At 69.1% G+C, this 56,567-nt stretch carries 52 protein-coding genes, 1 tRNA gene and 1 pseudogene (2 of these 54 cut by a window edge); 29 read left to right on the top strand and 25 right to left on the bottom strand.

Going from position 1 to position 56,567, the window contains the following annotated elements; translation table 11 throughout:
• Positions 1 to 518: the 5' portion of a S9 family peptidase gene (locus GIY23_RS01090; RefSeq protein WP_154074950.1), read on the bottom strand. Its footprint begins 1,297 nt before the window's first position; only the first 518 of its 1,815 coding nucleotides appear in the window; its start codon is at positions 516 to 518; its stop codon lies beyond the left edge, outside the window.
• 189 nt (positions 519 to 707) lie between these two features.
• Here GIY23_RS01090 and GIY23_RS01095 point away from each other — a divergent pair, with 189 nt between their 5' ends.
• From GIY23_RS01095 to GIY23_RS01130, 8 genes are all read left to right on the top strand, one after another.
• Positions 708 to 1,067 carry a YbaB/EbfC family nucleoid-associated protein gene (locus GIY23_RS01095; RefSeq protein ID WP_154074951.1) on the top strand — a complete coding sequence of 120 codons (360 nt, stop codon included), beginning with the start codon at positions 708 to 710 and terminating at the stop codon, positions 1,065 to 1,067.
• 177 nt (positions 1,068 to 1,244) lie between these two features.
• Positions 1,245 to 1,841, top strand: a complete 597-nt coding sequence (gene recR / locus GIY23_RS01100) for a recombination mediator RecR (RefSeq protein ID WP_154074952.1) — start codon at positions 1,245 to 1,247, stop codon at positions 1,839 to 1,841.
• Positions 1,838 to 2,512, top strand: coding sequence for a uridine kinase family protein (locus GIY23_RS01105; protein ID WP_323847468.1), 675 nt, complete (start codon positions 1,838 to 1,840; stop codon positions 2,510 to 2,512). The genes recR and GIY23_RS01105 overlap by 4 nt, the downstream gene beginning before the upstream one ends.
• 127 nt (positions 2,513 to 2,639) lie before the next feature.
• Positions 2,640 to 4,292, top strand: a complete 1,653-nt coding sequence (locus GIY23_RS01110; RefSeq protein ID WP_407646858.1) for an ABC transporter substrate-binding protein — start codon at positions 2,640 to 2,642, stop codon at positions 4,290 to 4,292.
• 85 nt (positions 4,293 to 4,377) lie between these two features.
• Positions 4,378 to 5,388 carry an ABC transporter permease gene (locus GIY23_RS01115; protein WP_154074954.1) on the top strand — a complete coding sequence of 337 codons (1,011 nt, stop codon included), beginning with the start codon at positions 4,378 to 4,380 and terminating at the stop codon, positions 5,386 to 5,388.
• A 10-nt stretch (positions 5,389 to 5,398) separates the two neighbouring features.
• Positions 5,399 to 6,334, top strand: a complete 936-nt coding sequence (locus GIY23_RS01120) for an ABC transporter permease (protein ID WP_154074955.1) — start codon at positions 5,399 to 5,401, stop codon at positions 6,332 to 6,334.
• Between the two features lie 22 nt (positions 6,335 to 6,356).
• Positions 6,357 to 7,361, top strand: coding sequence for an ABC transporter ATP-binding protein (locus tag GIY23_RS01125; RefSeq protein WP_154074956.1), 1,005 nt, complete (start codon positions 6,357 to 6,359; stop codon positions 7,359 to 7,361).
• A complete protein-coding gene (locus tag GIY23_RS01130; RefSeq protein WP_154074957.1) occupies positions 7,354 to 8,520 on the top strand; it encodes an ABC transporter ATP-binding protein in 1,167 nt (388 codons plus the stop codon). The genes GIY23_RS01125 and GIY23_RS01130 overlap by 8 nt, the downstream gene beginning before the upstream one ends.
• 63 nt (positions 8,521 to 8,583) lie before the next feature.
• Here the strand turns inward: GIY23_RS01130 and GIY23_RS01135 are convergent, their stop codons facing one another.
• Positions 8,584 to 9,519, bottom strand: coding sequence for an EamA family transporter (locus GIY23_RS01135; protein WP_154074958.1), 936 nt, complete (start codon positions 9,517 to 9,519; stop codon positions 8,584 to 8,586).
• 71 nt (positions 9,520 to 9,590) lie between these two features.
• Between GIY23_RS01135 and GIY23_RS01140 the strand changes: the two genes are divergently transcribed.
• Positions 9,591 to 10,490 (top strand): LysR family transcriptional regulator, encoded by a 900-nt coding sequence (locus GIY23_RS01140; protein ID WP_154074959.1) that lies wholly within the window; start codon positions 9,591 to 9,593, stop codon positions 10,488 to 10,490.
• Between the two features lie 20 nt (positions 10,491 to 10,510).
• Here GIY23_RS01140 and GIY23_RS01145 read toward each other — a convergent pair whose 3' ends face one another.
• Positions 10,511 to 10,741, bottom strand: a complete 231-nt coding sequence (locus tag GIY23_RS01145) for a hypothetical protein (RefSeq protein ID WP_154074960.1) — start codon at positions 10,739 to 10,741, stop codon at positions 10,511 to 10,513.
• 241 nt (positions 10,742 to 10,982) lie between these two features.
• Between GIY23_RS01145 and GIY23_RS01150 the strand changes: the two genes are divergently transcribed.
• Positions 10,983 to 11,612, top strand: coding sequence for a DedA family protein (locus tag GIY23_RS01150; protein ID WP_154074961.1), 630 nt, complete (start codon positions 10,983 to 10,985; stop codon positions 11,610 to 11,612).
• 155 nt (positions 11,613 to 11,767) lie between these two features.
• Here the strand turns inward: GIY23_RS01150 and leuA are convergent, their stop codons facing one another.
• Positions 11,768 to 13,582, bottom strand: coding sequence for a 2-isopropylmalate synthase (leuA, locus tag GIY23_RS01155; protein WP_154074962.1), 1,815 nt, complete (start codon positions 13,580 to 13,582; stop codon positions 11,768 to 11,770).
• A gap of 253 nt (positions 13,583 to 13,835) precedes the next feature.
• On the opposite strand from leuA, the gene GIY23_RS01160 reads away from it, so the two are divergent.
• Positions 13,836 to 14,114: a hypothetical protein gene (locus tag GIY23_RS01160; RefSeq protein WP_154074963.1), complete on the top strand. Its 279-nt coding sequence runs from the start codon at positions 13,836 to 13,838 to the stop codon at positions 14,112 to 14,114.
• A gap of 310 nt (positions 14,115 to 14,424) precedes the next feature.
• A complete protein-coding gene (locus tag GIY23_RS01165; protein WP_154074964.1) occupies positions 14,425 to 14,820 on the top strand; it encodes a hypothetical protein in 396 nt (131 codons plus the stop codon).
• Here GIY23_RS01165 and GIY23_RS01170 read toward each other — a convergent pair.
• The 3 genes from GIY23_RS01170 to GIY23_RS01180 all read right to left on the bottom strand — a co-directional run bounded on the left by GIY23_RS01170 (position 14,748) and on the right by GIY23_RS01180 (position 18,062).
• Positions 14,748 to 15,905, bottom strand: a complete 1,158-nt coding sequence (locus GIY23_RS01170; RefSeq protein ID WP_154074965.1) for an aminotransferase class V-fold PLP-dependent enzyme — start codon at positions 15,903 to 15,905, stop codon at positions 14,748 to 14,750. The genes GIY23_RS01165 and GIY23_RS01170 overlap by 73 nt on opposite strands.
• A gap of 213 nt (positions 15,906 to 16,118) precedes the next feature.
• On the bottom strand, positions 16,119 to 16,742 hold the full coding sequence (locus GIY23_RS01175) for a nitroreductase family protein (protein WP_154074966.1): 624 nt from the start codon (positions 16,740 to 16,742) through the stop codon (positions 16,119 to 16,121).
• 78 nt (positions 16,743 to 16,820) lie between these two features.
• Positions 16,821 to 18,062, bottom strand: a complete 1,242-nt coding sequence (locus GIY23_RS01180; protein WP_228717479.1) for a glycosyltransferase family protein — start codon at positions 18,060 to 18,062, stop codon at positions 16,821 to 16,823.
• Between the two features lie 274 nt (positions 18,063 to 18,336).
• Between GIY23_RS01180 and GIY23_RS01185 the strand changes: the two genes are divergently transcribed.
• From GIY23_RS01185 to GIY23_RS01195, 3 genes are all read left to right on the top strand, one after another.
• Positions 18,337 to 19,602, top strand: coding sequence for an aspartate kinase (locus GIY23_RS01185; protein ID WP_154074967.1), 1,266 nt, complete (start codon positions 18,337 to 18,339; stop codon positions 19,600 to 19,602).
• A complete protein-coding gene (locus GIY23_RS01190; protein WP_154074968.1) occupies positions 19,602 to 20,660 on the top strand; it encodes an aspartate-semialdehyde dehydrogenase in 1,059 nt (352 codons plus the stop codon). Before GIY23_RS01185 ends, GIY23_RS01190 begins: the two co-directional genes overlap by 1 nt.
• Positions 20,661 to 21,069: 409 nt before the next feature.
• The gene (locus GIY23_RS01195) at positions 21,070 to 21,873 is read left to right on the top strand and encodes an FkbM family methyltransferase (RefSeq protein ID WP_222850210.1); all 804 of its coding nucleotides are present in this window, start codon (positions 21,070 to 21,072) and stop codon (positions 21,871 to 21,873) included.
• A 213-nt stretch (positions 21,874 to 22,086) separates the two neighbouring features.
• Here the strand turns inward: GIY23_RS01195 and GIY23_RS22865 are convergent, their stop codons facing one another.
• From GIY23_RS22865 to GIY23_RS01210, 3 genes are read right to left on the bottom strand one after another with little or no spacing between them, the layout of a single operon-like run.
• Complete coding sequence (locus tag GIY23_RS22865; RefSeq protein WP_228717480.1) at positions 22,087 to 22,293, bottom strand: hypothetical protein; 207 nt, start codon at positions 22,291 to 22,293, stop codon at positions 22,087 to 22,089.
• A 24-nt stretch (positions 22,294 to 22,317) separates the two neighbouring features.
• Positions 22,318 to 22,824 carry an SRPBCC family protein gene (locus GIY23_RS01205; protein ID WP_154074969.1) on the bottom strand — a complete coding sequence of 169 codons (507 nt, stop codon included), beginning with the start codon at positions 22,822 to 22,824 and terminating at the stop codon, positions 22,318 to 22,320.
• 3 nt (positions 22,825 to 22,827) lie between these two features.
• Complete coding sequence (locus GIY23_RS01210) at positions 22,828 to 23,169, bottom strand: ArsR/SmtB family transcription factor (protein WP_154074970.1); 342 nt, start codon at positions 23,167 to 23,169, stop codon at positions 22,828 to 22,830.
• A gap of 183 nt (positions 23,170 to 23,352) precedes the next feature.
• On the opposite strand from GIY23_RS01210, the gene GIY23_RS01215 reads away from it, so the two are divergent.
• The 4 genes from GIY23_RS01215 (at position 23,353) to GIY23_RS01230 (ending at position 27,620) form a co-directional block, all read left to right on the top strand.
• On the top strand, positions 23,353 to 23,916 hold the full coding sequence (locus GIY23_RS01215) for a Uma2 family endonuclease (RefSeq protein WP_222850211.1): 564 nt from the start codon (positions 23,353 to 23,355) through the stop codon (positions 23,914 to 23,916).
• 44 nt (positions 23,917 to 23,960) lie between these two features.
• Positions 23,961 to 25,460: a gluconokinase gene (locus GIY23_RS01220; protein ID WP_154074972.1), complete on the top strand. Its 1,500-nt coding sequence runs from the start codon at positions 23,961 to 23,963 to the stop codon at positions 25,458 to 25,460.
• Between the two features lie 172 nt (positions 25,461 to 25,632).
• Positions 25,633 to 26,175, top strand: coding sequence for a Fur family transcriptional regulator (locus GIY23_RS01225; RefSeq protein WP_154074973.1), 543 nt, complete (start codon positions 25,633 to 25,635; stop codon positions 26,173 to 26,175).
• On the top strand, positions 26,172 to 27,620 hold the full coding sequence (locus tag GIY23_RS01230; RefSeq protein ID WP_154074974.1) for a catalase: 1,449 nt from the start codon (positions 26,172 to 26,174) through the stop codon (positions 27,618 to 27,620). The genes GIY23_RS01225 and GIY23_RS01230 overlap by 4 nt, the downstream gene beginning before the upstream one ends.
• Before the next feature lie 343 nt (positions 27,621 to 27,963).
• Here the strand turns inward: GIY23_RS01230 and GIY23_RS01235 are convergent, their stop codons facing one another.
• From GIY23_RS01235 to GIY23_RS01245, 3 genes are all read right to left on the bottom strand, one after another.
• Positions 27,964 to 29,454: a dynamin family protein gene (locus GIY23_RS01235; RefSeq protein WP_154074975.1), complete on the bottom strand. Its 1,491-nt coding sequence runs from the start codon at positions 29,452 to 29,454 to the stop codon at positions 27,964 to 27,966.
• Positions 29,451 to 31,259 (bottom strand): dynamin family protein, encoded by a 1,809-nt coding sequence (locus GIY23_RS01240; protein WP_154074976.1) that lies wholly within the window; start codon positions 31,257 to 31,259, stop codon positions 29,451 to 29,453. The genes GIY23_RS01235 and GIY23_RS01240 overlap by 4 nt, the downstream gene beginning before the upstream one ends.
• A gap of 317 nt (positions 31,260 to 31,576) precedes the next feature.
• Positions 31,577 to 32,935 carry an IniB N-terminal domain-containing protein gene (locus GIY23_RS01245; RefSeq protein WP_154074977.1) on the bottom strand — a complete coding sequence of 453 codons (1,359 nt, stop codon included), beginning with the start codon at positions 32,933 to 32,935 and terminating at the stop codon, positions 31,577 to 31,579.
• A 338-nt stretch (positions 32,936 to 33,273) separates the two neighbouring features.
• On the opposite strand from GIY23_RS01245, the gene GIY23_RS01250 reads away from it, so the two are divergent.
• A complete protein-coding gene (locus GIY23_RS01250) occupies positions 33,274 to 34,662 on the top strand; it encodes an Hsp70 family protein (protein ID WP_154074978.1) in 1,389 nt (462 codons plus the stop codon).
• Between the two features lie 57 nt (positions 34,663 to 34,719).
• A complete protein-coding gene (locus GIY23_RS01255) occupies positions 34,720 to 37,215 on the top strand; it encodes a helix-turn-helix domain-containing protein (RefSeq protein WP_154074979.1) in 2,496 nt (831 codons plus the stop codon).
• 83 nt (positions 37,216 to 37,298) lie between these two features.
• Here the strand turns inward: GIY23_RS01255 and GIY23_RS01260 are convergent, their stop codons facing one another.
• The gene (locus GIY23_RS01260) at positions 37,299 to 38,366 is read right to left on the bottom strand and encodes an alpha/beta hydrolase (protein WP_154074980.1); all 1,068 of its coding nucleotides are present in this window, start codon (positions 38,364 to 38,366) and stop codon (positions 37,299 to 37,301) included.
• 188 nt (positions 38,367 to 38,554) lie between these two features.
• Between GIY23_RS01260 and GIY23_RS01265 the strand changes: the two genes are divergently transcribed.
• Both GIY23_RS01265 and GIY23_RS01270 read left to right on the top strand, forming a co-directional pair.
• Positions 38,555 to 39,112, top strand: coding sequence for an NADPH-dependent FMN reductase (locus GIY23_RS01265; protein WP_154074981.1), 558 nt, complete (start codon positions 38,555 to 38,557; stop codon positions 39,110 to 39,112).
• 106 nt (positions 39,113 to 39,218) lie between these two features.
• Complete coding sequence (locus GIY23_RS01270; RefSeq protein WP_154074982.1) at positions 39,219 to 39,719, top strand: Dps family protein; 501 nt, start codon at positions 39,219 to 39,221, stop codon at positions 39,717 to 39,719.
• A 211-nt stretch (positions 39,720 to 39,930) separates the two neighbouring features.
• Here the strand turns inward: GIY23_RS01270 and GIY23_RS01275 are convergent, their stop codons facing one another.
• Entirely contained in the window at positions 39,931 to 40,995 is a 1,065-nt protein-coding gene (locus tag GIY23_RS01275; RefSeq protein ID WP_154074983.1) for an NADH:flavin oxidoreductase/NADH oxidase, read from the bottom strand.
• Between the two features lie 152 nt (positions 40,996 to 41,147).
• Here GIY23_RS01275 and GIY23_RS01280 point away from each other — a divergent pair, with 152 nt between their 5' ends.
• Positions 41,148 to 41,894, top strand: coding sequence for a Crp/Fnr family transcriptional regulator (locus tag GIY23_RS01280; RefSeq protein WP_187351981.1), 747 nt, complete (start codon positions 41,148 to 41,150; stop codon positions 41,892 to 41,894).
• On the opposite strand, the gene GIY23_RS01285 is transcribed toward GIY23_RS01280, so the two are convergent.
• Positions 41,839 to 43,680, bottom strand: coding sequence for a S9 family peptidase (locus tag GIY23_RS01285; protein ID WP_154074985.1), 1,842 nt, complete (start codon positions 43,678 to 43,680; stop codon positions 41,839 to 41,841). The two genes, GIY23_RS01280 and GIY23_RS01285, sit on opposite strands and share 56 nt — an antisense overlap.
• Positions 43,681 to 43,811: 131 nt before the next feature.
• The gene (locus GIY23_RS01290; RefSeq protein ID WP_154074986.1) at positions 43,812 to 45,161 is read right to left on the bottom strand and encodes a DUF2252 domain-containing protein; all 1,350 of its coding nucleotides are present in this window, start codon (positions 45,159 to 45,161) and stop codon (positions 43,812 to 43,814) included.
• A gap of 287 nt (positions 45,162 to 45,448) precedes the next feature.
• On the opposite strand from GIY23_RS01290, the gene GIY23_RS01295 reads away from it, so the two are divergent.
• Positions 45,449 to 46,666: a TerC family protein gene (locus GIY23_RS01295; protein ID WP_154074987.1), complete on the top strand. Its 1,218-nt coding sequence runs from the start codon at positions 45,449 to 45,451 to the stop codon at positions 46,664 to 46,666.
• 99 nt (positions 46,667 to 46,765) lie between these two features.
• Here the strand turns inward: GIY23_RS01295 and GIY23_RS22870 are convergent, their stop codons facing one another.
• The 4 genes and pseudogenes from GIY23_RS22870 to GIY23_RS01310 form a co-directional block, all read right to left on the bottom strand.
• On the bottom strand, positions 46,766 to 46,915 hold the full coding sequence (locus tag GIY23_RS22870; protein WP_228717481.1) for an ANTAR domain-containing protein: 150 nt from the start codon (positions 46,913 to 46,915) through the stop codon (positions 46,766 to 46,768).
• Between the two features lie 139 nt (positions 46,916 to 47,054).
• Positions 47,055 to 47,645, bottom strand: a pseudogene (locus GIY23_RS01300) (GAF domain-containing protein); the annotation flags it as partial.
• 107 nt (positions 47,646 to 47,752) lie between these two features.
• Positions 47,753 to 47,826, bottom strand: a tRNA-Pro gene (locus GIY23_RS01305).
• A 48-nt stretch (positions 47,827 to 47,874) separates the two neighbouring features.
• On the bottom strand, positions 47,875 to 48,846 hold the full coding sequence (locus GIY23_RS01310; protein ID WP_187351982.1) for a metallophosphoesterase: 972 nt from the start codon (positions 48,844 to 48,846) through the stop codon (positions 47,875 to 47,877).
• 93 nt (positions 48,847 to 48,939) lie between these two features.
• On the opposite strand from GIY23_RS01310, the gene GIY23_RS01315 reads away from it, so the two are divergent.
• On the top strand, positions 48,940 to 49,410 hold the full coding sequence (locus GIY23_RS01315) for a GatB/YqeY domain-containing protein (RefSeq protein WP_154074988.1): 471 nt from the start codon (positions 48,940 to 48,942) through the stop codon (positions 49,408 to 49,410).
• A gap of 52 nt (positions 49,411 to 49,462) precedes the next feature.
• On the opposite strand, the gene GIY23_RS01320 is transcribed toward GIY23_RS01315, so the two are convergent.
• Positions 49,463 to 50,224: a siderophore-interacting protein gene (locus GIY23_RS01320; protein WP_228717482.1), complete on the bottom strand. Its 762-nt coding sequence runs from the start codon at positions 50,222 to 50,224 to the stop codon at positions 49,463 to 49,465.
• Positions 50,225 to 50,411: 187 nt separating this feature from the next.
• Positions 50,412 to 52,898: a transglycosylase domain-containing protein gene (locus GIY23_RS01325; RefSeq protein WP_228717483.1), complete on the bottom strand. Its 2,487-nt coding sequence runs from the start codon at positions 52,896 to 52,898 to the stop codon at positions 50,412 to 50,414.
• 313 nt (positions 52,899 to 53,211) lie between these two features.
• Between GIY23_RS01325 and GIY23_RS01330 the strand changes: the two genes are divergently transcribed.
• Entirely contained in the window at positions 53,212 to 53,511 is a 300-nt protein-coding gene (locus tag GIY23_RS01330) for a WhiB family transcriptional regulator (protein ID WP_154074989.1), read from the top strand.
• A 260-nt stretch (positions 53,512 to 53,771) separates the two neighbouring features.
• Here GIY23_RS01330 and GIY23_RS01335 read toward each other — a convergent pair whose 3' ends face one another.
• Both GIY23_RS01335 and GIY23_RS01340 read right to left on the bottom strand, forming a co-directional pair.
• On the bottom strand, positions 53,772 to 54,908 hold the full coding sequence (locus tag GIY23_RS01335; RefSeq protein WP_154074990.1) for an ArsA family ATPase: 1,137 nt from the start codon (positions 54,906 to 54,908) through the stop codon (positions 53,772 to 53,774).
• Complete coding sequence (locus GIY23_RS01340; RefSeq protein WP_154074991.1) at positions 54,905 to 55,924, bottom strand: ArsA-related P-loop ATPase; 1,020 nt, start codon at positions 55,922 to 55,924, stop codon at positions 54,905 to 54,907. Before GIY23_RS01340 ends, GIY23_RS01335 begins: the two co-directional genes overlap by 4 nt.
• Before the next feature lie 231 nt (positions 55,925 to 56,155).
• On the opposite strand from GIY23_RS01340, the gene GIY23_RS01345 reads away from it, so the two are divergent.
• Together GIY23_RS01345 and GIY23_RS01350 are read left to right on the top strand one after the other, a co-directional pair.
• On the top strand, positions 56,156 to 56,320 hold the full coding sequence (locus GIY23_RS01345; RefSeq protein ID WP_154074992.1) for a DUF4177 domain-containing protein: 165 nt from the start codon (positions 56,156 to 56,158) through the stop codon (positions 56,318 to 56,320).
• 2 nt (positions 56,321 to 56,322) lie between these two features.
• Positions 56,323 to 56,567: the 5' portion of a RidA family protein gene (locus tag GIY23_RS01350; protein WP_154074993.1), read on the top strand. The gene runs 214 nt beyond the window's last position; 245 of the gene's 459 nt are visible here — the first part of the coding sequence; it begins with the start codon at positions 56,323 to 56,325; its stop codon lies off the right edge, out of view.

Here is a 56,567-nt window from a genome sequence, read left to right on the forward strand (position 1 = left end):
GGCGTGCCGGGCAGCGTGATCGCGAGGTACCGGCTGTCCGGAGAGGCGGCGACATCCAGCACCATCCCGCCCCGGTCGTAGACGACCTGTTCCTCGTCGGTGGTGGTGCCGCGAACCATGACGTCGAAGTCGACACCGTTGCGCCGGTTCGTCGCATAGAGCACTCGCCCTGGCAGAACGTCCAGCAACGAGTGCACGTAGGCGCCGTCCCGCACGAACGGGACCAATGCGTCCACAGTGGCTGGTTCCGTCAGTCGGTCGAGACGCAGAAGGGAGAGCTGGGCACGTTCGTCACCGTCGGTGTCGTGCTCGACGACCACCGTGCGCTCGCCCGGCAGGTAGCGGCCCCGCACCGCCCCGGGGAGTGCGGTCAGGGGTGTCGTCGCGCCGTCGGTGTCGATCTCCACAAGCTGGACGGATCCCGACTCGTCCGAGCCGGCGAGCACCCGCCCTTCGTCGTCGACGTCGAACGCTCTCCACGTGGGAATGCCGAGCAGCCGTGCGATGTCCAGCGTCATGCGCCCACCCTCGCACGGTGCGCGCGGTCAACCGCCCCGAGCCCCCGAGCGCCACCGGAGCGGACGCGACAGTCACGGACCGGCGCGGCGGACTACCCTGGAGACCGTGCCCGGCAGGGTGAGGTTCCGGTATGCCCGTGCTCGACTGCTGCGCACCCGAATCGCGGACCCACTCCGAGAGGAGCCACGGTGCAACCAGGTGGCCAGCCGAACATGCAGCAGATCATGGAACAGGCGCAGCAGATGCAGCAGCAGCTCATGACTGCGCAGCAGGAACTCGCCGAGGCCGAAGTGTCCGGCTCAGCGGGCGGCGGACTCGTGCAGGCCGTCGTCTCCGGCTCCGGCGAGCTCAAGTCGATGAACATCGACCCCAAGGCGGCGGACCCCGAGGACACGGAGTCGCTCGCCGACCTCGTCGTCGCCGCCGTGCGGGACGCCAACCGCGCGGCGCAGGAACTGCAGGCCGAGAAGATGGGACCGGTGACCGGGGGCCTCGGCGGCGGCGCGGGCGGCCTCGACATGGGCGGCCTCGGCCTGCCCGGGATGTGACGCCGAACCGGTTCGGCCGGTGCTGACAGCGCGACCTCAGGGCCCTGTCGCCGACGACGCTCGTCGTCGCGGCACGGGTCCTGAGAACCTGCGGAGATGTGTCCGACGGTGATCGGGTTCCGGTCCTGACGGCCTCGCGGCAGGTGTCGGTGTGCGAGCCCGAAGGAGAGGTACGGGGTGTACGAGGGGCCTGTTCAGGACTTGATCGACGAGCTCGGGCGACTGCCCGGAGTCGGACCGAAAAGCGCCCAGCGCATCGCGTTCCACCTGCTCGCGGCCGAGCCCGCCGATGTGACCCGGCTGCAGGAAGTCCTGCAGAAGGTCAAGGAAGGCGTCGTGTTCTGCCAGGTCTGCGGCAACGTGTCCGAACAGGAGACGTGCCGGATCTGTCAGGACGCTCGCCGTGACCCGACGCTGGTGTGCGTCGTCGAAGAGCCGAAGGACGTGCTCGCTGTCGAACGCACCCGGGAGTTCCGGGGGCGGTATCACGTTCTCGGCGGTGCGCTCGACCCACTCTCCGGTGTCGGGCCGGACCAACTGCGGGTGCGGGAACTGCTCGCCAGGATCGGCAAGGACGACATCACCGAGGTCATCATCGCCACCGATCCGAACACCGAGGGCGAGGCGACCGCGACCTACCTGGTACGGATGCTGAAGGACTTCCCGGGCCTGAACGTGACCCGTCTGGCGTCCGGTCTGCCGATGGGCGGCGATCTCGAGTTCGCCGACGAACTGACCCTCGGCCGAGCCCTCTCCGGCCGCCGCAACGTGTGATCCCGCTGGACCTCGACGAACGCTGGCGGCGGAACGCGGCAGTGGTCGGGGAGCGGGTCCGGCGGGTCGAGCCTCGGTTGGGGCCGGTCCGGATGGTCGGGATCGACGGTCCGTCCGGCTCGGGGAAATCCGAGTTCGCCGAGGCGTTGGTGGACTCGCTGCGCGGTCGGGGCGAGACGGTCGCGCTGGTCCCGACCGACGACTTCGCGACGTGGGAGACACCGGTCGGCTGGTGGCCCCGTCTGGAAGCCGGGGTGCTGGAGCCGCTTTCCGAGGGCGCGCCCGGCTCCTATCGACGCATGGAGTGGCCGGATGGTCGCCCGGCGCTGGGCGGGCGGGTCACCGTCGACGTGCCGACCGTGCTCGTGGTGGAGGGCGTGTCGGCGACTCGCCGTGCCGTGGCGTCCAGGCTCTCGTTGGCGATCTGGGTGGAACTGACCGGCGCACCCACACGGCTCAACAGATCGGTTGCTCGTGACGGTGCGTGGTCGCGAACGGCGCTGAGGCGCTGGCAGCGCGACGAGCAACGCTGGTTCGCCGCCGATGCTCCGCGAGATCGAGCGGACGTTCTATTGCTGCAACCGGGTGACGACGGAGAAATTTTCGGTATCGAGGGGGAGGGGCGCGGTTTTCCGGGAAGGGGTCCGGAACCGCTTCAGTTCCCGACGTAGCCCGATCGTAACCTTGTGCACTCCACCTTCCGGTCATCCCGGGTTACTCTCTGCTTCATCTTTGCCGGGTCAGACACACCGAGGTGCTGAGATGAAGAGACTTCCCACGCGATCCCGAAGCGTGAGTGTGCGACGGCGGCTGGCGTCAGCGGGGATCGCGGGTGCGCTCGCGGTGTCGTTGGCCGCCTGCGCCCAGTCCGAACGAGGGGAGGCTGGAGGCGAGGGCGGCACGTTCACCTTCGGCGCCGCAGGCGCTCCGGACCTGTTCGACCCGTTCTACGCCTCCGACGGCGAGACCTTCCGGGTCACCCGCCAGATGTTCGAGGGACTGGTCTCCTTCAAGCCCGGCAGCGCGGAGGTCGAACCGGGCCTCGCCGAGAGCTGGGAATCCAGTCCGGACGGCAAGACCTGGACCTTCAAGACCCGGCAGGGCGTGAAGTTCCACGACGGCACCGACTTCAACGCCGACGCCGTCTGCAAGAACTTCGAGCGCTGGTACAACCAGACCGGCGCAGGCCAGAACCAGGCGCTGTCGTACTACTGGATCGAGAACTTCGGCGGCTTCGCCGACGGCCAGACACCGTCGCTGTACGAGGGCTGCCAAGCGCCCGACCCGAACACCGCGGTCGTCAAGCTCACGCGCGCGACCTCGAAGTTTCCGGACATCCTCGGCCTGGACCCGTTCATGATCCAGTCGCCCACGGCGCTCGAGGAGTACCAGGCGAACAACGTCCAGGCGCAGGGCGACAGCTTCGTCTACTCCGAGTACGCCAAGTCGCACCCGACCGGGACGGGACCGTTCACGTTCGAGTCGTACGACCAGGGCAACGGCACCATCCGCCTCACCCGCAACGACGAGTACTGGGGTGAGAAGGCCAAGATCCAGAACCTCGTCTTCCGGGTGATCCCCGACGAGACGGTGCGCAAGCAGGAACTCGAAGCGGGCGGCATCGACGGCTACGACCTGCCGAACCCTGCCGACCTGGCCGCGCTGCGCGAAGCAGGCAACAACGTCCAGGTGCGCGACCCGTTCAACATCATGTACCTCGGCGTCACGCAGAAGAACAACCCGAAGCTCGCCGACCTCAAGGTCCGGCAGGCGCTGGCCCACGCCGTCGACCGGGAGACCCTGGTGAAGGCGAACATGCCGGAAGGGGCCGAGGTCGCCAAGCAGTTCTATCCGAAGACGGTCGACGGCTACGCCGACGACGTGCAGCAATACGACCACAACCCCGAGAAGGCCAAGCAGCTGCTCGCCGAGGCCGGGGCGTCGGACCTGACGGTGAACTTCTACTGGCCCACCGAGGTCACCCGGCCCTACATGCCGGACCCGCGGGGCATCTTCAACACCGTCGCCGACGACCTCCGCCAGGTCGGCGTCACCGTCAACCCGGTGAGCAGGCCCTGGAACGGCGGCTACACCGACGAGGTCGACAACGCCAAGGCCGACCTGTTCCTGCTCGGCTGGACCGGCGACTACAACAGCCCCGACAACTTCATCGGGACGTTCTTCGGCACCACCGAGAACCGGTTCTGGACACAGGCCTCGCCGTGGGGCGAGGACCTCGCCAACCAGCTCCAGGCCGCCGACAGCGAGCCGGACGAGGCCCGGCGAAACGCGATGTACCAGGACATCAACCGCAAGCTGATGTCCGAGTACCTGCCCGCCGTCCCGCTGTCGCACTCGCCGCCGGCGATCGTCGTCAGCGACCAGGTCGAGGGGCTGCAGCCGTCGCCGCTGACGGCCGAGGTCTTCGACACGGTGAGCATCTCCGGCTGAGGTGTCCCGACCGGGGTGCGCGTAGGCGTGCACCCCGGTCGTCGCCTTCGGCGTTCCGCCGTGCCCACCACGAACCGGGGGACTCTTGCTCCGCTACACAGTGCGACGCCTGGCACAGATGGTGCTGGTGGTGTTCGCCCTCTCGATCCTGCTTTTCGCGTGGCTGCGTTCGTTGCCGGGCGGCCCCGTCTCGGCGTTGCTCGGTGACCGGGCCACACCGGAGTCCCGCGCCGCGCTCGAAGCCCAACTCGGACTGGACCGGCCGATCCTGGTGCAGTACTGGAGTTTCGTCAGCCGCGCCGTCACGGGCGATTTCGGCACGTCCACCGGGGTGCAGCGGGGCACTCCCGCGCTGGAAGTCTTCCTCCAGCGATTCCCGGCCACGCTCGAACTGTCCATCATGGCGTTGCTGCTCGCCGTCGCCTTCGCCATCCCCGTCGGTTATCTCGCGGCACGACGGCGCGGCGGCTGGCTGGACAACGTCAGCATCGTCTGGTCGCTGGTCGGGGTCGCCGTCCCGGTGTTCTTCCTCGCGTTCCTGTTGAAGTACGTCTTCGCGGTCGAACTCGGCTGGCTGCCGGCGTCGGGACGCCAGGACACCGGCATCGACGCCACCCGTGTCACCGGATTCTTCATGCTCGACGGCGTGCTGACCCGCGAGTGGGATGCCGCGTGGAACGCGTTCGTGCACCTGCTGCTGCCCGCGGTCGCGTTGTCCACGATCCCGTTCGCGGTGATCTTCCGCATCACCCGCGCCGCCGTGCTCGACGTGATGGACGAGGACTACGTGCGCACGGCGCGAGCGAAAGGGCTCACCGGGATGGTGATCCGGCGTCGTCACGTGCTGCACAACGCGATGCTGCCGGTGGTGACGACGATCGGCTTGCAGACCGGTGCGCTGCTGGCGGGGGCGATTCTCACCGAACGGGTCTTCAACATCTCCGGCATCGGACAGGCGGTGGCGCTCGGGTTCGAACGCAAGGACTTCCCGGTGCTGCAGGTCGTGATCGTCTCAGCGGCCATGGTGTACGTGCTGGTCAACCTCGTCGTCGACCTCTCGTACGCGCTCATCGACCCGAGACTGCGGACCCGGTGAGGGGGACACCATGGTGACCACGCAACGCAAACAACGCATCGACGATCTCGCCGAGTCGGGTGCCGCCCCCGACATGGGTGTCAGCCTCGCGGTCTCCGCGTGGCGCCGCCTACGGCGCAGCCCGGTGTTCCTCGTCGGAGCGACGATCATCGGCGTGTTCGTGCTCGTCGCGGCGCTCGCCCCGTTCGTGGCTCCGCACGACCCGGGCGCCTACATGCTCGAAGACCAGGTGTCCCGAGCGTCGAACACGATCCCGCCGCCCCAGGACGGCCACCCGCTCGGCGGCGACCAGTACGGGCGCGACCTGCTGTCCCGGATCCTGCTCGGCTCCCAGCAGACACTGCTCGTCGCCGTACTGGCCACCGTGATCGGTCTCGGTGGCGGGCTGATCCTCGGTATCACCGCGGGCGCGTTCGGCGGCTGGGTCGACGCATTCGTGATGCGCATCGTCGACGTGATGCTGTCGGTGCCGTCGCTGCTGCTGGCAGTCTCGATCGGGGCCTTGTTCGTGCAGCAGAGCCAGTTCACGGTGATCGTGGCCGTCGCGATCGTGCAGATCCCGATCTTCGGGCGGCTGCTGCGTGGCACGATGCTGGCCCAACGCGCCAGCGACCATGTGCTCGCCGCGCGAGCTCTCGGGGTGAAACCGACCGCGATCGTGTTCCGGCACATGCTGCCGAACGCGCTCGGGCCGGTCATCGTGCAGGCGACACTGGTGCTGGCGCTGGCGATCATCGACGCGGCCGCGCTCTCGTTCCTCGGCCTCGGTGCCGCCGACGATTCCACACCGGAATGGGGGCAGATGCTCGGCTCCGCCCAGCAGGTCATCGACTCGCATCCGCAACTCGCGTTCTACCCGGCGATCTGCATCATCCTCGTCGCTCTCGGCTTCACTCTCGTCGGCGAGTCGCTGCGGGACGCTCTCGACCCCAAGAACCGTCGCTGACCCGGCGGCTTTGGAGACACGCATGGCACTGTTGGAAGTTCGCGACCTGTCGGTGGTCTTCTCCCGCAAGGGGGAACCGCCGGTCACCGCCGTGGACGGCATCTCGTTCGACGTCGAACCCGGCAAGACCGTCGGCCTCGTCGGCGAGTCCGGCTGCGGTAAGTCGGTGACCTCGCTGGCGATCATGGGATTGCTGCCCGCGCGCGGAGCCGAGGTCTCCGGCTCGGTGCGTTTCGAGGACACCGACCTGCTCACGCTGTCCCGCGCCGCGATCGACGAACGGCGCGGACGCGACCTCGGCATGGTCTTCCAGGACCCGTTGACCTCGCTGAACCCGGTGGTGCCGATCGGACTCCAGGTCTCCGAAGTGATCGAGCGGCACCGCGGGTTGCCGCGCAAGCAGGCGATGCCGGAGGCGAAGGAACTACTGGACAAGGTCGGCATCCCGGACCCGAACCGGCGGTTGAAGGAGTACCCGCACCAGCTCTCCGGGGGGATGCGACAGCGCGCGCTCATCGCGATGGCGCTGGCGTGCCGGCCGCGGCTGCTCATCGCCGACGAGCCGACGACGGCGCTGGACGTGACCATTCAGGCACAGATCCTGAGCTTGCTCAGCACGCTCGTCGCGGAGACCGACACCGCACTGATCATGATCACCCACGATCTCGGCGTCGTCGCGGGTCTCTGCGACGAGGTGAATGTGCTCTACGCGGGACGGGTCGTGGAGCGCGCCACGCGCCACGACCTCTTTCACCGGCCCCGGCACCCGTACACCGCCGGTCTGCTGGCGTCCGTGCCGCGACTGGACTCGGAACGCGGCGCGCGACTCAATCCGATCCGGGGAGCGGTCAGCGACAACATCCCGTGGGACGCGGGGTGCGCGTTCTGCCCGCGCTGCCCGAACGCGCTGGACATGTGCGGGAAGCAGACCCCGCAGGAGGCGCTGGACCTGAACTCGCGACTGCTGCGCTGCCACAACCCGGTGCGGGAGTCGGAGACGGTCACCCCAGGGGGTGCGCATGACTGACAGCGGCACGGAACACGTCGTTCCCGACGTGGCCGCGGCGGACACGAACGCGGCACAAGGGGACCTGCTCGTCGACGTCGACGGCCTCGAAGTGCATTTTCCGATCAAACGCGGCGTCGTGCTGGACCGCACCGTGGGTCACGTCTACGCGGTCGACGGGGTGTCGATGCGGATCCACCGCGGCGAGACCTACGGGCTCGTCGGCGAGTCCGGCTGTGGCAAGTCGACCTTCGGCCGGGCGCTGCTGAGGTTGGAGAAGCCGACCGGTGGGCACGTGGTCTTCGACGGCACCGACCTGTCGACGCTCAAGGGTGAGCGGCTGCGCCGGATGCGCAGGCGGATGCAGATGGTCTTCCAAGACCCGCTGTCCTCATTGGACCCGAGGCAGTCCGTGGAGTCGATCCTCGTAGAAGGACTCCGTGCGCACGGGCTCGACCAGAGCAAAGAGTCCACGGCTCTGCGGCTGCGGGAACTGCTCGACGCGGTGGGACTCCCGGCCCGGGCGCTGCGGAAGTACCCGCACGAGTTCTCCGGCGGTCAGCGGCAGCGCATCGGCATCGCGCGGGCGCTGACGGTCAACCCGGACCTCATCGTCGCCGACGAGCCGGTGTCCGCACTGGACGTCTCGGTTCAGGCGCAGGTCCTCAACCTGCTCGACGACCTGCAGAACGAGCTCGGGCTGACGTACCTGGTGATCGCGCACGACCTAGCGGTGGTGCGCCACATCGCCGACCGGATCGGGGTGATGTACCTCGGCGGGATCGTGGAGGAGGCGCCGTCCGGCGGGCTGTACGCGGAGCCGTTACATCCGTACACGCGGGCGTTGCTCTCGGCGGTTCCGGTGCCGGATCCGGTGGTGGAGGACCGGCGGGAGCAGATCCTGCTCTCCGGCGACCTTCCGTCGCCCGCTGCGCCGCCCTCCGGTTGCCGGTTCCACACGCGGTGCCCGTGGCGGCAGGCCGAGCGCTGCGACACGGAGCGGCCCGCGCTGCGGGAGCTGTCGCCGGGGCACCGGGTGGCCTGCCACTTCGCGGAGGACATCCGGGACGGCAAGATCACCCCGCACGCGGTCGACGTCGAAGCCGTCGACCCGACCGACTTCGGCGACCACTCCCTCGCGGATCCCCCCGCCTCCGTCACCGAGGCCCTCGGCCACTGAGGTGGCAAATTCGCGCGAATTTGCCACCTCTCTGTCCACAGGGGGAGGGAGTTGTCCACAGGGTCAGGGCTTGGCCGCGTGGTGGGGAGTGCGGTCGGTTGACGGGGGAGTGAGGTCGCGGGCTGTGGTTCGGCGGAGCCGGATGCTGCCGAGCAGGACGCCGAACACGACGATCGCCCCCGCCCCGAGCTCGATCGCGGCGGGGCGTTCACCCAGCACCAACCACGCGGAGCTGAACCCCACAACCGGAACGAGCAGCGAGAAAGGGGCGACGACACCGGCGGGATAGCGGCGCATGAGCCAGGTCCAGATGCCCGTCCCGAGGATCGTCGCGAGCAGCACCGTGAACGAGAGTCCGGCGAGTGCCCACAGTCCGGTGGCCGACGAGAACGACTCCCCGAGCGCCGCCCAGCCGGTGGTCGGCCCCTCGACGAACGCGGACAGCGCGAACATGGGCAGCGGCGGCACGATCGACATCCACAACGTCAGGTGCAGCGGGTTCGACGGGTTCGCCTTGCGGTTGCACAGGTTCCCGAACGCCCAGCCGAGAGCTCCGCACAGCGTGAGCAGCACCGGTAGCAACGCGGCGGCCTGCGAGCGATACCAGCCGATCGCGACCATGCCCAGCACCGCGATCGTGATGCCTGTCGCCTGCACCGGCGAGATCCGCTCCCGTAGCAACAGTGCGCCGAGCAGCACCGTGAACGGAGCCGACGCCTGGAGCACGAGTGAGGCGAGCCCGGTCGGCATTCCGGTCGTCAGTGCGAGGAACAGGAACGCGAACTGCAACGTCCCGAATCCCAGGCCGTAGCCGATGAGCCACTTCCATTCCACGCGCGGGCGGGGAATCAGCAGCACGGTCGGCACCGCGATCACCAGGAATCGCAACCCGGCGAGGAAGAACGGCGGAAAGTGCTGAAGGCTGAAGTCGATGGCGATGAAGTTGATGCCCCACAGCAGGGCGACCAGTAGGGCGAGTGCGCGATGCCGGTTCTCCACGGGTCGAGCGTCTCCCAGCGTTTTGTGAAGGACAAGCGCCGATAACTGCAGTGCAGTTGTAGTGTTCCTTCATGGACATCCGTCGGTTGAGAGTCTTGCGGGAGTTCGCCGATCGCGGCACGGTCACCGCTGTCGCGCGCGCCCTGTCCTACACGCCCTCCGCCGTGTCGCAGCAGTTGCGTGCGTTGCAGGCCGAGGTCGGCGTGCCGCTGACCGAGCCTGCTGGTCGTGGGTTGCGCCTCACCGACGCGGGCCGGGCGCTCGCGGTCCGAGCGGACGAGGTGCTCGCCGCCGTCGACGGCGCGGAAGCGGTGCTCGACAGCTATCGCTCCACGCCGCGCGGCACCGTCCGGATCGCGCTGTTCCCGTCCGGCGCGCTGTTGCTGCTGCCCGGTGTGCTGCGGCGAATCGGCCGTGAGCACGGCATGGGACTGGAGTGTCGCGACATCGACATGACGCCACCCGAGGTCCCGGCCCTGACCGCCGACTTCGACGTCGTCGTCACGCATCGGGACGATCACGCGGAGTCGTTCGACCCGAGCCGCCTGGAGGTGACGACGTTGCTGCGGGAGCCGCTGGACGTGGCGTTGCCCCTCGGGCATCCGCTCGCCGAGCGGGAGCGGATCGAACTCACCGAGCTCGCCGCCGAACGCTGGATCGGTGTGGACGTGGGCTTCCCGGTGGACGACGTGCTGCGTTCCCTCGCGGTCCGCACCGGAGTGCGACCGCAGGTGGTGCAGCGCATCAACGACTTCCGGGTCACCGAGGCGTTGGTCGCCGACGGACACGGGGTGGCGTTGCTCCCGCGCCACACGATCGACAACCCGCGGCTCGTGCTGCGTCCGGTGGCGGGAGTGCGAGCGGGCCGCAACGTCGAGGCTGTGTCGCGGCGCGGAGCGTCGGTCCGTCCTGCGGTTCGCGCGGTGCTCGACATCCTCCTCGCCGAGGCCGCCGCCGTGACCAGTGAGTGACGACAGAGGCGTGAGCCTTTTTAGTGGTCCTGGGCACCAAAAAGGCTCACGCTTCTCGTGAGGAAGTCGGAGAAGTCGCGGGCTTCGTCCGGTGTGAGGACGATCGTCACTCCCGGCGGGAGCACCATCGCGACCCGATCACCCATCACGAGTACCGAGACGCTGCGCGGCCGGCCGGCCTCGTTCACGCAATCGATCTGCCAGCGCAGATTCTCCGTGGAGGTCGTCGGCGTGTCTTCGGTGGGCCACATGGGTCGGTGCTTCCTCTGCTGGGTTGATCGAGAAGCGCAGAAGTGCACTGAACCGTGCGGCGGGCCGGAGCTCAAGGGTGATCACCCGAATGGGTGCTGCCCTGCGCCGACAGTGAGACCGGGCACACGGCGTGCGGACGGACTCTCGGTGTCGCGCCGATCACGTCGGGCGGTCCGTAGCCTGGGGAGCCGGGTCGGTCCGACCGGGCGGGCCCCACGCGCCGACGCAGACCGGGGACGCATGATCGAGTGGCTGGACACGATCCCGCACGGGGTCATCTATCTCGTCGTCGGCGGCATCATCGGGCTGGAGAGCATCGGCATCCCGCTGCCGGGCGAGATCATGCTCATCAGCGCGTCCGTGGCCGCGGCCCAAGGCATCGCCGACCCGGTGTGGCTCGGCGTGTTCGCCGCGACCGGTGCCATCATCGGTGACTCCATCGGCTACGCCGTGGGCCACCGCTACGGACGCTCGTTGCTGAAGTGGGCGGGCAAGAAGTCCCCGAAACACTTCGGTCCCCACGTGATCGCCGACGCGGAAGCCACCTTCGAACGGTGGGGCGCGTGGGCGGTCTTCGGCGGCCGGTTCGTCGCGCTGCTCCGGATTCTCGCGGGGCCACTCGCGGGCGTGCTGCGCATGTCCTACCCGAAGTTCCTACTCGCGAACGCTTCCGGCGCCATCGCCTGGGTGGGCACGGTCACCACGGTCGCCTACCTGTTCGGTCTGGTCGCCCAGCAGTGGATCAGCCGTGCCTCGTACCTGTTGTTGCTGGCGACGATCGTGCTCACCGTGGTCGTCGTGTTCCGGATCCGCAAGCGGGCGAACCGGGCCGCGCACCAACACGACGAAGTGCACGCCGAACACGACTGAGGACTTCAGAGGGTCTTGCGTGGTGGGTCGGGTGGCGGAACCTCAGCGCCCTCCTCGCGAGGAGGGCGCTGAGAACCCGCGGGTGGTCCAGCTGCGTACGTGGTTTACCCGCTACGGAACCACCCACCCAGCCCCGAACTTCCCGGCATTGCTCGTCAGCGGGAGCCGCGGTTGACCGCCGACACGACCGCGCGGAGCGAGGCGGTCACGGTCGAGGCGTCCACGCCGGCGCCCCAGAACACCTCGGGCCCGGACGAGCCGTCCACCGCGCACTCCAGGTAGGCCGCGGCCAGCGCGTCGTCACCCGAGGTCAGCGCGTGCTCGTGGTAGTCCATGACACGCACGTGGTGCCCGACCTGGGTGAGTGCGTCGACGAACGCCGACACCGGTCCGTTGCCGGTGCCCCGGATCTCGTGCTCCTCGCCGTCGGCGACGACGGTCGCGGTGATCGTCTCGGTGCGGGTGGCGCCGTCCTCGGAGGCTTCGAAGCGCTGCCGGACGAGCGTCAACGGCGTGGTGGTCTCCAGGTACTCGTCGGAGAAGACCTCCCACATCGTGTTCGGGGCGACCTCGCCGCCGTCGCTGTCGGTGCGCTCCTGCACCAGCTTCGAGAACTCGATCTGCATCTTGCGCGGCAGGTCGAGCTGGTGCTCGGCCTTCATGATGTAGGCGACGCCGCCCTTGCCGGACTGCGAGTTGACCCGGATCACGGCCTCGTAGTTGCGGCCCACGTCCTTCGGGTCGATCGGCAGGTACGGCACTTCCCACGGGTGGTCGTCGACGCGGTTTCCCGCGCGTTCGGCGTCCTTCCGCAGCGCGTCCAGGCCTTTGTTGATGGCGTCCTGGTGGCTGCCGGAGAACGCCGTGTAGACCAGCTCGCCGCCCCACGGGGTGCGCTCGCCGACGGGAAGCTGGTTGCAGTGTTCGACGGTGCGCTTGACGTGGTCGATGTCGGAGAAGTCGATCTGCGGGTCGATGCCTTGGCTGAACAGGTTCATTCCCAGCGCGACGAGGTCGACGTTGCCGGTGCGCTCGCCGTTGCCGAACAGGCAGCCCTCGATGCGGTCGGCGCCCGCCTGGTAGCCGAGTTCGGCGGCGGCGACGCCGGTGCCACGGTCGTTGTGCGGGTGCAGCGAGAGGATCACCGAGTCGCGGCGCGCCAGGTTGCGGTGCATCCACTCGATCGAGTCCGCGTACACGTTCGGCGTGGCCATCTCGACCGTGGCGGGCAGGTTCAGGATCACCGGGCGCTCCGGGGTGGGCTGCCAGATCTCGGTGACCGCGTCACAGACCTCCACCGCGAAGGACAGCTCGGTTCCGGTGTAGGACTCCGGCGAGTACTGGAACCGGAAGTCGGTGTCGGAGTACTTGTTCGCGTACTCCACCGCGAGCTCCGCACCCATGGTTGCGATCTTCTTGATGCCTTCGCGTTCCTCACCGAAGACCACCCGGCGCTGCAGGATCGACGTCGAGTTGTAGAGGTGCACGATCGCCCTGTTCGCCCCTTCCAACGAGGCGAAGGTGCGTTCGATCAGCTCCGGGCGGCACGGGGTCAGTACCTGGATGCGGACGTCGTCGGGTACGGCCCCGTCCTCGATGATCTCGCGGACGAAGTCGAAGTCGGTCTGGCTGGCCGCCGGGAACCCGACCTCGATCTCCTTGTAGCCCATGCGCACGAGCAGTTCGAACATGCGCCGTTTGCGCGCGGGCGACATGGGGTCGATCAGGGCCTGGTTGCCGTCCCGCAGGTCGACCGCCGACCACAGCGGTGCGCGGGTGATGCGCGTGTCCGGCCAGGTGCGGTCCGGCAGCGAGACGTCCTCGACGAGCTCGTGGAACGGGCGGTAGCGGTGGTACGGCATCGCGCTGCCGCGCTGCGGGTTCCACGGCTGCTGGTCGGCAGGGGCCGGCCGGGCGGGCGTGGTGATGTCGCCTGCGAACGGGGCGCTGGGTTCGGACGGAGTGGTCATCTGCTTCGAAACTCCTGCTGCGGGGTCGGTCTGGGACGTCAAGACCGGCGCGTCGGTACCCCGCGACGAGGGGCCGGTCGATCAGACCCCGTCGCGGCGACCAAGCAGGAGAGCGCGTGCCACGTGCTCAGACTAACCGGGCCGGGGGCGCGGCGTGCAAATCCCCGTCCGGATGCTGGAACCGCGTTCCGGTTCGGCCCCGGCCTCCGGGTGGCGGAACGCCGAGCGTGATCACCCATGCAGACTGTGGCCCATGGCTGCGAAGAAAGGGTCGTCCGGGGTCGCGGTGCTACTCAACGGCGCCGGGTTCCTGGTGGCCGTCCTGATGGTGATGCACATCCTGTTCGTGCTGGTGAACGTGCCGAACACGCGGTTGGCGGACTCGGTCGGGCAGGCCGCGGTCCCGTTGGCGCTGTTCTTCCCCGGCCTGATCGACACACCGAGCCCGGTGTTGCAGGTCCTCGTCGATTTCGGGCTCGCGGCCGCGTTCTGGATGGTGCTCGGGGCCCTACTCGCGAAAGTCCTCGGCTGAGGTTGGAGGGTGTGCGGGCTGGTTTGCGTGGGTGGTGGGGTGGCGGAACCTCAGCGCCCTCCTCGCTGCGGGATCGGTTTCTTGAGTAGCGGCCTACGCTGCGAAACCGCTGTCCTCGCGAGGAGGACGCTGAGGACCCGCGGGTGGTCGGGCTGCGTACGTGGTGATCGCTCAGCGGCTCCGCCGCTGACAAGACACCACGACGGCTGGTTCCGTTAGTCCCGACCGCAGCTCTCGGTCCGCGCCGTGAGCGGTAACAACTCCCTACCGGCCGGTAGTTTTCGACGACGGTGCGTGCCACACTTCCGATATGACCGAGAACACGGAGACGACGTCGGCGAACGCGAACGCGAACGCGAACACGGGGACGGCGTCGACCCCTGCGGAGGGCAAGCGCAGGCGGTTCGACGTGGCGCACGCCCGCTCGCGCACCGTCGGCGTGCTCGTCGCCGTCGTGCGCTGGATCGGCACGGTCGCGGCGTTGCTGCTCAGCGCTCACGTGGTGCTGACCATCGGTGGTGCGAACCAGCAGAACCCGATCACTCAGTTCGTCGCCGAGTGGGCCGAGTTCTTGGCGTTGGGCTTCTCGAACCTGTTCACGCCGGAGGATCCGCAGCTGTCGGTGCTGGTCAACTACGGTGCGGCCGCGTTGTTCTGGCTGTTGGTGACCTCGTTGGCGGTGCGCATCCTGCGGGCGCTGGGCTGAGCACCGGGCGGCAATCCGGCGGCGAGGACCTCGTGCAGCGTTTCCGCCGCTTCCACCGCGTCGCCGTAGGACAGCCACGCGGGTGCGAACACGAACCGCACCAGGTCCGGCTCGACGTGATCGACGAGCACGCCTCGGGCGAACAACTCACCGGTGAGCCAGCGGGCGTGGTCGTGCCGCAGCGTGACGTGCGGCCCGTGCGGTTGTCCCGAAGCAGGGCGGACGACGTCCACGGGCAGGTCGACGAGCAGTTCCAGGAACAGTCGCACCAGTCCCGCTGTCTTTGCGTGTAGCCGCTCCGGGGGGATGCCCTCGAGTGCGGCGAGCCCGGCTCCGAGACCGGAGGTCGACAGGGTGTTGTCGGCGCGCGCGGCGGGGTGGGGAACGCCGCCGCCGATGTCACCCGGTCCGGCGGCGAGTGTGTCGTGGTGTCGTCGGGCGGTCATCGTGAACGACGGCGCGTCCGGGCCGCCGCCGAGGAACTTGTGCCCGCATCCCACGGCGAAGTCCGCGTCCCAGTCCCGGAGTGCGACGTCGAGCGCTCCCGTCGACCCCGTCACGTCCCACACGACGAGCGCACCGTGCGCGTGCACTCGCGCGGTGATCGCGGCGGCGTCGCGCACGCCTCCGCTCACCGGATCGGTGTGCGACAGCGACACGACGGCGACCTGCTCGTCCACCACCGAGTCGAGGTCCTCCGCCGGATCCCACCAGTGCAGCCGGCCGCCCCTGAAGTCCGCCGCCGAGCGGGCGAGATACCGGTCGGCGGCGGCGCGTCCGGAGTCGAGCAGGAGCACCGGACGGTCCGGCCGGAGCCGCGTGGCCGCGAGCAGCGTCGCGAACGTGTTCATCGAGGCCGAGTCCGCGAGGCGGATCTCGTCAGGGGTGGCTCCGGTCAGCGACGCGAGCCGTCCGAGAACGTCAGGTGCGGTGCCGCTTCCGGTCGTCCTTGCGCGAACCCCGGTTCCGTCGCAGTGCAGGACCCCCTCACGCAGGAGGAACGCTGAGCGTGTGGCCGCGAGTGCGTCGGCGTCGTCCCACGACGCCGCTCGCGCGCGAGTGCTCGCCCACCCAGGGGAATTCATGACGCGATCACGATAGGACGCCGACCGTGGCACGGGGCCGGACCGAGGCCGGACCGTGAGGTTCGGGGTGGTCCCGCTATGCGGGTGCGCGGATTGATCTGCGCTGGTGGTTGCAGTGGCGGAACCTCCCCTCGCGGCTGGATGCGGGAGCGGAGACCCTCGGCGCACCGTGTCTGACCACAGCCTCGACCAGCGCGGCCTCGATGACGGGATTCAGTTCCGGGAGTCGCCGGGGAACACCGGGTTCTGCCAGTCCCCGGTGAACACGAGCTCCGCCAGGTCGTGCCGGTTCCGGGGCGCGTTCTCCTTGCGCTGCAAGGACTCCGGGAGGTCCGCAACCTCGCCGAGTGTGCCGACCGCGATCGCCACCCACGGGTCGAAACCGTCCGGGATCCCGAGCAGTTCGCGCGCGCGGTCCGCGTCGAAGCCGGCCATCTGGTGCGTGACGAGGCCCTCGTCCACTGCCTGCAGCACGAGGTTCTGCGTCGCCAGTCCGAGGCTGTAGGCGTGGTACGGCAGCGGGTCGCCCTCGTCGCCGACGCTCTTGGCCACCCCGATCACCAGCGCCGACGCCGATCCGGCCCAGGAGTTGCCCCGGGAGAGCGTCGAGCGGATCAGCTCGAAGGTCGCGTCCCCGCGTCGCCCGAGGACGTAGCGGGCCGGTTGGCTGTTGCCCCACGAGGGAGCCCAGCGCGCCGCCTCGAACAGCGCCGCGAGTTGCGCGTCGGTCACCTCGGCGGTGGCGTCGAACGCACGCGGGCTCCAGCGCTGCGCCAGGATCGGGTGCAGCGGCACGGAGGTCTCGGCCGCGCGGCCGGTCTCGATCGAAGAACTCATTCCTTCACCTCACGGGTTGTCGGGTGGTCTTGCTTGGTGGGTCGGGGGCCATCAGCACAGATCACGCGCCCTCCATTCTCAGATGGCGTACTCCCATGCGGTCAACGAGTAGGCGCCGAACCACGAGCCGAACAGGACCAGCAGCACCGACGTCGCCACGGCCGTCGCGGTCCGTCGCTGAGCGAGGCCCATCGCGACAGGCAGCAACAGCGGGAACGCGGGCAACATCAACCGCACCTTCGAGTACATCAGCCCGTCGGAGCCGAGGTCGAGCGCGAGCACGATGGCGGCGAACGCGAGCAACGGCCACGGCATCCGGCGGCGCACACACAACACCAGCAGCACCACCGACGCGACGATCACCCACGCGGTGACCGTCTCGAACGCGGAGTTCGGGGTCGCGAGAGTCTCCAGCACGAAGGCGCCGGTGGCGACGCCGCCGTCGAACGCGGACGACCAGCCCCGCTGCTGCAGGTCGAAGTAGCCGCCGAGCGAGCCCGTCTGCACGGCGACCCAGCCGATGTAGAGGCCCAGTCCCGCCGGTGCCGCCAGCGCGGCGAACCACGGCCGCCACCCGTCCCGGCGAGTCACGATCGCGATCAGGGCCGCGAGGCCGACGACCGCCACCACCGCCGCCGCCGTGGGGCGGATCAGCCCGGCCGCCGCGCACATCACGCCCGCGAGTACCCAGTTGCGTTCGAGCACGCCCACGAGAGCCCAGGCGGCGAGCGCACAGAACACCGCCTCCGAGTACGCCATCGACAGCACGACCGACATCGGCGAGGCGGCGAACAGCGCCACGAACAGCAATCCGACCTTCGGGCCGCCGCCGAGGCGCACCCCGATCCGATACAGCGCGTAGGCCAGCGCGACCCCCGCGACGAGGCTCACCACGACCGCCCCGACCAGCACGTTCACCCCGGGCAGCAGCGCCACCAGCTGGATGAGCAGCGGGTAGCCGGGGAAGAACGCCAACGGTGTCTCGGGTAGCCGTCTGCCGTAGCCGTCGACCATCGACGAATCGACACCGCCGTAGCCGTGCGCGGCGACCTCCAGGTACCACTCGCCGTCCCACGCGCCGAGGTTGTCGACCAGCGACTCACCGTTGGCCGCGGACAGCAGGGTCAGGGTGAGCAGCCCCATCGCACGAATTGCGAGGTAAACCACACCCGGCGCCCACAGCAGCACTCGGCGGCGATGCGCGAGCACCCGGTCGAGGGTGGTCGACAGCCACCGTGGAATGAGCTGTTTGTGCTGCACACCCGGCGTGTCGGTGACCCCGGCCCGTGGGGGGTCGACCGGTTCCGCAGTGGTGGACACCGTCCTCCTCCGCCCGCGTCGAAAAGCCGGTCCCACAGGCTAGTGGTCGGGTTCGGGGCTGGGGTTCGGAGGTGGTGATTCGGTAAGCTGGTTCGGCAGCGGAGCGGCTCGGTCCAGGGCGCCGACCTCCCGAGACGGGTGTGTTGTCGCTGCTCTGGGGCCGGTCGCGGAGCTGTTGGCGTGTCGCCGGGTCGTCTCGACCCCGGCGTGGGAAGGGGCCGACTCTCCATACGTCCAACCCGGGACGCCGCACGGCTCGAGGAGGTTTTTTCACGTGGCGCTCGTCGTCCAGAAGTACGGCGGTTCCTCACTCGAGAGTGCTGATCGAATCAAACGGGTGGCCGAACGCATCGTCGAGACCCGCAAGGCGGGCAACGACGTCGTCGTCGTGTGCTCCGCCATGGGGGACACCACCGACGAGATGCTCGACCTGGCGCAGCAGGTGAATCCTGCGCCGCCGCAGCGCGAGCTCGACATGCTGATGACCGCCGGTGAGCGGATCTCCAACGCCCTCGTGGCGATGGCGGTCGAAGCTCTCGGCGTGGAGGCCCGCTCGTTCACCGGCTCGCAGGCCGGAGTGATCACCACCTCTGCTCACCAGAACGCCCGCATCATGGACGTCACACCCGGTCGGGTGCAGGAAGCGCTCGACGAGGGACAAGTGGTGCTCGTCGCAGGATTCCAGGGCGTCTCCCAGGACACCAAGGACATCACGACGCTCGGCCGCGGCGGGTCGGACACCACCGCCGTCGCGGTGGCGGCGGCGATGCAGGCCGACGTCTGCGAGATCTACACCGACGTCGACGGCGTCTACACTGCCGACCCCCGGATCGTCAGCAACGCCCAGCACCTCGACCGCGTCACCTACGAGGAGATGCTCGAGCTGGCCGCGACCGGCGCGAAGGTGCTGCACCTGCGCGCCGTGGAGTACGCGCGCCGGTACGGCGTCCCGCTGCACGTCCGCTCGTCGTACTCGCCCAAGCCCGGAACCATCGTGTCCGGCTCAGTGGAGGATCTTTCCGTGGAACAAGCGATGATCACCGGCGTCGCGCACGACCGGTCGGAAGCGAAGGTCACCGTGCGCGGCGTGCCGGACAACCCCGGTGTGGCCGGGCAGATCTTCCGTGCCGTCGCCGCTGCCGAGATCGACATCGACATGGTGCTGCAGAACGTCTCCAGTACGAACTCCGGCCGCACCGACGTCACCTTCACCGCCGCGAAGAGCAACGGGCCAGAGGCCGTCGCCGCACTGGAAAAGATCAAGGACAGCGTCGGGTTCGACGAAGTGGTCTACGACGACCACGTGGGCAAGGTCTCGCTGGTGGGCGCGGGCATGCGTTCGCACCCGGGCGTGACGGCGACCTTCTGCGAGGCGCTTTCCGATGCCGGAGTGAACATCGAGATCATCAACACCTCGGAGATCCGCATCTCGGTGCTGATCCGCGAGGGTCAGCTCGACACCGCCGTGCAGGCGCTGCACGAGGCCTTCGGTCTCGGCAGCGACGAGGAGGCCGTGGTCTACGCCGGGAGTGGTATCTGATGAGCACCGGACCCACCGTCGCGATCGTCGGCGCCACCGGCGCCGTCGGCACCGTGATGATCGACATCATCGACAACCGTCCCTCCGTGCCGTGGGGCGAGGTCCGGCTGATCGCCTCCGCGCGGTCGGCGGGCAAGAAGATGACCGTCCGCGGCGAGGAGAAGACCGTCGTCGAGCTGAGTCCCGAGGCGTTCGACGGGGTGGACATCGCCCTGTTCGACGTTCCGGACGAGATCTCGGCGAAGTGGGCGCCGATCGCCGCCGAGCGCGGCGCGATCGCCGTGGACAACTCGGGCGCGTTCCGGCTCGACCCCGAGGTGCCGCTGGTGGTGCCCGAGGTCAACGCGAGCAAGGTGCACGAGCGCCCGAAGGGCATCGTCGCGAACCCGAACTGCACGACGCTGTCGATGATGGCCTCGCTCGGTGCCCTGCACCACGAGTTCGGCCTGCGTGAGCTGGTCGTCTCGTCGTACCAGGCCGCTTCCGGCGCGGGCCAGGAAGGCGTCGACCGGCTCTACGCCGAGATCGCGGCCGTCGCGGGCAAGAACGTCGGTGCCCGCGCTGGCGACGTCGCCGAGGCGCTGGCTGCCGCCGGACTGTCCGAGGAGACTCCGTTCAAGGCTCCGCTGGCGATGAACGTGGTGCCATGGGCGGGCTCGCGCAAGGACGACGGCTGGACCTCGGAGGAGCTCAAGGTCCGCAACGAGTCTCGCAAGATCCTCGGCATCGACGACCTCAAGGTCTCGGCCACCTGCGTGCGGGTGCCGGTGCTGACGACGCACTCGCTGGCGGTGCACGCGACCTTCGAGCGCGAGGTCACCGTGGAGCAGGCGCACAAGGTGTTCCGCTCGCAGGACTCGATCGTGTTGCAGGACGACCCGGACAACGAGGTCTTCCCGACGCCCGCCGCGGTCGTCGGCGGCGACCCGACCTACGTGGGGCGGGTGCGTCAGGCGCTCGACTTCCCGAACACGCTCGAGTTCTTCGTGTGCGGGGACAACCTGCGCAAGGGGGCCGCACTCAACACCTACGAGATCGCCGAGACCCTCGCGAACTGAGCGCGCCGTTCAGACGGTCTTGCGTGGTCGGTTGGGTGGCGGAACCTCAGCGCCCTCCTCGCTGCGGGATCGATTTCTTGAGTAGCGGCCTACGCGGCGAAATCGCTGTCCTCGCGAGGAGGGCGCTGAGAACCCGCGGGTGGTCGTGCTGCGTGCGTGATGACTGCTCGGCGCCGCCGCTGACAAGATACGACGACAGCGGCGCCCGAGGTTTCCGGCGACGGGAACCTCGGGCGCTGTTTCGTTCGAACGGGAGTCCGCCGACGCGTCGGCAGGGGGCACTACGATCAGCTCGAGACGGCGTCAGAAGCTGTCTGTGGTCGGCGGTCGCTTACCCGCGTTCTAGCGCACCTCGCGGCGTTGGGGTCGCCTCGACCGAAGACAGGCACTCAGAGGGGGATCCGGGATCGTGTCAGTCTGGAACAACGTGCCGAGCGGGTTCGGCCGCACGCGACGTCGACTGTCGGCGGTGGCATCGGCATTGCGCACAGCAGCGTCGGTGCGACTGGTCGAACCGGAGGTTCTCGGTCTGCGCCGGTTCGTGCGCCCCGGTGACGTGTGTTTCGACATCGGTGCCGCGTACGGCATGTACAGCTACTCGCTGGCCGATCTCGTGGGCCCGACCGGAGTCGTGCACAGCTTCGAGCCACAGTTCAAGTCGCATTTCCTGCTGCGTGCCGGGAAAAACGTCGCAGGCGCACAGCACATGACCGTCGATCGCGCCGGTGTGGGGCGTGAGCAGGGGACCTTCGACATCCTTCTCCCGGTCAAGTTCGGATTGCCGATTCACGGGCACGCGCACCTCGCCGACGGGGTGACGACACAGCACGGGAAGTCCGTGAAGTCCGGGAAATTCTGCTGGACACGGACCATCGCCGTTCCCGTCACCACCGTCGACAAGGTGTGCGCGGATCGCGGGATCGAGCGAGTCGACTTCATGAAGATCGACGTCGAAGGGTTCGAGCCGTCGGTGGTCCAGGGAGCGTCGAGCACGATCGAGCGGGACCGGCCGACGCTGCTGCTGGAGATCGAGGACCGGCACTTGTCGCGATACGACCAGACCGCCGCGGAGTTCAGTCGCATGCTGCGCGACCTCGGCTACTCGATGCACGTATGGAAGGACGGGGACTGGGTCCCGGCCGACGAGGTCACGACGGATCGTCGCAACTACCTGTTCGCCACCGAACGCACTTGGCGCCGCCCCGCAGTGTGAGAGCGCATTTGGGAACTGGCGTTGTGCCGGTAGCGCGCGAACTGGGGCGGCGGTACCGGACCACCCACCCAAGTTCCACAACGCCTTCTGAGATGCGGAGGTCCCGGTCCCCGGCGGCCTCGCGGGCCTGCTCCAGCGCGCTGTGGATGCCGTCGTTGACGAAGTGGAAAGTGGTCCCGCCCGACCGTTTCCAGGGGTCACGCTTCTCGTGGGTCACGACGGACACCCCCGTGTGGAACGGCGGCTCCGCCGGCCAGGACTGCTCGCGAGCTCGAACATGCGCTTGCCCATCACGCTCGCGCCGGTGCGCTCGAATGTCTCCCGTGCGATGTCGTTGTCGCGCCCTTCCTCGCCGAGCTTCAGGCTCTCCCGGACGTCCGTCGACTCGGGAGCGGTGAAGCCGTCCAGCGACATCGACACGCTGAAGAACACCTTCCCCGGTCATCAGTCCTCAGCTCCCCTCCGGACGGTCTCGGTGACGTAGGCAGCCAGGTTGCCCAGGGTCTGCCTGCCGCCCTCGATCGCGTGGTAGGTCTCGACCGCCTCGTCGCGGAGCTCCTTGGTGGGGAACACCGTGCGCATCTCGATCCGGGTGGCCGCACCGTCGGGCACGAACGTGAGTACGGACTCGAACGCGTTCGGGTCGCCGCGGTACTCGCCGTGCAGCAGCGTGATCTCCTCCGGCGGGACGATCTCGGTCCAGGTGATCCACTCCGGGTAGTCCGTCCCGTCCGGCCCGTGCATCACGAAGTCCCACTCCCCGCCGACGCGGAACTCGAAGGACCGTGTGGTGGTCGTGAACCCCGTCGGCCCCCACCACCGCGACAGGTGCCGCACCTCGGTAAACGCCTCGAACACGAGCTCCCGCGGGGCGTCGATGACTCGGGAGACCACGGTCTCGCGGTCCTCCGTCGCGGACCGCGCCGACGCCCCTCGTCCCGTCTCGCTCATCAGCTACTCCTTCCCTCTCGCCTGCTTGATGTCCTGCACGTACGCGTCCAGCCGGTCGAAGCTCTCGTTCCAGAACCGTTCGAACCCGCCGGTCCACTCATGCACCGGTCGCAGCCCGCGGGCGTCCAGGCCGTAGAGGCGCAGCTTGCCCGCCTTGCGGTCCCGCACCAGCCCGACTTCCCGGAGCACGCCCAGGTGTTTGGACGCCCTCGGCTGGGACATCCCCAGCTCCTGGGCCAGCTCGGTCACCGGCCTCTCTCCTGCCCGCAACAGCACCAGGATCTCGCGGCGCTGCGGCTCGGCGATCGCGTTGAAGACGTCCGACGTCGTCGCTGCTCGTGCCATGAGGAGAATCATATTCCCATATAGGAATGCGTCAAGCGGGACGGGATCAGGGCTTCTGCCTTGGTCGTAGGTCCGCCGTATCGTGATATCGAGCAGGCGAACCCGGTCATTCGAACGTGTGTTCCCCCATGGTTTTCCTGGAGATCGTTCCTGACGGCTGGCAGTTGTGGAGGTATGACAGCGATGACCTGGCCCGACCACCTGCTCAGCCTGGACGAGTTCGAGCGGTTGCCCGAGGACGATTCGCGCCGCTACGAGCTCCAGGAAGGCGTGCTGCACGTGACCCCGAAAGCCGCGAGCCTGCACCAGCGGGTGGTGAAGCGACTCGCTTCACTGCTTGATCAGCAGCTTGACGAACGCTGGGAAGCCATGTTGGACGTGGAGGTCGTCCTCACGGCGTCCTATCCGCCGACCTTGCGCGTGCCCGACGTGGTGGTCGCCTCGACCGATCTGATCGACCAGAACCCGAACCGGTTGCACGCCCAGGACGTCGTCCTCGCGGTCGAGGTGATCTCACCCGGCTCGTCCCGGATGGACCGGGTGTACAAGCTCTTCGAATACGCGAAGGCAGGCATCCCGTTCTACTGGGTCGTGGAGCTCGGCGACTCGGTGTCGGTGACGGCGATGCGACTCGGCGGCGAAACCTACGACGTGGTCTTCGACGGTGGCGGCGAGATGATCCTGGAACAGCCGTTCCCTCTGACCCTGGACCTGCCGTCGCTGGCGCGACGCGGGCCCGCTCCCTGATCTCGCCGCACGGAACGTCGGCTCGTGGCCGATAGGTTGGGGGTATGTCAGGCACGGAATCGGAGCAGGTGGTGCTCGGGGTGGACCTCGGCACCACGTCCACCAAGGTCGTCGCGGGAACTCGACACGGGCATGTGCTGCACCAGACTGAGCGCGGCTATCCACTGCGCACGGACGAGCCCGGCGAAGCGGTACAGGATCCCGGCACGGTCCGGGACGCGGCGATCGAGGCGGTCGCCGACTGTGTCACGTGGACCGCTGCGCACGGCCACGAGGTCGTGGGCTTGTCGTTCAGTACGGCGATGCACACGCTCGTCGGTCTGGACGACTCCGGCGCCGCCGTCACGCCTGCGTTCACCTGGGCCGACACGCGCGCGGCCGACGTCGCGCGTCGACTCCGGGAGGACGCGTCGTCGCCGGATCTGCACCGGGCGACCGGAACTCCGGTGCACACGCAGTCGGTCATGGTGAAGCTCGCCTGGCTGAACTCGGGGCGCTCCGACCTCACGAACGGAGCCGTCCAGTGGTGCGGGCTCAAGGACGTGGTGCTGGCCGCGTTCAACGGTGAACGCGACGCCCTCGTCGCGGAGCATTCGCTGGCTTCGGGCACCGGACTGCAGAGCATGGCCGAACTGGACTGGCACGAACCCGCCCTCGAGGTCGCCGGAGTGACGGCCGACCAGCTCCCGCCGCTGCGGGCACCGGTCGACTCCGTCCCGCTGTCCGCGAAGGTCGCTGATGCGGTCGGATTGCCGCAGGGCATCCCGGTCGTACTCGGTGGCGGAGACGGTCCGCTGGCCAACCTCGGCGTGGGTGCGATCGAGCCGGGCGTCGCGGCCCTGTCCCTGGGGACGAGTGGCGCGTTGCGTGTCGTCCGGAACGAGCCCGGGGTCGATGAGCGGTGCCGCACGTTCAGTTACGCGCTCGCCGACGGACGGTGGGTGATCGGTGGCGCGGTCAGCAATGGAGCGGTCGTCGGGCAGTGGGCGGCCGACGCGTTCGGGGTCGAGGTGCCGGACCTCCTCGAGGAGGCGGCGGAGGTGCCGCACGGCGCCGAAGGGCTCGTGGCCCTGCCGTACCTGCTCGGTGAGCGTGCGCCGTGGTGGGAGCCCGGGCTGACTGGTGCGCTCGTCGGGCTCCGCCGGTACCACGGACGTGCGGAGATCACCCGCGCGATCGTGGAGGGAGTCGCCCAGCAGCTCGCGCTCGTCCAGGACGCGGTGCGGGAGTCGGGCGCCGAGGTGCGGTCCGTGCGCGCGACCGGCGGCGGCTTTCGGAGCCGTGTCTGGGCGACGGCCATCGCTGCCGCACTCGACGGCGAACTGCACCTGGCCGACGCGGAGGCGGGCTCCGGCCTCGGTGCCGTGTTGCTGGGCTGGCGGGCGCTCGGCGGCCTGGACTCGCTGGACGAGGCGTCGGCGCTGGTGACGCCGCACGACACGGTCGCGCCCGACCGGGAGGCTGCTCGGCTGCTCGCCGAGCGCAGGCCCTCGATCGCGGAACTCGCTCGCCTCGTACGGGAACTGGTCCCCGGCACGGACTGAGAACGCATTGGGGAACTGGGGTACATGGTCCAGTACGCCTGAGCCTCTCGCCCTGCCCCGGTTGGTCACCTACGACCGTGCCCAACGGGACACATGCCAGTTTCCAAATGCACGCGGGTTCACCCCAGTTTTCTTGACTGATTCCAGTTTGGTCGTGCCATACTGGGTGCGTATGACCCCCAGGACGGCGCCCGAGAGCACCACCGGACGGACCGGTGCCGCGGTGGCTCCGCACAACGGATCGCCCGAGGCGTTCGATCCGACGGCGCGGTTGCGCACCGCGGGGCTCCGGGTGACCAGGCCACGGCTCGCCGTGCTGCGGTGGTTGGAAGGACACCCGCACTCGAGCACCGACCAGGTGGCGGGTGCGGTGCGGACCGAACTCGGCTCGGTGTCCACACAGGCCGTCTACGACGTGCTGCACGCGTGCACCTCCGCAGGGCTCGTCCGCCGGATCGAACCCGCCGGGCATCCGGCCCGGTTCGAAACCCGGACCGCCGACAACCACCACCACCTGGTGTGCCGACAGTGCGGCCGAACGGACGACGTCGACTGCGTGCAGGGCGCAGCGCCGTGTCTGACCCCGTTCGACACCGCCGGGTACGCCGTGGACGAGGCCGAAGTCGTGTTCTGGGGGGTCTGTCCCACCTGCCGTTCCGAGGCCGACCGGCCCCCGGAGGGCAGCCGAGACCACCATGAGGAGGACGGTTCGTGAGTTCGCCGCGACCCACCACGACCAACGCGGGCATCCCCGTCGCCAGCGACAACCACTCGCTGACCGCAGGCACCAACGGCCCGGTCCTGCTGCAGGACCATTACCTCATCGAGAAGAACGCGCAGTTCAACCGCGAGCGCGTTCCCGAACGGGTGGTGCACGCCAAGGGCGGCGGCGCGTTCGGATTCTTCGAGGCCACCGAGGACGTCAGCCAGTACACCAAGGCGGCCGTGTTCCAGCAGGGCGCCACGACCGAGACCCTGATCCGCTTCTCCTCCGTCGCGGGCGAGCTCGGGTCCCCCGACACCTGGCGCGACCCGCGCGGCACGGCGATCAAGTTCTACACCTCCGAGGGCAACTACGACCTCGTCGGCAACAACACTCCGGTGTTCTTCATCCGCGACGCGATCAAGTTCCCGGACTTCATCCACTCGCAGAAGCGCCGCGCCGACAACCACCTGCGCGACAACGACATGCAGTGGGACTTCTGGACCCAGTGCCCCGAGTCGGCGCACCAGGTGACCTGGCTGATGGGTGATCGCGGCATTCCGAAGACCTGGCGCCACATGAATCTCTACGGTTCGCACACCTACATGTGGGTCAACGCCGCGGGCGAGAAGTTCTGGGTCAAGTACCACTTCAAGACCGACCAGGGCCACGACTTCCTGCCGCAGGACGAGGCCGACCGGCTCGCCGGCGCCGACGGTGACCACTACATCCGCGACCTGTGGAACACCATCAAGGGCGGCGAGCACCCCAGCTGGACGCTTTACGTGCAGGTCATGCCGTACGAGGACGCCGCGGACTACCGGTTCAACCCGTTCGACCTGACCAAGATCTGGCCGCACTCCGACTACCCGCTGATCAAGGTCGGCCGGTTCGTCCTGAATCGGAACCCGGAGAACTACTTCGGCCAGATCGAGCAGGCCGCGTTCGAGCCGTCCAACCTGGTGCCGGGCATCGGTACCTCGCCGGACAAGATGCTGCAGGGCCGGCTGTTCGCCTACCCGGACGCGCACCGCTACCGGATCGGCGCGAACTACATGGACCTGCCGGTCAACCGTCCCGTCTCGGAGGTCAACAGCTACTCCAAGGACGGCCCGATGCGCTACAGCTTCGGCAACGACCCGGTCTACGTGCCGAACTCCTACGGCGGCGCGCACGCCGACCCGAGTTACGGCACCGACGACGCCGCCGCGGGCATCGAGCAGGAGGTCGTGCGCTCGGCCTACGAGCTGCACTCCGAGGACGACGACTTCGGTCAGCCGGGCACCATGGTCCGCGAGGTCTTCAGCGACGAGGAGCGCGCGCGCTTCGTCGACAACGTCGCCGGTCACCTCTCCGGCGGCGTGAGCAAGCCGATCCTGGAGAAGGCGCTGAACTACTGGCGCAGCGTCGACAAGACCACCGGCGACAAGATCGCCGACAAGGTGAACGGTGGCTGAGCCTTCTTTCGCAGCGAAGAGGACCCGGGCTTCGGCCCGGGTTCTTTTCGTGTGTGGGCGGGTGTTGAGCAGCCGCGCGGATTGGTCTGCGTGGGTGGTTCCGTGGCGGAACCTCACCTCGTCGCTGGCTGCGGGATCGTCGACATCAGGTAGCGCCCTACATTACGTCGACGCTGTCCTCGCCAGCCACGAGGTGAGAACCCGCGGGTGGTCGGGCTGCGTGCGTGGTGACTGCTCAGCGGCTCCGCCGCTGACAAGACACGAGGACAGCCCTTTCCTGAACGGGTGATCTGCGTGCCGTCGTCGCGCCGGTTTCAGGGCGAGTGGGCAATGCCGGAAGGGGTCAGGTTCCGGAGTGGGTCCGACGCACCAAGCGTTCACAGGTGCGTAGGACGGTGCGTGCCGCCTCGCGGTGCACGAGGTCGCGCCCGGGGTCGAGTGCGTGGTACCGCCACCGTGTGAGGGCGTCGCCTGCCACGTGCGCCATGGTGCCGTCCGAGGTGCGCGAGGCTTGCCCGAGCCTGCTGCGCAGATCGTCCCCCGCGCCGCCGAGCAGCTGCTGCGCCTCCTCGTCGAGTGCACCGCCGAAACGGATCTGTCCCGACCGCAGCGCCGAGATCAGCCGGAGTTCGGGCCACTCGTGCGCCGAGGCGAGGATGCGTTCCAACTCGGCCCGGAGCTGGTGGGATCCCGGGCGCGGGTTCGCCCGCAACACCATGTCCAGCGCCATCAGCACCGACCGGGCGCGCAACGCGTCCTGGCGCTCGATGAACTGCTGGTGCACCGCCTCGTGCAGATCGTTGAGCCGGCTGTCGTCGAGCAATGTGCTCACGATCTTCTTCGGTTCGCCGACCCCGTCCCGGATCGCGGTGACGGCGCGCTGCAGCCCGAACCGGCCCAGCTTCTCGAACAACGCCAGCCGCACGGCCCGTGGCACCGACTCGGGCTTCTCGTTGCGGGCGAAGCGGTCGGCCGAGAGCAGCAACGCTTCGAGGTTCTCGTCGGGCAGCGCGGCCACCTTGCCGAGTGCGGCCACCTCGTCCGGGGTGAGCGACGACGCGGCCTGCCCGAGCAGTCCGACGACGGGGATCACGTACTGGCTGAACGCGCGCAGCCGTGGATCGTCCCGGTAACGTCGCGCGATCTTGTCCGCGGCCGGAAGTGCTTCGGTGCCACCGCTTCCGGTCTCGTCGGCTCGGGAGAGCACGAGAATCGTGTTGATCGGCGCGCACTGTGCGACGTGCAGTTCGTGCACCGAGTGCAGGAACTGCACGTCCGTCTGGTGTGGGTGGCGGGTGAGGTAGAGCAGCCCGTCCGCCTCGGAGAGGATCTGTGCGAGCGCGCCGCGCCCCGTCTCCTGGACCGCGGAGGACGACACGCCGGGCGTCTCGGACAGGGTGATCGCCTGCAGTCCCGGGGCCGGCGATTCGATGACCAGGCGGGAGACCTCGTCGGGACGCCAGTGCTGCAGGTCGCGGATGGTTCCGACGTCCAGTGTGGTCACCGGGATGTTCTGTTCTGCCCCGTGCGGGGTGTGCACCGTGATCCTCGGTTCGGGCCCGTACCGGTACAGCGTGTTGACCTGGGTGCGTTCCTCGGCGTCGGTGGGCGCGAGGGGCTCGCCGATGAGAGCGTTGATCAGCGTGGACTTGCCGGACTTGACGCGCCCGGTGACGGCGAGCCGAAGCGGATGCTCGAGCCGTTCGAACCGTTCCCGCAGCCACCGGGACGTCCGAGGATCGTCACGGTAGAAGGTCATGGTGCGGGTGAGCAGCGCGCGCGCCCGTGGCAGCAGGCCGTCGTCGGGTTCGGCCTGATGGTGGGGGTTCGTCATGCGCTGAGCCGGTTGGTCGTGAGCATGGCGGCACGTTTACGCAGCACCGAGAGGTCCTCGAGTTTCTTGCGGATGTCGCGGGCGCGTTGGTCTCTGTCGACGGCGCTGCGTTCGGCGGTGCGCTTGATCTCCTGGATGGAGTTGTTGACCTCTCGCTGGTCGGTCTCGGTGAGCCGGTTGAAGTGGTCGTGCAGGGCGCGGTGGGTGGACCGGATGGTGTCCTTGGTGTCCTTGCCGACCTGGAACACCACCTGGTCGATGTAGCGCTGGGTGGCGGTGCGCGCTTCGGCCTGGCGGCGTTTGAGCCGCGAGTCCTTCTCCTCGCTGAGGCTCTTGCTGCCCAGCAGTAGACCCGCTGACAGCGAGACCACGTTCATCAGTGGCAGGCCGAGCATGCTTGTCATGAGCCCGAACATCAGGACGCCGCCGTAGGAACCGCGCAGTCCGGTGAGGATCTGGTCGCCGCGCTTGTAGTGCGCGTTGCGGGGCGCGCGGGGATCGGGGACGCCGTCGGCGGCCTCGGGGGGCGTCGGCTCGGGAACGTCGGGCAGCGAGGCCGCGTGGTCCTCGAGGAACTGGTCGGCGACCCGTTCACTGAGCCGTTCGGAGCGTGCGTGCAGCCACTCGTAGGTCTCGGAGACGGCCTGCTTCAAGCTGTCGGTGAGCCACGCCTGGTAGTCCTCCCACACGACGTTCGGGTCGGCCTGGTCGAGTGTCTCGTTGGCCTGGTGCAGGATCTCCCAGGTGCGTTCCCGGAAGTCGAAGTCGATGTCGCTGTAGAGATCCTGAATGCCGTCGGAGAGCACCTTCTGCCAGCGGCCGACCATGCGCTTGAGGTCCTCGGCGCGCCGTTGCGCGGCTTCGAGTTCGAGCAGTGTCTCGGCGGCGGTGCGCGGGTTCTGCTCCGCGAGTTCGGTCTTGAGCGTGGTGATGACCTGGTCGAGCGCGTCGGCGACGTTGTGCGAGACGAGCCTGCGGGTGAGCTGGTCGTGGGCGCCCGCGAGTTCGGTGCGCAGGTACTCCAGCAGCGGCGGATACCCGGATTCGGCGTTGAGGTCGGCGTCCTGGGCGCGAGCGGCGAGCTGCCGCACGGCGGACGAGACGGGAAAGATCCGGCCGGTGATGCCCGCGTTGGACAGGTGCTTGCGGTTGACCTCGACGACGCGTCGCCAGTGCGGCGTCACGTCGGTCTTGGGCTGGACCAGCGCGACGTTCGGGCACAGGGCGGTGACCTGCCGCAGGAACGCGAGTTCGTGGGTGGTCAGTTCCTGGGTGGCGTCGCTGACCATGAGCAGCGCGTCGGCTTCGGCGACGGCGGCGAGGGTCGCCGCGGTCGGGGTGGCCGAGACACTGCCCACTCCGGGCGTGTCCATGAGGACCAGCCCGTTCTTGAGCAGGCCGCGCGGGATGCCGACCTCGGTCCGGGTGAGGGGGCGGCCGTCGGTGACGGCTTCCTCGGCGTGTTCGCGGACCCGTTCGATGGGTACGGGCAGCCGGTCCGCGCCTGCGGGCCCGTGCGCGGGCTCGTGTTCGACGAGCTGGGCGCTGGGTTCGTCGGCGTAGCGGACGACGGTGGGAACGGTGGTCGTGACGTCGTCACCCGCGGGGCAGACGGTGGCGTTGACGAGCGAGTTGATGAGCTCGCTCTTGCCCTGTTTCGCCTCGCCGACGACGAGGACGAGCTGCGCGGGGTCCAGGATCCGGTTGCGGATCTGCCGCAGTCGGCTGTGCAGATCGGCACGCTGCTGATCCGCGCATTCCGCAGTCGCCCGATCGATCAGCTCCACCAGTGCCGTCTCGATCACGACACCGATTGTTGCGCGTCTTCCCGACGAAGGGAAACCCGGATGGGGGATAGCTCGCTGGATCAGTGGTGGATCACGCACTCACAGTGAGCATTCTCGCTGATCACACGAGACTGCGCCGCGCGGATCGAGGCTGTGGTCAGGGACCTGTGCGCAACCCGGATCACTCCGCGATGCCCTCTTGCCGGGTGGTGGGACGACGATCGGGCCGGGACCTCGGAAGGTCCCGGCCCGATCAGGGAACGAGCACGCCGGATACCGACGTGGTCAGCGCCGGAATGCGCGCCAGGCGTGTCGTGTCAGGTCGTCGGCTCCGTTCAGAGCAGGCCGTCGACGCCCAGGCCCTCGGTGGCGCCGGTGAGGTGGTTGACCTCGTCGACGGTGCCACCGACCAAGCCGTTGACCGCGTCGGCCGGACCGGCCTCCGGGATCGAGACGTCTTCCTGCGGCAGCGCCTCGGCCACCTCGTTGACGACCGGGACGTCCTCGGTCGGCAGGGCTTCGGTGACCGGCGCGACGGCCGGACCCGCGACGCTGCCGACCGTGTTGACGGCCTCGCCCGCGACCGGGACCTCGCCCGCGACGCCGCCTGCGAGCTCGGTGACGCCCTCGACGTCCTCAGCGCCGCCCGCGAGGTCGGTCACGCCGCCGACGGCACCGGTGGCGGTTCCCGCGACGTCGCCCGCGACCGGGATGTCGCCCGCGACGCCGCCTGCGAGGTCCGTGACGCCGTTCAGGTCGGCGGCACCGCCCGCGAGGTCGGTGACCCCCTTGAGGTCCGCTTCGCCGCCGGCCAGGCCGGTGGCGGTGTCGGCGACGTCGCCTACGGCCGGGACGCCGCCTACGGCCGGGACGCCGCCGCTGATGAGGTCGGTGGACCCGCCCGCGAGGTCGGTGGTCTCACTGGCGAGACCGGTCACGTCGGTGGCGAGGTCGGCGACGCCGGTGCCCTCGGCCGCACCCGAGGCCATGCCTGCCGCGCCCGCGGCGACACCGACGGCGGTGTCGAGGGTGCCCGTGGCGAGGTTGGTGGAGGCGTCGACGGTGTTGTCGAAGGAGTCGGTCATCTGGGTGACGGTGCCGTAGGTCACGTCGCCGACCGTGCTAGCCACGCTGCTGACCGCGTCGCCCGAGCCGCCGTCGATGTTGATGAAGTCGTGGGCGTTGATGAAGTTCTGCGAGTCCTGCAGGTCGTGGTTGTGGTCGTGGTTCTGGTCCGTGCCCACGTTGATGTTGCCGAACCCGTTGCCGGTGGCGTTGTTCTCGCTCGCCGACTGCGGGGTCAGCAGGCTGTCGACGTCGCCCGCCGAGGTGAAGTCGGTAACGAGGTCGGTGACGTTGTTGAGCATGCTCGGTTCTACTCCCAGCTCGAACTGTTCCAGTTGGTTGATCGCGACGTGGTGTGTGCTCGTGGCGAACTGCTCGACGCTGGTCTGAAGCGCTCGTCCGTATTCCTCGGCGACGTCGACGGGGGTGTGGTCGAGCGCGAGCGACGTTGCCTGCAGCACATCGGTCGTCGTCATGTCCCCGAGGCCCGCCTGGTGCAGCGACGCGCTCGGGTCAGCCTCGAACGCCGTGCGAGCGTCGGGATCGCTCACGAGACGGCTGAGGAACTCGTGCACCGTCGGCTCACCGGTGGGGTGCGCGCCGGGGGCACTCGGTGTTCCAGGGCTCATGGGCAGTGACCGTAGATCAAGACGGCCCCCGGGCAATCGGGCGTGACTCCTAGTCGTCTACTTCTCTATTAGGGGGTGCACCTAGTGCGCCACACGGGGAATCCCCTACCCATCGGTACGCGACAGATCGTCCACGTTAGGTTGTCCCCAGTCACCCGGAAGACTGGCAATGCCGTACCGGTCGCCGTGCGATCAGTGGCTGCCGACGCGTCGTCGCCGGTCACCGGTAAGCCGGTGCGGCTGACCGTGCCGAGCCGACTCGCAGAGCCGGGCCTGCTGAGCCGGACGCAGCAGGACGGAACGCAGCCATGGCCCGGTGAGAGGAGCCGCAAGTACCGATGCCGTACGTGCTGGGGATCCACGTCGGGGGGACCGTGACCTCCGCCGCGGTCGCCCGGCGCGAGGGCGGTCGCTGGGGCAGCCCCGCTCCCGTCGGTCTCGCCGCGCAGTCACCGACGTTGCCGACCGTGCTCTGCCGGGTCCAGGACGGGTCGTTCGTCGCGGGCCACGACGCCGAACGTCAGGAACTGCATCATCACGAGTGGGTGGTCCGGGGTTTCACCCGCGCCGTCGGCGACGAGGTCCCGCTGCTCGTCGGGGACGACTTCGTGGCCGCTCACGAGCTGGTCGCGACGATGATCGAGTGGGTCGCCGACCTCGTCGCCCACCGTCAAGGCCATCCCCCCGAACACGTCGCCGTCGCCCACCCCGCGACCTGGGGGCCGTACCGGGCCCATCTCGTGCACCAGGCGCTCGGCAGGCTCGGGATCGGTGACGTGACGCTAGTGCCGGAGCCGGTCGCGGTCGGTCTCGACTACGCCGACCGACAGGGACTCGACGACTCGGACGCGATCGCGGTCGCCAGTCTCGGCGGAACCTCGGTCGACGTGACCGTGCTGCGGCGGCGGGAGCCTGGCTTCGACGTGCTCGGTTCGTCGTTGAGTGCCGATCACCTCAGCGGGGCCGTCCTCGACGACGAGGTCGTCACGTTCGTGCGATCCGGTGCGGGTGTCGAGCTCGACGAACTCGACACCGAGAACCTGCGGGTCCGCTCCGATCTGTTCGGGCTGCGGACGGCGTGCGTCAGGGCGAAGGAGATCCTCTCGCACCAGCCGGAGACGACCGTTCCCGTCGAGCTCGGCGAGCATCGCGCGCAGGTACAGCTGACGCGGTCCCGCTACGAACAACTGGCCCGGCCGCACCTGGAGCGGCTGCCGGACCTGCTCTCCCAGGCGGTGCAGTCGGTGGCGTTGCAGTCCGAGGACCTCGCGGCCGTCGTCCTCGCAGGCGGTTCGGCCCGAACACCGCTGCTACGGCAGCTCGTCGGCCAGAAGCTGAGCACCGCCCCGCGGGTGGACGTCGCTCCCGAGCTGGTGGCCGCGCGTGGCGCCGCGGTCTCGGCGGTCACGGCTGTGTCGACGGAGACCGACGAGGACAGCGCGGCCGAGCCGGGAGTCGTGATCGAGCGACCCGACGAGCTCGATCTCGCGGGCAGGCTCGAACCGCCGCCCGCCGACGATCCGCCGGAGCCGATCACCCGGCCGCCGGTGAAGGTGGAACCGATGCACCTGGACCCGCCCGCGCGCAATCCCCGAGTCATGCGCATGATCACGCTGTCGGTCGCCGCGGTGCTGATCGTCATCGGACTCGTCCTCACGGTCATGCACTACCAGGACGGCGGAATGGGCTGGTCGCCGTCCGGGCCGGGACTGTTGTCGACCGGCTGAGCCGACGACCGGCAGGCCGCACCTGAACCGCACACCGTTCGAGCTCACGAAGGACTCATGGACCATCGGACAGCGCCCCAGCGAGACGTCCCGTCCGGGGCGTCGCCCGCGCTGATGCGGCAGGCCGTGGCGAACGACCCGAACGCCGCGATCCAGGTCGCTATCCAGGGCGCGGGCGGGTACGGCAAGACGGCGCTGTTGGTGGCGCTGGCCGGCATCTATCGCGATGCCGGGGTCACCGTGGTCAACGGCGCCGCCCAGCGGCTCGACACGGTGAGCGAGGACGTCGCCGTCGTCGTCGACGACGCACACCGCGCCACGGACCGGACGTTGCACGAGCTGGCGGAGTTGGCTCGCCGCCCCTCGGCGCGGCTTTTCGTCACGTACCGGCCGTGGCCGCGGCGCCCGGCGCTGACCGCGCTCGTGGAGGAGCTCGGGCGCTCGCGACCTCCGCTGCTGCTGGGTGCTTTGGGGCCGGCGGAGGTCGCCCGGCACGCCCGGAACGTGCTGGGGGAGTCGGTGCACGCCGACTCAGTGGAGCGGTTGCTCGCTCGGACGGGCGGGGTGCCGAGGCTCGTGACGCGCGTCCTGGCCGGTGTACGAGGCGGCGGTGCCGGACGATTGCCGGCGTCCGTGCTCGACCAGTTCCAGCACGACATGGAACAACTCGGTGAGCACGGCCGCGCGTGCCTGACGGCGATGGCGGCGGGCGCGGCCGCGCACCCGGAACTGCTGGCGCCGCTGCTCGACCTCGACCACTCCGAGGTGGCGGACGGGCTCAACGCCGTCCGGGCGGGCGGACTCACCGATCAGTCGGACGCGTTGCTGCCGGTGGCGCGGGAAGCCGCCGCCGCCTTGACACCGCTGGATCGCAGGCTCGCCGTGCTCCGGCGCATGGTGGAAACCGCGGTGCAGCGGGGCCGTCCGGTGTTGGACCTGGTGCGACCGCTGCTCGACAGGGACGTCGCTCCGGTCGCGGGACCGCTCATGGCGGAGGCGTTCGAGCAGGCGGGGGACGAGGCAATGCAGGCAGCTCCCGCCATCGCAGGCCGCTGCTACCGCGCCGCCGTCGAGGCGGGCGCGCGGCCGGAGCGCCTCACGGCGCGTCGCGCCCGGGCGGCGGCCGAGACGGTAGCGTTCGACGACGCGCTGCGGCTGGCCGACGAGGTCCTGGTCGGGGAGTCCACTTCGGATCGTGGGCTGGGGGCTCAGGTGGCCGCGACGGTGCTGGCTCACCGGGGGCTGCTCAGGCGATCGGCCGCGCTGTGCGAGTGGTCGACGCGCGGCGCCCGATGGCCCGGCGATCAGGCTTTCGCGGTCGTCGGCTTGCTCGGAACCGGGCGTCCGGCCGATGCCAAGGAGCTGCTGAACCAGCGGGAGGACGGTCCGCCCACGTCGCTGTCGGGTGCGACGGCCGAACTCGCGAGCGGGATGCAGGAGTCGGTCGCCGGGTCGGCCGTGACCTCGGTGTCCACTTTGGCGCGTTCCGCGTCGCTCGCCGAACCGGCGGGCAAGAGCGTGCTCCTGCCGGACTCGCCCGCGGCGGTCGCCGCGATCGTGGCGATGCACTGTGGCGAGTTCGACGCGGCGGAGTCCGTGCTCTCCCGGGGAATCGAAGCCGGAACCGGAGGTTCGCTGCTGGTGAACCGGCAACGGCTGCTCCTGGCGTGGGTGGCGCTGGTGCGCGGGGACACGGTCACCGCGCGGGCGCGCTGGGACTTGATCCCGGACGGCGCGTGCGAACAGCCGCGAGACCGCCTTCTCGCCACGGCGTTGGAGGCTGGAATCGCCAGCCGGGACAATCACATCCCCGCTCTCAACGCCGTGCGTGGACGTATCCGGCAGGTGGTCGCCGAGCACCACGTCGACCTGTTCACCCTGCTGCCGTTGGGAGAGCTCGTCATGGCGGCCGCACGGTTGCGCGACCACGAGTGGCTCGAACCGCACCGGCGCGACGCCTTCACACTCCTCGACGACCTCGACAGTCCTCCCCTGTGGACCGGGCTGTTGGCGTGGCGGTGCCTGCACGCGAGCATGGTGCTCGACGACCTCGACGCCGTGCGTCACTACGCGGACGTGCTCGACGCGACCGCACAGCACAATCCGATGGCCTCGGCGATGAGTGTGGGGGCGGCCACGTGGGTGCGCGTACTGGCCGGGAAGGTCGACGAACCCGAAGTCTCCGAGGCCGCACGAGGACTGCACGCGGCCGGGCTCGTCGCCGACGCCGCCCAACTAGCCGGTCAGGCGGCGCTGCGCACGACGGACCGGCAGGCGATGCTGTCGCTGCTGGAACGCGCGCGCACTCTGCAGGGCAAGCCGACCCGGCCCCGCGCGGTCGGCGGTGCGGGTGCCGGGGACGAGGCGGTGCTCAGCGCCCGGGAGAAAGAGGTCGCCGAACTCGTCGTCGCGGGGCACACCTACAAGCAGGTCGGACAGAAGCTGTTCATCTCGGCCAAGACCGTCGAGCACCACATCGGCCGGATGAAGCAACGCCTCGGCTGCGCAGGCCGCGAAGAGCTGCTCCAACGACTCCGCGATCTCCTCACCTGACTAGAGAGGTGGCAAATTCGCGCGAATTTGCCACCTCTCTATCCACAGGGGGCGGAGTTGTCCACAGCCCGTCGTCGCCGGACTCAGCGGAGTTGCAGCGCGGCGCGCAGGGTCGCGGCGACCTCGACCATCGCCTCGTGGAAGCGACCACCGGCCAACCGGAGATTGGCGAAGCCGTGGATGAGGTCGGCGAACCGGCGATGCACCACCCGGACGTCGGACTGCCGCAGCCGCCGCACGTACTCCTCACCCTCGTCGCGCAGCGGATCGAACCCGGCCGTGACGACGTGCGCCGGGGGGAGATCGGTGAGGTCCTCGGCGAGCAGCACCGACAGCAGGAGATCGCCACGCCGGGCTCCCTCCGGTTCGTAGTGGCCCATGAACCAGTCCATGTCCTCGTCGGTGAGCAGGAACCCGTTCGAGAACAGCTCACGGGACTGCCGGCGGGTCGTGGCGTCCACCACCGGATACAGCAACAGCTGGAACTTCGGCGCGGTCGTGTCGTTTCGGGTCGTGTGGTGGGCGACCACGGCGGCGAGGTTGCCGCCCGCGCTGTCGCCCCCGACGGAGATCCGCTCGCGTGTGGTGCCGAGTTCGTCGGCGTGCTCGACCGCGTGGCGGAACGCGGCGAGCGCGTCCTCGGCCGCGGCGGGGAACGGGTTCTCCGGTGCGAGCCGGTAATCCACCGACAGGACCCGGACATCCGCCCGGGTGGCGAGGAATCGGCACAGGTCGTCGTGGCTGTCGAGGTCGCCGATGACCCAGCCGCCGCCGTGGTAGAAGACGAGCAGGTCACTCGTGTCGGTCACGGAGTGCGGCCGGTACAGCCTGGTCGGCAGCGAACCGCTCGGGGTCGGAACGTGACGTTCGGTGATCTCGACGTCGGTGATCGGGGTGTGTCCGAGCAGCTCGGCGCTGCGGCGCATGAGCGCCCGGGACGCGCCGACGTCACTGCCCGTCAGTCCTGTCTGGCCGGAGAGCTGCTGCAACCGCAGCAACAGTTGTGCGTCCAGCGCGAGTTCCTGGCCGTCGACGACGATCGGCGCGCGCGCCAGTGCCCGTTTGACGCCGTGGGGCAGGCCCAGCACGCAGCGCAGGACGGTTCCTTCCACCGTGGTCGAACGCGCGACCGACGTCAGTGTCTGCAGCATCTGCCCACCTCCTGTGCTCTCGTTCACCTCGAAGCTACCCGTTGGTAATCGGTGACACGAGCCACGGTCGGTCACATTGACCTCGACCGCACTTCAAGTCGTAGCGTCCGAGCCGAGGACAGCCGGTGACCGGTGGAACTCCGCACACACCGAGGACAACCCCGACCGGGGATGGAAGGATCGTGAGAATGACGGTGACCGTGGTGGGAATCGGCGGATCGGTCCGCGCCGACTCGCAGTCCGAGCGCGCGCTGCACGCGACACTCGCCGGCGCCCGGGACGCGGGCGCGAAGGTCCACGCCATCACCGGCTCCGCACTCGTGTTGCCCTTCTACGACCCGCACGTGCTCGAACGCACCGAAGTGGCGCGGGAGCTCGTGGACGCGCTCCGCGAGGCCGACGGGGTGCTGCTGTCCTCGCCCGGCTACCACGGCACCGTGTCCGGACTGGTCAAGAACGCCCTGGACTACGTCGAGGACCTCCGTCTCGACGAGCGCCCGTACCTCGACGGGCGCGGCGTCGGGTGCATCGGCATCGCCCACGGCTGGCAGGCGTCGGTCACCACACTGCAGGCGCTGCGCTCAGTGGTGCACTCGTTGCGCGGGTGGCCGACACCGCTCGGTGCCGCGGTGAACTCCGTCGAAACCGAGCTCGGGCCCGGCGGGTCGTGCACCGACCGGAAGGTGGAGTCCACCTTGCGCACCATCGGTGAGCAGGTGGTCGAGTTCGCTTCCGGTCGCGGCTGACCGGCTGTGTTGAGAAACTCCGGACTGGGTATCCGCGTGGTGTTGGACCGTGCCGGGTCCGACCGCACTGTGTGCTGTGTAGCCCTGTCCGGAGGGAGCGAGCGAAATGGCCAAGAAGTCGGCTGCGAAGTCCCCGATCACGAGTTCGTTGAGTGATGCCGACCGGGACATCACCGGCAAGGCGCTGCAGGCGACTCTGGTCGATCTCATCGACCTGCACCTGGTGGCCAAGCAGGCGCACTGGAACGTGGTGGGCCGGTTCTTCCGAGACGTGCACCTGCAGCTCGACGAGTTGGTGACCGCGGCCCGTGATTTCGCCGACAACGTCGCCGAACGGACCGCCGCACTCGGGGTGACGCCGGACGGCCGGGCGCGCACGGTCGCCGACGGCTCGGGGCTGGGCTCGTTCGAATCCGGATGGCGCCAGGACGAGCAGGTCGTCGAGGCGATCACCGCGAACCTCGGCGAGATCGTGCGGCGGCTGCGCGCACGCATCGACGAACTCGACAAGACCGACCTGGTCAGTCAGGACCTGCTCATCGGGATCGCCTCGAAGTTCGAGGAGGCCCACTGGATGTGGCAAGCCCAACTGGCGAAGAGCTCCTGACGGAAGGTTTTGCGTGGGTGGTCGGGTGGCGGAACCTCTCCCGCCCTCCTCGCTGCGGGATCGATTTCTTGAGTAGCGGCCTACGCTGCGAAATCGCTGTCCTCGCGAGGAGGGCGCTGAGAACCTGCGGGTGGTCCGGCTGCGTACGTGGTTTACCCGCCTTCGCAGGCCCGCCACACAACCGCCTACGTAGATCAGGCTGCGTACCTTCTCAGTGGGGCCGGGCGCGTTGGTATTGGACGGGCCAGAGGTTGTCCGTGCGGAGTTTGTCCGCCGCGTGCAGCACCCAGCGCGGGTCGCGTAGCAGTTCACGCGCCAGCAGTACCGCATCGGCCGAGCCGGACGAGACGATCTCTTCCGCCTGCTCGGGCGAGGTGATCAGGCCGACCGCGCCCGTCGCTACCTCGGCCTCCGAGCGGATCTGCCGGGCGAACCGCACCTGGTAACCGGACGAGACCGGGATCGTCGCGTCCGGCACGGCGCCGCCGGTCGAGGCGTCGACCAGGTCCACCCCGCGCTCGGCGAGCAGCCTCGCCAGCCGGGCAGAGTCGTCGCCGGTCCAGCCGCCGTCGACCCAGTCGGTCGCGGAAATCCGTGCGAACAGTGGGCGGTCCTGCGGCCACACCGCGCGAACAGCCTCGGCGATCTCCAACGCGAGCCGGGCACGGTTCTCGAACGAGCCGCCGTAGCGGTCGGTGCGGTCGTTCACCAGCGGGGACAGGAACTGGTGCACGAGGTAGCCGTGTGCGAAGTGCAGTTCGACCACGTCGAACCCGGCCTCGTCCGAACGCTGTGCGGCTTCGGCGAATCGGGCGGGCAGCGCGGCCACCTCGTCGGTGTCCAGCGCACGGGGCGCGGGAGCGTCACCGAACGACTGGGCGGTCGAACTCACCGTCTCCCAGCCGCCCTCCGCGACCGGAATTCCGTGTCCGCCGTCCCAGGGGACCGCCGACGACGCCTTGCGTCCCGCGTGGCCGAGCTGGATGCCCGCAGCCGCGCCTTGTGCCCGCACGAACTCGGTGATCCGGCGCCACGCGGCGACCTGCTCGTCGTTCCACAGGCCGGTGTCCCCGGCCGAGATCCGTCCTTCCGGAGTCACGGCCGTCGCTTCGGCGATCACCAGACCGGCCCCGCCGGTGGCGAACTGGCCGAGGTGCACCAGGTGCCAGTCGGTCGGCACGCCGTCGGTGGCGGAGTACTGGCACATGGGGGAGACCCAGGCGCGGTTGCGGATCGGCAGGGAACGCAGTTTGAGGGGTTCGAACAAGTGGCTCACGTTCGGTGGCAACAACGGCCTTCGGGGCCGACATTCCCTGTCCCGGTCCGTGGGACACCAGCGCGCTCGGTTCGCGAGTGACGGGCTCGGAACGGGGTTGCGCTGGCGCGCACACGGTGTGCGGGGATCCCGCTGACGGGGGTGCGATGGGCATGGACGCCGAGGTCACCGCATCGCTGACGAGGAGTCATCTGGCAGGCGTGCCCTTCGCAGCGCTCGAGCGGCTCACCAGCGGATCGACCGACCTCCAGCTGGCACCCGGCACGGTCTTCGCACCCGCGGCCCACGCAGCCGAGTACTGCTACCTGCTGGTACGCGGTCTCATCCGGAGCTTCCTGTTGTCCCCGGAGGGCAGACAGGTCACCGTCCGCTACTCCCAGCCGGGTTCGCTCATCGGGCTCGCGACCCTGTTCTCCAGCGGCCCGATCCCGGCTGGCCTGCAAGCCGTGACCGGCTCGCGAGTACTGCTGTTGGACCCGAAGACGGTCCGATCGCTGGCACGCACCGACGCCCGCGTCGGCCACGCGATGCTCGTCGAACTCAGCGACCGGGTGATCATGTACATGAACACCGTCGGCGAGGTGGTGTTCTCCTCCCTGCACGACCGTGTCCTCGCGCACCTGCTGGACATCGCCGAACTCGGACGGCAGAACTCGGAACTCTCCGCCCGGATCAGCCAACAGGACCTTGCCGACCAGGTCGGCACCGTGCGCGAAGTCGTCGTCCGGATCCTTCGTGAGTTCCGCGCGGCCGGACTGGTCCGCACCGAACGCGACCGCATCGTCGTGCTGGACGTGTCCCGGTGCCGCAGGGAACTCGGCCGCGTTCGACAGGGAAGTCCACTCAGGACAGCCCGACCGTCCGGCGAGCGAAGTGGATCTCGGCCGCGACTTGCCTGAGCGTCTCGGCCACCACGAGCGAGCCGTGTCCGGCGTCGTAGCGGTAGAACTCGAACGGGATCTCCCGCTGTGCCAGTCGATCCAGGTAGTTCAGGATCTGTTGGATCGGGCAGCGCGGGTCGTTGTCTCCCGCCAGCACCAGCACCGGTGCGCGCACCGCGTCCACATAGGTCAGTGGCGAGCATTCCCGGTAAGTGTCCGGAATGTCGTCCGGCGCACCGCCGAACAGAGCCCGGTCGTAGGCGCGCAGCGGTTCCATCTCGTCGGCGTAGGCGGAGACGTAGTCGGCGACCGGGACCCCGGCGACACCACCGGCCCAGCGCCCCGGTTGTGTGCCCATCGCCAACAGGGCCAGGTAGCCACCCCACGAGGCGCCGGCCACGACACTCAGTTCGGCGGTCGTCACTCCTTCGGCGAGCGCCCAGTCGTGGACGTGCGCGACGTCCTCCAGCTCGGTCAGCCCGGGGCGTCCCTCGATGGCGTCCCGCCACGGCGAGCCGTAGCCGGTAGAACCCCGGTAGTTAATCTCCACGACGGCGAAGCCCGCGTCAAGCCACGCCGCCCGGTACGCCGAGAAGCGGTCCTCGTCCGCCGCGTGCGGGCCGCCGTGCAGGTTGAACACCGTCGGCAGCGGCCCGTCCCCAGCGTCCTCCGGCCTCGACACGAGCGCGTGTACCGACTCGTTCGGGCCGTACGGGACCGGCACGAACACGTCCGACACGGGCGAGGAACCCGGCGGGCGCTCACCCGGGGGAGTCAACAACACCTGGTCGGTGCCGTCGTCGGACACCGTCCGCACGAGGCCGGGGGTCGCCGCCGACGACCAGGCGTACTCGACGGACCTGTCCGGCCGCACCGACGCGCCGACGACCGTGCCTGCCGGGGTCGGCAGTTCGGCCAGCTTCCCGGACTCGAGGTCGTAGCGGTACATCGAGGTGCGTGCGTGGTGGGTGTGTGCGATGAGCAGCGACCGGCCGTCCGGGTACCAGTCCGCGGAGACCTCGCCCGGCAGGTCGAGGTGGATCTCCGTCTCCGTGTCGGTGGCGACGTCCCAGATCAGCAGCTCTTCGCGTCCCCTGCGCTCGTGCAGCACCAGCAGCCGCTGGTCGCCCCGGACGGGCGGGAACTCCAGCGCATCGAGGCCCTTGCCCTCGCCGTCCCGCTTCTCGGCGACCGTCGAGCCGTCCGCGACGTCGAGCACACGCAGCGCCGGGTGGCGGCTGTCGCCGTGCTCGGAGTGCGAGAGCACCAGCAACGACTCGTCCCACGACAGCGCCGAGAGCCCGCCGTCCTGCTCGTGGGCGTACACGACCTCGGGCTCGCCGCCCTCGCGCGTGACCCACACGGTCACCCCGTCGTCGGTGGACATGCCGAGGCCGACGACCTTCTCGCCGAGCTCCAGACCCGCCGGGTAGCCGGCGTGGGTGGCGGGCAGCTCACGGACCCGCTCACCGGCGGGGTGGAACGGCTCGCTCACCCAGGAGCCGAACTCGTCGCCGTCGGTGTCGTCGAACCACCACACGCGCTCGCCGTCGGCGGACAACGTGCCGTGGAAGGTGCCGTTCGGACGATCGGTGACCTGCCGGTGCGAGTCCGTGCCCCGGTGCCAGGCGTACAGCTCCCACGTGCCGCTCGCGTTCGACACGTACAGGCTGCGGTCGGGATCGCCGTGGGACCACTGCGGCAGCGAGACCCGGGGGGCGCTGAACCGCGCGCGCCACCGCGCCTCCCGCTCGGGGTCGTCGAACAAGGAGTCCGGGATGATCGCCTTCGGGTAGGTGCTCACACCACGATCCTGCCTGACACGAGGCGTGAAAGGGTGTGTGGGTCTTGGCGTTGGCGCTCGGGTGGCCGGTCTGCGTAAGCAGGGAAATCACATACCCACCGAGCAGGCCCTTCACACACTCATGCGAGGTGTCAGCTCACGCGGGTTGACGTGACGCCGGGGATCTCACCGTTGCGGAACGCGTCGACGAACAGGCGGTGATCGTCGCGGACCACGTCGGCGTAGTCGCGGGCGAAGGCGGACAGCCACCGCACGAAATCCTCGTCCTTGCCGTTCACGGCGTCGGCGATGGCCTGCTCAGTGCTGATGGTGACCAGGTCCTGATCGGAGTCCGCGTCGGAGATGCAGTGCGCCTTGGCCACGGCACGGGCGAGCCGGTCGAGCACCGGCACGATCTCCTCGGGTTCGTTGAGCTCGCCCCAATCGAGGTCGGATTCGTACGGTGAGACCTCGTCGACCACGTAGCCGACCCCACCGAGCTCGGTGTAACCGAGCAGCGGGTCCGCGTGTGCCTGCAGCGCGCGTTGCGACAGCGCGGTGCGCTGGCCGTGGTGGCGGAAGTAGCCGCGGATGTGCTCGTCGGGCACGACCCGCGAGGGGGCGGCGACGTTGCCCTGCTTCATGGACAGCACGATGTCGTTCTCCAGCGCCTCGTTCGGGCCTTCGATGAGGACGCTGTACGCGGGCAGACCCGCGCTGCCGATCCCGAAGCCGCTGCGGCCGACGAGGTCTTTGACCGTGTAGGCGACCTCGGGCATCTTCCGGTGCTGCGGGATCGTGGTCAGGTAGTGCTGGAACGCCTCGCTGACCCGCGCGTACTCGTCGTCGCCGAGCCTGCGCACCCCGACCCCGTCGCGGAACCGCCGGTCGTAACCCTCGGTCTCGGTCATCGAGTCGAGCATTCCTGCCCGGCTGCGCAACCGGGCCTTGCGCAGGATGTGATGCAGGATGCCGTCGGTGGTGTCCAGCCGCAGCGAGAACTCGGACTCCTGCTCGCGGGAAACGAACCGGCGCACCTGGTCGAGATAGGCGTGCGCGGCGCTGCGCACCAGGGTGTCGATCTGCTCGTCGGGGAACGCCTTGCGCCAGCCGAGCAGGGCGATGCTCGCGGCGAAACGCTGCAGGTCCCAGGTGAAATGGCCGAGGTAGGCTTCGTCGAAGTCGTTGAGGTCGAAGATGAGCACACCTTCGGCGTCCATGAAGGTCCCGAAGTTCTCGGCGTGCAGATCGCCCTGGATCCACACCCGGCTGGTGCGCTCGTCGGCCCACGGATCCGGCAGCCGCGCCACGTCGGTGTAGAACAGGCACGCGGTGCCCCGGTAGAACGCCCACGGTGACGCGGCCATCTTGCGGAACTTGGTGCGGAACGCCAGCGGTGCGGCCTCCATCAGGTCGGAGAAGGCTTCGACGAGCGTGTCGATGATGCGCCCGCGCCGCAGGTCCGGATCGTGGACGTCGAGAACGGGGGCAATCTCGTTCATTCTGGTTCCCTTCCAAGTGACCCGTGGTGACCAACGCCACCCTAGTAGCGGCACCGTGCTCGTTGAACGGACTGGGTCCGGAACCGACTGGGAGGGTGCTCTGCCTGGTCATGTACGAGGCGTGCCCTACGGGCACACAGGTCAGTTCCCCCATGCGCCCTCACACGGCGGACTCGTCAGGTCGTCCGTAGGCTGCCTGCCGCGATGCCCGGAACCCGACCACGATCTTGTGGCCCGCCGACGCGGTACTGTACGGCGAGCCCAAACCGACCCGGGAGCGAGGAAGCATGGCTGTGCCTGCCGTTGTCTGGTGGCTGACGATCGTGGGCATCGTCGGCCTCCTGGCCTTCGACTTCATCTTCCATGTCCGCAAAGCGCACGTGCCGAGCCTGCGCGAGGCGGCCGTCTGGTCGGCGCTCTACGTCGGGATCGCGCTGGTCTTCGGTGTCGGGGTGTTGGTATTCGGCGGCGGGACCATGGGCGCCGAGTACTTCGCCGGTTACGTCACCGAGAAGGCGCTCTCGGTGGACAACCTGTTCGTGTTCTTGATCATCATCACCAGTTTCAAGGTGCCCCGTGAAGACCAGCAGAAGGTCCTGCTGTTCGGCATCGTGTTCTCCCTGATCGCGCGGACCGGATTCATCTTCCTGGGTGCCGCGCTGATCAACTCGTTCGCGTGGGTGTTCTACATCTTCGGATTCATCCTGCTGCTCACGGCGGGCAACCTGATCAAGCCCGGGGGCGAGGACAACCACTCCCAGAGCAACTTCGTGGTCCGGCTCGCGCAGCGACTGTTCCACACGTCCGAGCACTACGACGGGGACAAGCTGTTCACGATCGAGGACGGTCGCCGGAAGCTGACCCCGATGCTGCTCGTGATGGTCGCCATCGCGGGCACGGACGTGTTGTTCGCGCTCGACTCGATCCCGGCGATCTTCGGGCTCACCCAGAACGTGTTCATCGTGTTCACCGCGACCGCGTTCTCGCTGCTCGGGTTGCGTCAGCTCTACTTCCTGATCGACGGTCTGCTGGACCGGTTGATCTACCTGAGCTACGGGCTCGCGGCGATCCTCGGGTTCATCGGGGTGAAGCTCGTGCTGCACGCGCTGCACGAGAACAACGTGCCGTTCATCAACGACGGCGAGCCGGTGAACGTCGTCGAGGTCAGTACCGGGCTCTCGCTGACCGTGATCATCGGAGTGCTGGTGATCACCGTCGCGGCCTCGCTGCTCAGCAAGAAGGGGCGGGCGCAGAACACGGTGTCGGCGGCCCGCAGGCACGCGGCCGAGTATCTGGAGGTCGAGAACGACCCGGACCGTCGCGAGGAGCTGTACGCCAAGCTGGTCGCCGAGGAAGAAGAGATCCGTGGCCTGCCGGAGAAGTACAAGAAGCAGATCCGGGAGGAGGAGAAGCTCATGGCTCTGCTCCGGAGAGCGCACGAAAGCAGGAAAGAGGCCATGAACGCCGCAGGCGGTTCCCCGGACGGTCCTGCGCCCCGAGAGTGAGGTGGGGTCGTTTACTGAACGATGGTCGCCGCGGACCCGGCTGAGCGCTCTTGAGCGCCTCGCGAAACCGCAGCCCGGACCTCGTGGTGGATCGTCGCGTCAATGGGTGCGAGGGTGGTCGGTCTCCCCGGGCTGCTCGTGACCGTCGATGAGCCAGCGTGCGACGTCGACGAGTTTGATGTTGGCGTGTTGCGACGCGCGCACCAGCCGATCGAAGGCCTGCTGGCCGGTGACGTTGTCGCGCTGCATCAGGATTCCCCTTGGCCTGGCCGATGGCGTCGCGGGAGGCGAGCGCCTCGTTCATCTGTCGATAGCTGCGTGCCCCGGACAGCGCCACGGCGGCGTGCGACGCGAAGACCTCGCCGATGAACCGGGCCTCGTCACCGAACCGGGCGCCGGTCTCGCCGTAGAGGTTCAACGCCCCGAGGGTGTCGTCGTGGACGTAGAGCTGGAACGAGATGAGGCTGCCTGCGCCCAACTCGGCGGCCCGCGCGGCGAATCTCGGCCAGCGCGTCTCTCGGGTCATGTCGTCGACGATGACCGTGTGCTGCTGCCAGATCGCGTCGAGGCACGGCCCCTCGGCGAGCTCGGTTTGGGCCTCGTCGCACTCGCGCACGAGCGCGTCGGTGGGCTCCTGCGCGGTGACCCGGCGCCCGCTCACCTGACTGATGCCGCCGTAGCCGACGCCGGGGACCGTGTCCACGGCCGACCGGACGATCCCTGCCAGGGTGGCTTGCTCGCCCTGCTCCGCTTCCAGATCCCGAGCCACCGCGCCCAGAATGCGGGCTAGTTCGTGGCGCGTGCTGGGGGAGTCCGTCATCTGCTGTCCTTCCGCAGAGCTACCGCACAGGGGGTAGCGACCTCGCCGGCACACAGGGCCGAACCGGCGAGATCTTGATCGAACCGATGTCCGGACCTCGGTCGCGACCCACCTTGTACGTTCCCACGTCTGCGGTACTTCAATCACAGTACGGCACATCCGTCACGACGGACGTCGTCGCGATGGTGCGTCCACGGTCCGGTGCAACGAGAAACGGCCCGGTCGGAGTTCCCTACTTGAGGGCTCTGACCAGGCCGTTTCCTCTGTCGGGGTGGCGGGATTTGAACCCACGACCTCCTCGACCCGAACGAGGCGCGCTTCCAAGCTGCGCCACACCCCGAACGACATCAACGGTGTATCGGGTCTGTGCTCACCGCTGCGGAAGAGTCTAGCGGACGCTCGATCCGTTCCCGAACCGGGTCCCGTCGAACGCCTCGGCTTCGCGCCTGTCCCGGCTCCCCGATCTCGCCTGGGTGCGCGGAACGAGAGTCAACAGGGTCGCCTCCGGTGGGCACGCGAAGCGGACCGGCGCGTACGGCGAGGTCCCCAGTCCGGCCGAGACGTGCAGGTGCATCTCGCCCCACGTCGACGCACCACGGCAGCGCCGCCGGTCGAGGTCGCAGTTCGTCACGAGTGCGCCGTAGCCCGGCAGCCGGAGCTGTCCGCCGTGCGTGTGACCGGCGAGGACGAGGTCGTAGCCGTCAGTGGCGAACGCGTCGAGCAGGCGGGGCTCCGGCGAGTGCGTCAACCCGAGACGCAGGCCCGCCTGCCGCGGCGCTGTCCCGGCGATCTCGCTGTAGCGGTCGAGCTGGATGTGCGGATCGTCGACACCCGCCGCGTGAATCCGCAGGCCGCCTGTAGTCAGCTCGAGCCGCTTGTGCGTCGCGTCCTGCCAGCCACGTTCGATCATCACCGCACGCAGATCCCGCCACGGCAGCGGCTGGCCGTGAACGCGTTTGGTGCGGGCCGAGGGCATCAGGTACCGGCCCGGATTCTTCGGCTTCGGGCCGTAGTAGTCGTTGCTGCCGAAGACGAACAGGCCGGGGCGGTCCAGCAGCGGCCCCAGCGCCCGCACCGCGGCGGGCACCGCCTGCGGGTGCGCCAGGTTGTCGCCGGTGTTGACCACCAGGTGTGGGTCCAGCTCGTCCAAGGCCGACACCCAACGCTGCTTCGAGCGCTGATTCGGTGTCACGTGAAGATCGGAGACGTGCAGGATTCGCAGCTCGTCGGCGCTGTCGGGCAGTACCGGAAGCATCGCTCGGCGCAGCGTCCAGTGTCGACGTTCGAGGCCGGCGGCGTACCCGGCAGCGGCGGCACCGACGGCGCCGGAAGCGAGCAGGAATCGACCGAGCGTGTTCACCCCGCCCACCCTACGGTCCACGCGAGCGGGCGTTCGAAGCGTGCGAGCGGTGCTGCCGGAGATCCGGGTCGCGAGCAGGGCGATAATGGGCACATGGCCGAACTGAAGGAAACGCTGCGCGCGGACATGACCGCCGCGATGAAGAACCGCGAAACCGTCGTCACCGGGGTACTCCGGATGGCGCTCTCCGCCGTCGGGACCGAGGAGGTCTCCGGCAAGGAGGCGCGGGAACTCACCGACGAGGAGGTGCGCAAGGTTCTCGCCAAGGAGGTGAAGAAGCGCGACGAGTCCGCCGACGCCTTCGCCAACGCCGGACGTACCGATCAGGCCGAGTCCGAACGCGCCGAGGCCGAGATCCTGCGTAGCTACCTGCCCGCGCAGCTCACCGACGACGAACTCGACACGGTGGCTCGCGAAGCGGTCTCCGAGGTGGCCGCCGAACTCGGCGAACAGCCAGGGATGAAGCAGATGGGCCAGGTCATGAAGGTCGCGAACGCGAAAGCCTCCGGCAGCGCCGAAGGCGGCCGCATCGCCGCTGCCGTCAAAGCCGCTCTGGCGGCCTGAGAGCGGCGTGAGTCTTTTTGGTTGTTATAGCCACCAAAAAGACTCACGCCTGTCAGCCGGCGCGCCAGTAGGCGAGGGCGTACAGGCGGTCGCGGTCGAGTCCGAGAACGCGTTGGCAGTGCTCACGGATCTCGCGGACGACCGTCGCCTCCGCGCCTACCCACACGTGCGCGCGCTCACCGAGGTCCGCCCACCGGATCGCCTCGGTGAGCAGCGTGCTGCGCCCCGCGGGCAGGCCGTCGCGAGGCAACCATGCCCACTCCACGGCGGCGTCGGTGGCGATGCTCTGCTTCTCGTCGGTGTCCGCGACCTCGACGAACGCGCGCACCGGGGTTCGGGCGGGAAGCTCCTCCAGGATGGCGCCGATCGCGGGCAGCGCGGTTTCGTCCCCGGCCAGCACGAGTGGGTCGGCATCCGGGCTCGGCCGGTACGCGGGAGTGGGACCGACCGTGACGACCCGCTCGCCGGGACGCACTGTCGTCGCCCACGTCGTGCCCGGGCCACCATGCGCGTGCACGACGAAGTCGACCGTCAGCCGCAGCGCATCGAGATCGAACGCCCGGACCGTGTACGTGCGGTGCAACGGTTGCTGCTCGGGGGGAAGGGCGAAGACCTCGTCGCGGGTCGTGCCCTGCGGGGTGGGCTGCCCCGGCTTCGGCAGGCACAGCTTGATCCGCTGATCGCTGCCGCTGCTGACGAAGTCGGCGAGTTCCGGGCCGGTGAGCACGATGCGCACCATGCGGGGCGTGATCCACTCGACGCCCTCGACCTCGAGTTGCCGGTAGCGGGACTTCGCCCGACGGGTACTCGTCACGTTCGCCGAGCTTAGAGGGTGCGCGCGGTGGTTTTCGTGGGTGGTTGCGTGGCGGATGGCCGGTCTTCGGCGGCGGGATACGCTTCTTCGGCGGCGGGACACGCTGTCGCTGAGGACGTCTCCGGAGACTCCGTGGTGACCGGAGCGGAAGGGAGCCCTCCATCGAGAGCACCCTTCCGAGATCACCTCACGGGCCCTCGTCTTCTGGCGGCGGGGTCTGCGTCGGTCCCTCGTCCGGTGGCGACTCGTCTGGTGGGTCCTCCGGAGGCGGTGACTCCTCACCGGGGGATTCCTCGCCGGGGGATTCCTCGCCGGGGGATTCCTCGGGCGGCGACTCGTCCTCCGGAGGTGGCTCCGACGTCGTCGTCTCCGGCCGCGGTCGCGGCACGTAGCCGGTGCTGACCGAGATCGTCACCGTCTCGCCCGGCAGGGCGAAACCGCGTGGCGTCTGGCTCGTCACCGTGTCGCGCTCGCGCTCGCTGTTCACCGATCGCGTCTGCACCGTGTACCCGGCGCCTTCGAGCGTCTCCTGCGCCCGGTCGGAGTTCATGCCGACCACGTTGGGCACCTGGAACTCGTCCCCGCCGCTCTCGTAGCGGTCCGTCGTCGGCGGTAGTTCGATCGTCGGCAGGCCCTCGTGGATGCCGGTCATGGCGTCGAACCAGGTTCGGGCCGGGACCTTGCCGCCGTAGATGTTGCCGCCGTTGGCACCGCACAGACTCGGCGGCGTGGTGTCACAGATGCCCTGGGGCCGATTGCCGTCGGAGAACGTGAGCACCGAGCCCGCGAACTGCGGCGTGGCACCGATGAAGCCCGCCGACTGGTGCGCCTCGGTGGTTCCGGTCTTGCCGATGACCGGTCGGCTCCACCCGGCGGCACTGGCGGCCTGTTGGGCGGTCCCGCCGCTGGCGGTGTCCTTGCTCATCCCGACGGCGAGCGCGTTCGCCAGTTCCTCGTCGACGGCCTGCTCGCACGGGTCCTCGGTGATCGTCACCGGGTTGCCGTTGCGGTCGACGATCTGCTCGATCGGCGATGGCGGGCACCAGGTGCCGCCGCTCATGATCGTGGCGGCCACGTTGGACAGCTCCAATGGGCTCGCCGGCGCGAACCCGAGGGTGAACGCGCCGATGTTGTTGTTCTTGGTCCACTCGGCCTGCGACTCGCCCGCGGTGTCGCCCGGCGGGACCGGCTCACCGGCTCTGTCGGAGAACAGCAGCGTCTGCCGCATCCCCAGCCGAGCCGCGATGTCCACGGTCTCGTTGAGTCCGACCCGTTCCTGCAACGCGACGAATGCGGTGTTCGGCGAGGTCGCGAGCGCGTCCTGCAGAGTGCGTGGGCCCGGGGCCACGCCTTCGGCGTTGCCGACCGTGTAGGGCGCGCTGCCGTTGCGGTAGGTGTTCGAGGTGTAGTTGGGCGGGGCCTGGATGGTGTTGTAGATCCCCATCCCCTGCTCCAGCGCGGCCGCCGCCGTGAACACCTTGTAGATCGACCCGGCGCCGAACTTGGCGATCCCACTGGGCAGCGGGTAGGCGGTCTGGCCCTCGTCGGGGTCGAAACCGAAGTCGCGGTTGGCCACGAGCGCCCGCACCTGGTGCTTCTCCTTGCCGGGTTCCACGACGGACATCACGTTCGCGATCCCCTCGGTGGTCTTGGGCACCTGGCCCTCGGCGGCCTCCTTGGCGAGGTTGGTGATGTTCTGGTCCAACGACGTGCGGATGGTGTACCCGCCTCGCTTGAGCTGTCCTTCGGAGAAGCCGGACCGGCCGAGGTAGTCGAGGACGTACTGGCAGAAGAACCCGTCAGCCGGGCCGGCACCCACGCACCCGTTCGGGATGAGGTTCAGCGGTTCGGCCACCCCGAGCGGCTCCTGCCTGGCCTGCTCCGCCGCCTCGGGGGTGATGCGCTGCTGTTGCTCCATCGCGTCGATGACGAGATTGCGGCGGTTGAGCGCCTCCTCCGGGTTGGTCGTCGGGTTCAGCGAGCTCGGACTGTTGGTGATGCCCGCGAGCAGTGCCGCCTGCGAGATCGTGAGCTGGTCCGGGGTGGTGTTGAAGTACGCACGGGACGCCGAGGTGACACCGTAGGTCTGGTTCCCGAACGGCACCGTGTTCAGGTACCGGGTGAGAATTTCCGGTTTGTTCAGCTGCTGTTCGAGTTGCAACGCGATGCGGATCTCGCGCATTTTCCGCGCCGGCGTCTGCTCGGTCGCTTTGGCCTGCTGGACCGGGTCGTTCCCGGCGACGACGTGCACCAGATAGTTCTTCACGTATTGCTGGGTCAGTGTCGAGCCGCCCTGCGAGATCTGGCCTGCGGCCTGGTTGGTCACCGCGGCGCGCATCGTGCCCGGCCAGTCCACGCCGTCGTGCTCGAAGAACCGCTGGTCCTCGATCGCGATGATCGCAGCCTTCATCGTGTCGGAGATCTGTTCCGATGAGGCCGAGACCCGATCCTGTTCGTACAGGTAGGCGATGGGGTTGCCGTCCCGGTCTGTGACAGTTGTCACCAACGGAGCGGGGGTGGTCAACAGCTGGTTCGAGATGCTGTCGACGGCGTCACCGGCCCGATTGGACACCACGCCGAGTGACCCCACGACGGGGAAGAGCATCCCCGCCACCAACACGCCGGCCAGTATGCACAGGCCGAAGAGCTTGAGAACGCTGTCGCGGACTGACACCTGGACAAGCCTAAGGCGGGCCCCGAAACGTCACTCCGTGTTACAGGGCAAGTACGCCCGATATGATGATTTTCATGCATAACGGACCGACAAAGGTTGCTTGGAGTTCGGAACCGGGGGGCCCTACAGTTCGTCCACGTCCAGCGACAGTACGTTGATCTCGCGTCCCCCGTGGACGCGCGAACGGAGTCATGCGTCCCACGGGACGCGGACAACCGCGCACGCTCGGCCCGAGGACGTGCGCGAACAACCGGTGCCGGGGGGTTCCGGAGAACATGGTCGCCGACGATCCAGTGAGGAGCTGGGGGACTCTATGGTGGAGCAGGGGGACTGGCGGGTCCGCGCGGCATGCCGCGACGAGAACCCGGACCAGTTGTTCGTGAGAGGTGCCGAGCAGCGCAAGGCGCGCATGGTGTGCTTCGGCTGCCCGGTGCGAACGGAATGCCTCGCCGAGGCGCTCGACAACAAGATCGAGTTCGGTGTGTGGGGCGGCATGACCGAGCGGGAGCGCCGTGCGCTGCTGCGTCGTCGTCCCGACATCGGCAACTGGCACGAACTGCTGGAGGCTGCTCGCAGGGAGCACGCCGAGTACGACGAGTGCCGGGTGAGCTGACTTCGGCCCGAGCCACCTCCCCGTGGCTCGGGCGTGAAGAGTGCGCGACTCGAGCTGGGTAGGTGGCTGGGTGGCGGAACCTCACGTCGCGGCTGGCTGCGTGATCGTCGACATCGGGTGGCGCTTTCCATCACGTCGACGCTGTCCTCGCCAGCTGCGAGGTGAGAACCCGCCACTGACGTGCGTGGGCGACGGAGAGTGGCCGGTCAGCTGGCCTGACGGCGGCCGTCGACCCACGCGGCCACCTGTCCCGGAGGGGCTCATTCGCCCGCTAGCCGACGGCCGATCTCGCGGATGCCATCGAGATCGTGCACGTCCGAGGCCAGCGCGGGCACGCCGATCATCGCGACCTCCGGGTGCGCGCGGACGAACCGTTCGATCAACCGTTTCTCCCGTTCGGTGACCGCGACCCTGTCGGCGTGCAAGCGCAGCACCGCCGACGCCAGCGGTGCCGTTCCGGCCGCGTCCAGCTCGTCCGCGGCGGCCACCGCCTTGGCCGGGGACAGGTCCGCGTACACCGGGTGCGTCCGGTTCGCCACCAACCCGGCCAGCGGCATGTTCTCGCTCGCCAGCCGCTCCACGAAGTACGAGGCCTCCCGCAGCGCGTCCGGTTCGGGTGCGGCGACCACCAGGAACGCGGTGCCCGGTGAGCGCAGCAGCCGGTACGTCGCGTCGGCTCGCTCCCGGAACCCGCCGAACGTCGACTCGAAGGCCTGCACGAACGCGGACGCGTCGGCGAGAAGTTGGCCGCCGATCACCTTCGAGACCGTCTTGGCGAACAGGTCGAACCCGGCGCCGACGATCTTGCGCAGTCCCTTCCCGCCCGCGCGTGCGGGGCTGGAAAGCATCCGGATCAGCTTGCCGTCGAGCACCGTGGACAGCCGCTGCGGCGCGTCGAGGAAGTCCAGTGCGGACCGGCTCGGTGGGGTGTCGACGACGATGAGGTCGGCGACGTCCTCGGCGACGAGCTGGCCGAGCTTCTCCATCGCCATGTACTCCTGAGTTCCGGAGAACGACGTGGAGATCGTCTGGTAGAACGGGTTCTCCAGGATCTGCTGCGCCCGGTCCGGTCCGGCGTGCGCCAGCACCATGTCGTCGAAGGTGCGCCGCATGTCGAGCATCATCGCGCTGAGCGTGCCCCCGTCGGCGGCGCCGCCGAGGGAGACCTCGCGCGGGTGGTTGCCGAGCTCCCGAAGCCCGAGCGCCTGCGCCAACCTGCGCGCCGGGTCGATCGTGAGCACGACCGTCTTGCGGCCCCGTTCCGCGGCGCGCGTCGCGAGCGCGGCGGCGGTGGTGGTCTTGCCGACACCGCCGGATCCGCAGCACACGATGATGCGGGTCTTCGGGTCGTCCACGAGCGCGTCGACGTCGACACGGCCTCCACGTTGCCGGCTCATCGCTTCACCTCGCCGCGCATGCCTTGCTCGCGAAGGTGTTCGGCCAGTTCGTACAGGCCGGTGAGGTCCGCGCCGTCGGTGAGGTCGGGCAGGTCCAGCGTCGGCAGGTCGATCTCGGCCAGTTCTTCCCGAGCGGTGACCGCGGCTCGGGTGCGGACGGCGTGCTCGACCGTCTCGGTGACCAGGCCGTCGAGGATCTCGTCGTTCCAGTTCAACCCGGCCGAGTCGAGGCCGGCGCGAATGCGTTTCGCGTCGACCCTGCCGTCGGCGGCCGCAGTGGTCGACCGGGCGGGCAGCCGGTCCGGGCTGACCCGGTTGAGCAGGACCGCACCCGGTCGCAGTTCGGCCGCGTCGAGTTCCGCGACCGCTTCCACCACCTCGCGGACCGGCAGCTCCTCGAGCAGCGTCACCAGGTGGACCACGGTGTCCTCCGAGTGCAGGAGCCGCACCACGCCTTCGCTCTGCTCGCGGACCGGCCCCACCTTCGCGAGGTCGGCCATGGCCCGCGTGACGTCGAGGAACTGGACGACGCGGCCGGTGGGTGGGGCGTCGACGACGACGGCGTCGTAGAGGTGGCGCCCGCGTGCGTCGGTGCGCCCGACACACTCCTTGATCTTGCCGGTGAACAGGACGTCGCGCAGGCCCGGTGCGAGGGTCGTGACGAACTCGATCGCGCCCATCCGGCGCAGCGTCCGGCCGGCGAACCCGAGGTTGTAGAACATCGCGAGGTACTCCAGCAGCGCGGCCTCGGCGTCGATGGCCAGCGCCCGGACCTCGCCGCCGCCGGGTGCGGCCGCTATGCGCGTCTCGGAGTACGGCAGTGGTGCGGTGTCGAAGACCTGCGCCAGTCCCTGCCTGCCTTCGACCTCGACGAGCAGCACCTTGCGGCCTCCGGTGGCCAGCGCGAGCGCGAGCGAGGCCGCGGCCGTCGTCTTGCCGGTGCCGCCCTTACCGGTGACCACGTGCAGCCGCGCGTGGTCGAGTGCGCCGTTCCAGGCGGCCGTCGAGGTGGTCACGCGATCAGCGTAGGTGTGCGCCCCGCGGCTTGTCCTGCGAGTCGCCTCACTTCGGAGTGCAAGCGTGGCGGAACCTCACCGCACGACGGTCGAGCACACCCAACCCAAGGTGTCCGCCGACCGTGGCCGTGGCCAGTCCTCGCCGGCCATGACGTGAGAGTCCGCCGGTGGCCGGTTGGCGCAGGCGCTGAGTGCCTGACCGCAGATCGACGCGCGCAACCACTTAGGCTGGTGACCATGACGAAATGGGAGTACTCGACGGTTCCGTTGCTCAGCCACGCGACCAAGCAGATCCTCGACCAGTGGGGCGAGGACGGCTGGGAGCTCGTGTCGGTCCTGCCCGGGCCGACCGGTGAGCAGATGGTGGCCTACATGAAGCGTGAGAAGGGTGACTGACGATGGGTCGGTGGTCTGATCGTCTGACCGAGCTCGGCGTCGAACTGCCGGCGGTCGTGCCGCCCGCGGGCTCGTACGTTCCGGCCGTGCGGTCCGGCTCGTACGTCTACACCGCGGGTCAGTTGCCCATCGTGGACGGTGAGCTCGTCGCGTCCGGCAAGGTCGGCGGCGAGGTCTCGGAGCAGAGTGCGCAGGAGCACGCGCGGCTGTGCGCGGTCAACGCGCTCGCGGCGGTGCACGGCCTGGT

Source organism: Allosaccharopolyspora coralli (assembly GCF_009664835.1).
Classification (GTDB): Bacteria; Actinomycetota; Actinomycetes; order Mycobacteriales; family Pseudonocardiaceae; genus Allosaccharopolyspora; species Allosaccharopolyspora coralli.

Bases quoted from the DNA above. Each gene is read 5' to 3' on its own strand.
- GIY23_RS01140 (WP_154074959.1), top strand. From the start codon at position 9,591: ATGGACATCCGTCGGTTGAGAGTCTTGCGGGAGTTCGCCGATCGCGGC.
- GIY23_RS01265 (WP_154074981.1), top strand. From the start codon at position 38,555: ATGACGGTGACCGTGGTGGGAATCGGCGGATCGGTCCGCGCCGACTCG.
- GIY23_RS01205 (WP_154074969.1), bottom strand. From the start codon at position 22,824: ATGAGCGAGACGGGACGAGGGGCGTCGGCGCGGTCCGCGACGGAGGAC.
- GIY23_RS01210 (WP_154074970.1), bottom strand. From the start codon at position 23,169: ATGGCACGAGCAGCGACGACGTCGGACGTCTTCAACGCGATCGCCGAG.
- GIY23_RS01170 (WP_154074965.1), bottom strand. From the start codon at position 15,905: ATGAATTCCCCTGGGTGGGCGAGCACTCGCGCGCGAGCGGCGTCGTGG.
- GIY23_RS01330 (WP_154074989.1), top strand. From the start codon at position 53,212: ATGGTGGAGCAGGGGGACTGGCGGGTCCGCGCGGCATGCCGCGACGAG.
- GIY23_RS01190 (WP_154074968.1), top strand. From the start codon at position 19,602: ATGAGCACCGGACCCACCGTCGCGATCGTCGGCGCCACCGGCGCCGTC.
- GIY23_RS01165 (WP_154074964.1), top strand. From the start codon at position 14,425: ATGACCGAGAACACGGAGACGACGTCGGCGAACGCGAACGCGAACGCG.
- GIY23_RS01160 (WP_154074963.1), top strand. From the start codon at position 13,836: ATGGCTGCGAAGAAAGGGTCGTCCGGGGTCGCGGTGCTACTCAACGGC.
- leuA (WP_154074962.1), bottom strand. From the start codon at position 13,582: ATGACCACTCCGTCCGAACCCAGCGCCCCGTTCGCAGGCGACATCACC.
- GIY23_RS01220 (WP_154074972.1), top strand. From the start codon at position 23,961: ATGTCAGGCACGGAATCGGAGCAGGTGGTGCTCGGGGTGGACCTCGGC.
- GIY23_RS01225 (WP_154074973.1), top strand. From the start codon at position 25,633: ATGACCCCCAGGACGGCGCCCGAGAGCACCACCGGACGGACCGGTGCC.
- GIY23_RS01270 (WP_154074982.1), top strand. From the start codon at position 39,219: ATGGCCAAGAAGTCGGCTGCGAAGTCCCCGATCACGAGTTCGTTGAGT.
- GIY23_RS01260 (WP_154074980.1), bottom strand. From the start codon at position 38,366: ATGCTGCAGACACTGACGTCGGTCGCGCGTTCGACCACGGTGGAAGGA.
- GIY23_RS01280 (WP_187351981.1), top strand. From the start codon at position 41,148: ATGGACGCCGAGGTCACCGCATCGCTGACGAGGAGTCATCTGGCAGGC.
- GIY23_RS01335 (WP_154074990.1), bottom strand. From the start codon at position 54,908: ATGAGCCGGCAACGTGGAGGCCGTGTCGACGTCGACGCGCTCGTGGAC.
- GIY23_RS01215 (WP_222850211.1), top strand. From the start codon at position 23,353: ATGACCTGGCCCGACCACCTGCTCAGCCTGGACGAGTTCGAGCGGTTG.
- GIY23_RS01145 (WP_154074960.1), bottom strand. From the start codon at position 10,741: ATGTGGCCCACCGAAGACACGCCGACGACCTCCACGGAGAATCTGCGC.
- GIY23_RS01255 (WP_154074979.1), top strand. From the start codon at position 34,720: ATGGACCATCGGACAGCGCCCCAGCGAGACGTCCCGTCCGGGGCGTCG.
- GIY23_RS01150 (WP_154074961.1), top strand. From the start codon at position 10,983: ATGATCGAGTGGCTGGACACGATCCCGCACGGGGTCATCTATCTCGTC.
- GIY23_RS01235 (WP_154074975.1), bottom strand. From the start codon at position 29,454: ATGACGAACCCCCACCATCAGGCCGAACCCGACGACGGCCTGCTGCCA.
- GIY23_RS01130 (WP_154074957.1), top strand. From the start codon at position 7,354: ATGACTGACAGCGGCACGGAACACGTCGTTCCCGACGTGGCCGCGGCG.
- GIY23_RS01175 (WP_154074966.1), bottom strand. From the start codon at position 16,742: ATGAGTTCTTCGATCGAGACCGGCCGCGCGGCCGAGACCTCCGTGCCG.
- GIY23_RS01245 (WP_154074977.1), bottom strand. From the start codon at position 32,935: ATGAGCCCTGGAACACCGAGTGCCCCCGGCGCGCACCCCACCGGTGAG.
- GIY23_RS01290 (WP_154074986.1), bottom strand. From the start codon at position 45,161: ATGAACGAGATTGCCCCCGTTCTCGACGTCCACGATCCGGACCTGCGG.
- GIY23_RS01120 (WP_154074955.1), top strand. From the start codon at position 5,399: ATGGTGACCACGCAACGCAAACAACGCATCGACGATCTCGCCGAGTCG.
- GIY23_RS22870 (WP_228717481.1), bottom strand. From the start codon at position 46,915: ATGCAGCGCGACAACGTCACCGGCCAGCAGGCCTTCGATCGGCTGGTG.
- GIY23_RS01315 (WP_154074988.1), top strand. From the start codon at position 48,940: ATGGCCGAACTGAAGGAAACGCTGCGCGCGGACATGACCGCCGCGATG.
- GIY23_RS01125 (WP_154074956.1), top strand. From the start codon at position 6,357: ATGGCACTGTTGGAAGTTCGCGACCTGTCGGTGGTCTTCTCCCGCAAG.
- GIY23_RS01295 (WP_154074987.1), top strand. From the start codon at position 45,449: ATGGCTGTGCCTGCCGTTGTCTGGTGGCTGACGATCGTGGGCATCGTC.
- GIY23_RS01250 (WP_154074978.1), top strand. From the start codon at position 33,274: ATGCCGTACGTGCTGGGGATCCACGTCGGGGGGACCGTGACCTCCGCC.